53 protein-coding genes and 1 pseudogene (1 of these 54 cut by a window edge) are annotated in these 56,044 nt (G+C 72.1%); 10 read left to right on the forward strand and 44 right to left on the reverse strand.

What is annotated here, in order from left to right; translation table 11 throughout:
- From metK to IE207_RS30205, 30 genes are all read right to left on the reverse strand, one after another.
- Positions 1 to 905: methionine adenosyltransferase (metK, locus tag IE207_RS30060; RefSeq protein ID WP_190187489.1), on the reverse strand; the 905-nt coding region annotated here is incomplete at its 3' end.
- A 121-nt stretch (positions 906 to 1,026) separates the two neighbouring features.
- Entirely contained in the window at positions 1,027 to 1,767 is a 741-nt protein-coding gene (locus IE207_RS30065; RefSeq protein WP_190187490.1) for an SDR family NAD(P)-dependent oxidoreductase, read from the reverse strand.
- Positions 1,767 to 2,600, reverse strand: coding sequence for an AfsR/SARP family transcriptional regulator (locus tag IE207_RS30070; RefSeq protein WP_190187491.1), 834 nt, complete (start codon positions 2,598 to 2,600; stop codon positions 1,767 to 1,769). The genes IE207_RS30065 and IE207_RS30070 overlap by 1 nt, the downstream gene beginning before the upstream one ends.
- 114 nt (positions 2,601 to 2,714) lie before the next feature.
- Positions 2,715 to 6,566 (reverse strand): indigoidine synthase BpsA, encoded by a 3,852-nt coding sequence (gene bpsA, locus IE207_RS30075; RefSeq protein WP_190187492.1) that lies wholly within the window; start codon positions 6,564 to 6,566, stop codon positions 2,715 to 2,717.
- A 295-nt stretch (positions 6,567 to 6,861) separates the two neighbouring features.
- Entirely contained in the window at positions 6,862 to 7,803 is a 942-nt protein-coding gene (locus IE207_RS30080) for a ribose-phosphate diphosphokinase (protein WP_190187551.1), read from the reverse strand.
- Positions 7,804 to 7,817: 14 nt separating this feature from the next.
- Positions 7,818 to 8,903: an alkene reductase gene (locus IE207_RS30085; RefSeq protein ID WP_190187493.1), complete on the reverse strand. Its 1,086-nt coding sequence runs from the start codon at positions 8,901 to 8,903 to the stop codon at positions 7,818 to 7,820.
- A 136-nt stretch (positions 8,904 to 9,039) separates the two neighbouring features.
- A complete protein-coding gene (locus tag IE207_RS30090; protein ID WP_190187494.1) occupies positions 9,040 to 9,984 on the reverse strand; it encodes a pseudouridine-5'-phosphate glycosidase in 945 nt (314 codons plus the stop codon).
- A gap of 10 nt (positions 9,985 to 9,994) precedes the next feature.
- The gene (locus tag IE207_RS30095; RefSeq protein ID WP_190187495.1) at positions 9,995 to 10,228 is read right to left on the reverse strand and encodes a tautomerase family protein; all 234 of its coding nucleotides are present in this window, start codon (positions 10,226 to 10,228) and stop codon (positions 9,995 to 9,997) included.
- A gap of 141 nt (positions 10,229 to 10,369) precedes the next feature.
- Positions 10,370 to 11,278, reverse strand: a complete 909-nt coding sequence (locus tag IE207_RS30100) for an EamA family transporter (protein ID WP_190187496.1) — start codon at positions 11,276 to 11,278, stop codon at positions 10,370 to 10,372.
- Entirely contained in the window at positions 11,275 to 11,943 is a 669-nt protein-coding gene (gene upp / locus IE207_RS30105; protein ID WP_190187497.1) for a uracil phosphoribosyltransferase, read from the reverse strand. Before upp ends, IE207_RS30100 begins: the two co-directional genes overlap by 4 nt.
- Before the next feature lie 98 nt (positions 11,944 to 12,041).
- On the reverse strand, positions 12,042 to 12,737 hold the full coding sequence (locus tag IE207_RS30110) for a phosphoribosylanthranilate isomerase (protein WP_229874152.1): 696 nt from the start codon (positions 12,735 to 12,737) through the stop codon (positions 12,042 to 12,044).
- Between the two features lie 257 nt (positions 12,738 to 12,994).
- On the reverse strand, positions 12,995 to 13,213 hold the full coding sequence (locus IE207_RS30115) for a hypothetical protein (RefSeq protein ID WP_190187498.1): 219 nt from the start codon (positions 13,211 to 13,213) through the stop codon (positions 12,995 to 12,997).
- Positions 13,210 to 13,716 (reverse strand): nuclear transport factor 2 family protein, encoded by a 507-nt coding sequence (locus IE207_RS30120; RefSeq protein ID WP_190187499.1) that lies wholly within the window; start codon positions 13,714 to 13,716, stop codon positions 13,210 to 13,212. Before IE207_RS30120 ends, IE207_RS30115 begins: the two co-directional genes overlap by 4 nt.
- A 35-nt stretch (positions 13,717 to 13,751) precedes the next feature.
- On the reverse strand, positions 13,752 to 15,056 hold the full coding sequence (rfbH, locus tag IE207_RS30125; RefSeq protein WP_190187500.1) for a lipopolysaccharide biosynthesis protein RfbH: 1,305 nt from the start codon (positions 15,054 to 15,056) through the stop codon (positions 13,752 to 13,754).
- 84 nt (positions 15,057 to 15,140) lie between these two features.
- A complete protein-coding gene (locus IE207_RS30130) occupies positions 15,141 to 15,377 on the reverse strand; it encodes an acyl-CoA carboxylase subunit epsilon (protein WP_190187501.1) in 237 nt (78 codons plus the stop codon).
- A gap of 226 nt (positions 15,378 to 15,603) precedes the next feature.
- The gene (locus tag IE207_RS30135) at positions 15,604 to 16,557 is read right to left on the reverse strand and encodes an ACP S-malonyltransferase (protein ID WP_190187502.1); all 954 of its coding nucleotides are present in this window, start codon (positions 16,555 to 16,557) and stop codon (positions 15,604 to 15,606) included.
- A 23-nt stretch (positions 16,558 to 16,580) separates the two neighbouring features.
- Positions 16,581 to 17,408, reverse strand: coding sequence for a 4'-phosphopantetheinyl transferase family protein (locus IE207_RS30140; RefSeq protein WP_190187503.1), 828 nt, complete (start codon positions 17,406 to 17,408; stop codon positions 16,581 to 16,583).
- Positions 17,405 to 17,782 carry an acyl carrier protein gene (locus IE207_RS30145; protein ID WP_190187504.1) on the reverse strand — a complete coding sequence of 126 codons (378 nt, stop codon included), beginning with the start codon at positions 17,780 to 17,782 and terminating at the stop codon, positions 17,405 to 17,407. The genes IE207_RS30140 and IE207_RS30145 overlap by 4 nt, the downstream gene beginning before the upstream one ends.
- A complete protein-coding gene (locus IE207_RS30150; protein ID WP_190187505.1) occupies positions 17,779 to 19,221 on the reverse strand; it encodes an MFS transporter in 1,443 nt (480 codons plus the stop codon). Before IE207_RS30150 ends, IE207_RS30145 begins: the two co-directional genes overlap by 4 nt.
- Before the next feature lie 156 nt (positions 19,222 to 19,377).
- Positions 19,378 to 21,768, reverse strand: coding sequence for an SDR family oxidoreductase (locus IE207_RS30155; protein ID WP_190187506.1), 2,391 nt, complete (start codon positions 21,766 to 21,768; stop codon positions 19,378 to 19,380).
- A 2-nt stretch (positions 21,769 to 21,770) separates the two neighbouring features.
- A complete protein-coding gene (locus tag IE207_RS30160; protein WP_190187507.1) occupies positions 21,771 to 22,718 on the reverse strand; it encodes an aromatase/cyclase in 948 nt (315 codons plus the stop codon).
- 44 nt (positions 22,719 to 22,762) lie between these two features.
- Entirely contained in the window at positions 22,763 to 23,551 is a 789-nt protein-coding gene (fabG, locus tag IE207_RS30165) for a 3-oxoacyl-ACP reductase FabG (protein WP_190187508.1), read from the reverse strand.
- A gap of 143 nt (positions 23,552 to 23,694) precedes the next feature.
- On the reverse strand, positions 23,695 to 23,985 hold the full coding sequence (locus IE207_RS30170) for an acyl carrier protein (RefSeq protein ID WP_229874153.1): 291 nt from the start codon (positions 23,983 to 23,985) through the stop codon (positions 23,695 to 23,697).
- A gap of 68 nt (positions 23,986 to 24,053) precedes the next feature.
- Positions 24,054 to 25,271 carry a ketosynthase chain-length factor gene (locus IE207_RS30175; RefSeq protein ID WP_190187509.1) on the reverse strand — a complete coding sequence of 406 codons (1,218 nt, stop codon included), beginning with the start codon at positions 25,269 to 25,271 and terminating at the stop codon, positions 24,054 to 24,056.
- Positions 25,268 to 26,536, reverse strand: a complete 1,269-nt coding sequence (locus tag IE207_RS30180) for a beta-ketoacyl-[acyl-carrier-protein] synthase family protein (RefSeq protein ID WP_190187510.1) — start codon at positions 26,534 to 26,536, stop codon at positions 25,268 to 25,270. The genes IE207_RS30175 and IE207_RS30180 overlap by 4 nt, the downstream gene beginning before the upstream one ends.
- 37 nt (positions 26,537 to 26,573) lie before the next feature.
- Positions 26,574 to 26,906, reverse strand: coding sequence for a TcmI family type II polyketide cyclase (locus IE207_RS30185; RefSeq protein WP_190187511.1), 333 nt, complete (start codon positions 26,904 to 26,906; stop codon positions 26,574 to 26,576).
- A gap of 33 nt (positions 26,907 to 26,939) precedes the next feature.
- The gene (locus tag IE207_RS30190) at positions 26,940 to 27,605 is read right to left on the reverse strand and encodes a TetR/AcrR family transcriptional regulator C-terminal domain-containing protein (protein ID WP_190187512.1); all 666 of its coding nucleotides are present in this window, start codon (positions 27,603 to 27,605) and stop codon (positions 26,940 to 26,942) included.
- 72 nt (positions 27,606 to 27,677) lie between these two features.
- Complete coding sequence (locus IE207_RS30195; RefSeq protein ID WP_190187513.1) at positions 27,678 to 29,147, reverse strand: FAD-dependent monooxygenase; 1,470 nt, start codon at positions 29,145 to 29,147, stop codon at positions 27,678 to 27,680.
- 202 nt (positions 29,148 to 29,349) lie between these two features.
- Positions 29,350 to 30,189 (reverse strand): hypothetical protein, encoded by an 840-nt coding sequence (locus IE207_RS30200; protein WP_190187557.1) that lies wholly within the window; start codon positions 30,187 to 30,189, stop codon positions 29,350 to 29,352.
- 39 nt (positions 30,190 to 30,228) lie between these two features.
- On the reverse strand, positions 30,229 to 30,999 hold the full coding sequence (locus tag IE207_RS30205) for a response regulator transcription factor (protein WP_190187514.1): 771 nt from the start codon (positions 30,997 to 30,999) through the stop codon (positions 30,229 to 30,231).
- Between the two features lie 250 nt (positions 31,000 to 31,249).
- Between IE207_RS30205 and IE207_RS30210 the strand changes: the two genes are divergently transcribed.
- Complete coding sequence (locus tag IE207_RS30210) at positions 31,250 to 31,849, forward strand: ScbR family autoregulator-binding transcription factor (protein WP_229874154.1); 600 nt, start codon at positions 31,250 to 31,252, stop codon at positions 31,847 to 31,849.
- A 42-nt stretch (positions 31,850 to 31,891) separates the two neighbouring features.
- Here IE207_RS30210 and IE207_RS30215 read toward each other — a convergent pair whose 3' ends face one another.
- The 6 genes from IE207_RS30215 to IE207_RS30240 all read right to left on the reverse strand — a co-directional run bounded on the left by IE207_RS30215 (position 31,892) and on the right by IE207_RS30240 (position 37,101).
- The gene (locus IE207_RS30215; RefSeq protein WP_190187516.1) at positions 31,892 to 32,884 is read right to left on the reverse strand and encodes an SRPBCC family protein; all 993 of its coding nucleotides are present in this window, start codon (positions 32,882 to 32,884) and stop codon (positions 31,892 to 31,894) included.
- Between the two features lie 91 nt (positions 32,885 to 32,975).
- Positions 32,976 to 33,239, reverse strand: a complete 264-nt coding sequence (locus tag IE207_RS30220; protein ID WP_190187517.1) for an actinorhodin polyketide synthase — start codon at positions 33,237 to 33,239, stop codon at positions 32,976 to 32,978.
- 181 nt (positions 33,240 to 33,420) lie between these two features.
- The gene (locus IE207_RS30225; protein ID WP_190187518.1) at positions 33,421 to 34,242 is read right to left on the reverse strand and encodes an AfsR/SARP family transcriptional regulator; all 822 of its coding nucleotides are present in this window, start codon (positions 34,240 to 34,242) and stop codon (positions 33,421 to 33,423) included.
- Positions 34,243 to 34,435: 193 nt separating this feature from the next.
- Complete coding sequence (locus tag IE207_RS30230) at positions 34,436 to 35,272, reverse strand: AfsR/SARP family transcriptional regulator (RefSeq protein WP_190187519.1); 837 nt, start codon at positions 35,270 to 35,272, stop codon at positions 34,436 to 34,438.
- Positions 35,273 to 35,636: 364 nt separating this feature from the next.
- On the reverse strand, positions 35,637 to 36,299 hold the full coding sequence (locus IE207_RS30235; protein ID WP_190187520.1) for a ScbR family autoregulator-binding transcription factor: 663 nt from the start codon (positions 36,297 to 36,299) through the stop codon (positions 35,637 to 35,639).
- Positions 36,300 to 36,399: 100 nt separating this feature from the next.
- On the reverse strand, positions 36,400 to 37,101 hold the full coding sequence (locus tag IE207_RS30240; protein WP_190187521.1) for a ScbR family autoregulator-binding transcription factor: 702 nt from the start codon (positions 37,099 to 37,101) through the stop codon (positions 36,400 to 36,402).
- 606 nt (positions 37,102 to 37,707) lie between these two features.
- Here IE207_RS30240 and IE207_RS30245 point away from each other — a divergent pair.
- Complete coding sequence (locus IE207_RS30245) at positions 37,708 to 38,796, forward strand: ScbA/BarX family gamma-butyrolactone biosynthesis protein (RefSeq protein WP_190187522.1); 1,089 nt, start codon at positions 37,708 to 37,710, stop codon at positions 38,794 to 38,796.
- A gap of 407 nt (positions 38,797 to 39,203) precedes the next feature.
- Here the strand turns inward: IE207_RS30245 and IE207_RS34035 are convergent.
- Positions 39,204 to 39,821: pseudogene (locus IE207_RS34035) on the reverse strand (NAD-dependent epimerase/dehydratase family protein); the annotation flags it as partial.
- Positions 39,822 to 39,857: 36 nt separating this feature from the next.
- On the opposite strand from IE207_RS34035, the gene IE207_RS30250 reads away from it, so the two are divergent.
- Entirely contained in the window at positions 39,858 to 40,334 is a 477-nt protein-coding gene (locus tag IE207_RS30250) for a GNAT family N-acetyltransferase (RefSeq protein ID WP_190187523.1), read from the forward strand.
- A gap of 58 nt (positions 40,335 to 40,392) precedes the next feature.
- The gene (locus IE207_RS30255; protein WP_190187524.1) at positions 40,393 to 40,665 is read left to right on the forward strand and encodes a hypothetical protein; all 273 of its coding nucleotides are present in this window, start codon (positions 40,393 to 40,395) and stop codon (positions 40,663 to 40,665) included.
- A 394-nt stretch (positions 40,666 to 41,059) separates the two neighbouring features.
- Here the strand turns inward: IE207_RS30255 and IE207_RS30260 are convergent, their stop codons facing one another.
- A complete protein-coding gene (locus tag IE207_RS30260) occupies positions 41,060 to 41,476 on the reverse strand; it encodes an SgcJ/EcaC family oxidoreductase (protein WP_190187525.1) in 417 nt (138 codons plus the stop codon).
- A 60-nt stretch (positions 41,477 to 41,536) separates the two neighbouring features.
- Between IE207_RS30260 and IE207_RS30265 the strand changes: the two genes are divergently transcribed.
- Entirely contained in the window at positions 41,537 to 42,082 is a 546-nt protein-coding gene (locus IE207_RS30265; protein ID WP_190187526.1) for a flavoprotein, read from the forward strand.
- Between the two features lie 88 nt (positions 42,083 to 42,170).
- On the opposite strand, the gene IE207_RS30270 is transcribed toward IE207_RS30265, so the two are convergent.
- The 4 genes from IE207_RS30270 to IE207_RS33875 all read right to left on the reverse strand — a co-directional run bounded on the left by IE207_RS30270 (position 42,171) and on the right by IE207_RS33875 (position 45,988).
- Entirely contained in the window at positions 42,171 to 43,331 is a 1,161-nt protein-coding gene (locus tag IE207_RS30270; RefSeq protein ID WP_190187527.1) for an epoxide hydrolase family protein, read from the reverse strand.
- Positions 43,332 to 43,457: 126 nt separating this feature from the next.
- Positions 43,458 to 44,213: a ScbR family autoregulator-binding transcription factor gene (locus tag IE207_RS30275; RefSeq protein ID WP_190187528.1), complete on the reverse strand. Its 756-nt coding sequence runs from the start codon at positions 44,211 to 44,213 to the stop codon at positions 43,458 to 43,460.
- Between the two features lie 110 nt (positions 44,214 to 44,323).
- Positions 44,324 to 45,178, reverse strand: coding sequence for an AfsR/SARP family transcriptional regulator (locus IE207_RS30280; RefSeq protein WP_190187529.1), 855 nt, complete (start codon positions 45,176 to 45,178; stop codon positions 44,324 to 44,326).
- A 222-nt stretch (positions 45,179 to 45,400) separates the two neighbouring features.
- Positions 45,401 to 45,988, reverse strand: a complete 588-nt coding sequence (locus tag IE207_RS33875) for a ScbR family autoregulator-binding transcription factor (RefSeq protein WP_190187530.1) — start codon at positions 45,986 to 45,988, stop codon at positions 45,401 to 45,403.
- A gap of 284 nt (positions 45,989 to 46,272) precedes the next feature.
- Here IE207_RS33875 and IE207_RS30290 point away from each other — a divergent pair, with 284 nt between their 5' ends.
- Entirely contained in the window at positions 46,273 to 47,043 is a 771-nt protein-coding gene (locus IE207_RS30290) for an SDR family NAD(P)-dependent oxidoreductase (RefSeq protein ID WP_190187531.1), read from the forward strand.
- A gap of 190 nt (positions 47,044 to 47,233) precedes the next feature.
- Here the strand turns inward: IE207_RS30290 and IE207_RS30295 are convergent, their stop codons facing one another.
- A complete protein-coding gene (locus IE207_RS30295) occupies positions 47,234 to 48,451 on the reverse strand; it encodes a cation:proton antiporter domain-containing protein (protein ID WP_229874159.1) in 1,218 nt (405 codons plus the stop codon).
- 285 nt (positions 48,452 to 48,736) lie between these two features.
- A complete protein-coding gene (gene argG, locus IE207_RS30300) occupies positions 48,737 to 50,182 on the reverse strand; it encodes an argininosuccinate synthase (protein WP_190187532.1) in 1,446 nt (481 codons plus the stop codon).
- A 985-nt stretch (positions 50,183 to 51,167) separates the two neighbouring features.
- Here argG and IE207_RS30305 point away from each other — a divergent pair.
- From IE207_RS30305 to tpg, 4 genes are all read left to right on the forward strand, one after another.
- Positions 51,168 to 52,439 carry a ParA family protein gene (locus IE207_RS30305; protein WP_190187533.1) on the forward strand — a complete coding sequence of 424 codons (1,272 nt, stop codon included), beginning with the start codon at positions 51,168 to 51,170 and terminating at the stop codon, positions 52,437 to 52,439.
- Positions 52,436 to 53,398: a ParB/RepB/Spo0J family partition protein gene (locus IE207_RS33880; RefSeq protein WP_190187534.1), complete on the forward strand. Its 963-nt coding sequence runs from the start codon at positions 52,436 to 52,438 to the stop codon at positions 53,396 to 53,398. The genes IE207_RS30305 and IE207_RS33880 overlap by 4 nt, the downstream gene beginning before the upstream one ends.
- 136 nt (positions 53,399 to 53,534) lie before the next feature.
- The gene (gene tap, locus IE207_RS30315; protein ID WP_190187535.1) at positions 53,535 to 55,757 is read left to right on the forward strand and encodes a telomere-associated protein Tap; all 2,223 of its coding nucleotides are present in this window, start codon (positions 53,535 to 53,537) and stop codon (positions 55,755 to 55,757) included.
- A 16-nt stretch (positions 55,758 to 55,773) separates the two neighbouring features.
- Positions 55,774 to 56,044: the start of a telomere-protecting terminal protein Tpg gene (tpg, locus tag IE207_RS30320; RefSeq protein ID WP_190187536.1), read on the forward strand. It continues 290 nt past the right edge of the window; the window shows 271 of its 561 coding nt (coding positions 1–271); the start codon lies at positions 55,774 to 55,776; its stop codon lies off the right edge, out of view.

Genomic DNA, 56,044 nt, shown 5'->3' on the forward strand with positions numbered 1-56,044 from the left:
TTCTTCGCGACCCAGCGCATCGCGTACGCGGCGGACCGGTCGACCTTGGACGGGTCCTTGCCCGAGAACGCGCCACCGCCGTGGCGGGCCATACCGCCGTAGGTGTCGATGATGATCTTGCGGCCGGTCAGGCCCGCGTCACCCATCGGACCACCGATCTCGAAGCGGCCCGTCGGGTTCACCAGCAGCCGGTAGCCCTCGGTGTCCAGCTTGATCCCGTCCTGCGCCAGCCGGTTCAGGACGTACTCCACCACGTGCTCGCGGACGTCGGGCGTCAGCAGGGAATCGAGGTCGATGTCGGCGGCGTGCTGGGTGGACACGACGACGGTGTCGAGGCGGACGGCCTTGTCGCCGTCGTACTCGATGGTGACCTGCGTCTTGCCGTCCGGGCGCAGGTACGGGACGGTGCCGTCCTTGCGGACCTCCGTCAGTCGGCGCGAGAGGCGGTGCGCGATGTGGATCGGGAGCGGCATCAGCTCGGGCGTCTCGTCGCAGGCGTAGCCGAACATCAGGCCCTGGTCGCCGGCGCCCTGCCGGTCCAGCTCGTCCCCCTCGCCTTCGACGCGCTGCTCGTAGGCGGTGTCGACGCCCTGGGCGATGTCGGGCGACTGCGCGCCGATGGACACCGACACACCACAGGAGGCGCCGTCGAAACCCTTCTCGGAGGAGTCGTAGCCGATCTCCAGGATCTTGCCGCGGACGAGCTGCGCGATCGGCGCGTACGCCTTCGTGGTCACCTCTCCCGCGATGTGCACGAGACCGGTCGTGATCAGCGTCTCGACCGCGACGCGCGAGGCCGGGTCCTCGGTGAGGAGCGCGTCGAGGATGGTGTCGCTGATCTGGTCAGCGATCTTGTCGGGGTGGCCCTCGGTCACGGACTCCGAGGTGAACAGGCGACGGGACACGGGCGGATTCCTTCTGTGGTGTGGGCGGGAGGCGACAGTCTCCGAACCCTCTGGAGATCCACTCGAAAACCGGAAGCGGCCCTGCCCACACGGCCCCCTCGACCCGGCGGTGTGGCCCGCCTCACCAGGCGAGGCCGCCGTTGACCTCCAGGACGTGTCCGTTGACGTAGGCCCCGGCGTCGCCGGCGAGGTAGACGGCGGCCTCCGCGATCTCCCGGCCGGTGCCCATGCGGCCCAGCGCGACCTTCGGCGCGTACGTGCTCCACACCGCCTGGTTCTGTTTGAGCAGCCGCCCCATGCCCTCGTCGACGAAGCCGGGCGCCAGGCAGTTGACGACGATGCCCTTCGGCGCGAGCTCCAGTGCGATGACCTTGCTGAACATCTCCACCGCCGCCTTGGTCGCGCAGTACGCGGACGCGCCCGGGGCGGGCCGGCTGCCCAGCGCCGAGGACATCGTGACGATGCGGCCGTTCCCGCTCCGCTCCAGGTACGGCACGGCCGCCTGCACGCAGTGGAAGAGGCCGTTCAGGTTCGTGTCGACGACCTGCGCCCAGTCGGCGCCCGCCAGTCCCGCCGCGGGTCCCGGCCGGCTCAGACCGGCGTTGGCCATCAGGACGTCGACCCCGCCGAACCGGTCCGCCGCCGCCTCCATCAGCGCGCGCACCGATGCGGGATCGCGCACGTCGGTCTGCCGGAAGACGGCGCGGCCGTCCAGGTGTGCCAGGGCCCCGTCCGCCCCGGCCCCGCCGCGCGCGCCGACGACGACCCGCGCACCCTCCGCGACGAACGCCTCGGTGATCTTGAGGCCGAGGCCCTTCGTCCCGCCGGTCACCACGGCGACCCGGCCCTCCAGTGCCCCCATCAGGTACCGGACCGCACCGCGAACCGGTCGCCGCCGGCCCGGGGGGCCGCGGCGGCGGGCGGCCCGGGGGCGCGCCTGGGGGCGGGGCTCAGCAACCGGGCCCGGAGCTGCCTGAGTTCCGGCGAGGGTTCCATGCCCAGTTCGTCGGCGAGGACCCGGTGGACGTTCTGGTAGGCCCGCACGGCTTCCGCGCGCCGGCCGGCGGCCACCAGGGCCGTGATCAGCCGGCTGTGGAACCATTCGTTGAGCGGGTAGTCGTTGGTGAGCTTGCGCAGCTCCGGGATGGATTCGCGGGTCAGGCCCAGCTGCTCCTGCGCCTCGATCCGGATCTCGAAGGCCCGTACCCGCAGCTCCTCCAGGTGCACGAGGTGGCCGGTGAGCACGTCGCCGACGGGGTGGTTCGACAGGGCGGGCCCGCGCCACAGGTCGAGCGCCTGCCGGACGCTGCGCAGCGCCGCGCCCGGGTCGCCGCCCCCGAGCTCGCCACGGGCCTGGGCGACGAGCCGCTCGAAGACGCGGATGTCGATCTCGGCGTCGTCGGCGAGGATCCGGTAGCCGGGCGGGCTGGTGACGATCAGGGAGCGCCCGGCCGGCACCAGGTCCTCGCTCACCAGCATCCGGCGGGCGTGGTACACGTACGTCTGGAGGGTGGTGACGGCGCTGCGCGGCGGTGCGTCGCCCCACAGCTCGTGGATGAGCGCTTCCGCCGTGACGATCTCATGGGGCCGGGTGAGCAGCAGCGCCAGTGTCTGGCAGACCTTCGGGGTTCCCGGCCGGTACACCCGTCCGTCGTCGGAGACGATCTCGAACGGGCCGATGAGATTGAAACGCATGGGAGGTGGCTCCTCGTCGACAGAACGGCGGCGGCGGCCGGACGGCCGTCGACGGATGGGGCCGCCCCGCCGGATCGCTCCGGCGGGGCGGCCGTCACCGCGTGGTCCGCGCCGTCACTCCTCGCCGAGCAGGTAGCGGATGTGCTTGACCAGCTCGCCGATGTCCTCGCGCAGCAGGCTGTAGTGGTCGGCGTCGAGGTCGATCACCGTCGGCGGCTCGGCCGAGTAGCCGCTGCTGTTCTCCAGGAACGAGTAGTCGTCGCCCACGGCCTTGAAGATGCTGATCGGCGCCTGGAGGGTGCGCTCGGCCAGCTCGTGGAAGGAGTACTCGAATTCGTAGGTCTGGCCCACGACCGAGATGATCCGCCGGGCGAGGTCGACGTCGATGCCCTTGAGTTCGCTGATGAACTCGGCGAAGGACGCCTCGTCCGTCACGGTCTCCAGGCACTTCTCCAGGTCCGGACCGGAAATGGTGCCGGTGAAGACGGAGAACAGGATCGTGGTGTAGCCGCGGTTGGCGAAGGACGCCTCACGGCCCCACACCTTGCCGTTCTCGGCGCGCACCTTCGGGGAGCCCGGCGCGATCAGGAACAGGTTGTCCACCTTCTCGCCGGCCTGCTCCAGCTGGTAGGCGGTCTCGAAGGCCACGCGGGCTCCGAAGGAGTAGCCCCACAGGGTGTAGGGGCCGCTCGGCTGGAGCTCCTTGATGGCCTCGATGTCCGCCTTGGCCATCTCGACGATCGTCTCGTACGGGGTCTCCCCGTCGTTGATGCCGTGCGACTGGACGCCGTAGAACGAGCGGCCGAGGCCGATCTCGCCGGCCAGGGTGCGCAGGTTCATCGGGTAGCCGCCGAGGCCCGGCCAGCAGATCACGGGCTTGGCCTTGCCGGTCTCCGCGTGCAGGCGCACCAGGCGCGAGGACTCCTGGGCGACCTCGCGCTCCAGGCGCCGGGCGAGCTTCTCGACGGTCGGCGACTCCAGGACGCTCTGGAGCGGCAGGGAAACGCCGAGCCGGGAGTTGAGCTCGCGGATGAGACCGACGGCGATCAGCGAGTTGCCGCCGGACTCGAAGAAGTCGTCCTGCACGGAGACGCTCTCGCGCCGCAGGGACTTCGCCCAGATCGCGCTGATCTCCTTCTCGGTCTCCGTGCGCGGGGCCACGAAGGGGCGTTCGACGAGCTCGGCGTTGACCTGCTCGGAGGCGGCCAGCGCCTTGACGTCGACCTTGCCGTTGGCGGACAGCGGCATCCGCTCGAACACCACGACCCGGTTGGGGATCATGTAGTCGGGCAGGAAGCTGACGAGGTCGTCGCGGATGAGTTCGGCCGGACCGCGCATGTGGACGCTGTCCTCGCGCATGCCCTGGTGGCCGACCTGCTCGTCGCTGATGCGGCCGCCGACGAAGAAGTACATCGGGCCGCTCTCGACGCCGCCCGCGGCGAGGACGGCGTCCATGCGGCGCGAGGCGGGCAGCGGGTTGCCGGTCTTGGAGCTGTAGCCGGAGGACATGAAGCCCAGGTTCAGCCCGTTCATCATCAGGTGCTGGAGCTTCTTGCCGAGGGTGATGTAGTGCAGCCACTCCTCGGGGGCGCGGCTGTACACGCTGATGCCGAAGCTCGCGGCCTGGTACACCGACTGGTTGATCGCGATGACGTGCTTCTTGAGGACGATGTCGTCCGAGAAGTGGGTCAGCTCGCCGTCCGCGTAGCGGTACAGGGCCTCGGGCAGGCCGGCGATCTTGCCGCCGTGCGTCTGGACGTAGACCTCGGCGTGGTCCTCGCGCGGGCCCGCGTGCGGGACGAGCTCGAAGGTCCCCAGGTAGTAGTCCTCGTCGGCGACGTCCAGCAGGTCCCGGACGGCCGGCTCGTAGGCGCGGTCGTGGATGTCGAGGCCGTAGGCCGGCAGGACCTGCTCGAAGAGGCCGACCATGTGGCCGGTCTCGATCTCCAGGACCTCGAGGATGTTGTTCTTGTAGACCGGCTCGATGCCGCTCTTCTTGCCGATGAAGTGGATCTGCGCGGTGGGCTTGCCGGTGGCCTCGCGCTCGCTGATCAGCACGAGCTGGTGGCGGACCGGCTGGTAGTAGTAGTAGCCCGGCTTGAGACCTGCGACGCCCTCCAGCTCGAAGTACATCTGCGTCGCGTACAGCGCGCCCGGGGAGGCGTAGCCGTACTTCGGCAGCAGCCGCTCCTCGCTGACGAACTGGCCGAACCAGCGCAGGATCTGTCCCAGTTCGGCGGGGGCCAGGTCGGCCGCCTTGCGCGAGTAGCCCGCGGTGACCTTGGCGCCGAGCAGGTCGATCAGGTCGGCCCGGGTGACCTCGCCGCCCTCGTAGAAGCGGTAGGTCTTGCGGGCGAAGACGCGGGCGCGCTGCTCGGGGGTGGCTTCCGCGCCGGGCAGGTCGTAGGCGGTGCGGGCGGCCAGCTCGGCGTCGTCGCGCAGGCCCGGGTTGGACAGCTGCGCCTTGACCTGGAGCTTGCTCTTCTTCGAGGCGTGGTGGGAGCCGTGGTTGCCCTGGTCCATCAGGGCGGCTTCCTTCTCGCTCAGCTCCACGCAGGCGATCAGGTTCTGGAAGCCGGTACGGCTGTCGTTCTTGACGATGACGGCCGCGTTGCGGACCCACTCGTGGTTCTCGATCGCGAGGGAGATCTCGTCGAGTTCGACGCGGTAGCCGCGCAGCTTGACCTGGTTGTCGGCGCGGCCGGCGAACTGCACGGTGCCGTCCGGGTTCCACTGGCCCAGGTCGCCCGTCTTGTAGAGGCGGGTGGGGGCGGCGCCGTCGCCGAGGGGGATCTCCAGGAAGCGGTCGGCGGTCAGGTCGGGGCGGTGCAGGTAGCCGCGGGCCAGCTGGACGCCGCCGATGTACAGCTCGCCGATCTCGCCGACGCCGACGGGCCGCAGGTCCTTGTCGAGGATGTGGTACTCGGTGCGGTGGACGGGGCTGCCGATCGAGATCGACTGGGGGCCTTCGTCCAGGTCCTCGGGGACGACGGTGTACGAGGAGGAGTTGATGGTGCACTCCGTCGGCCCGTACAGGTTGATCAGGGCGCGGCCCGGTATCTCGCGGGTGACCTGGAGCGCGAGGTTGCGCGAGAGCGCCTCGCCGCCGCTGAATATCTGCCTCAGCGAGGAGCAGGCGTCGAACTTCTCGGTGTCGATGAGCGCCTGGAGCAGCGTCGGGACGCACTGCAGGGTGGTGACGCCGTGCTTGTGGATGGTCTCGATGAGGCCCTCGGGGTCGGCGTAGACGCCGGGGGCGCCCATGACGACGGTGGCGCCGTTGGCCGGGGAGAGGATCTCCCACTGGGCGGCGTCGAAGCTCATCGGGGTCTTCTGCAGGATGACCTTGCTGCGGTCGATGCCGTGCGCCTCGCGCAGCCAGCCGAGCTGGTTGACGACGCTGCGGTGCTCGATCATCACGCCCTTGGGCTTGCCGGTGCTGCCCGAGGTGTAGATGACGTAGGCGAGGCTGTCGGGGCGGGCGCCTTCGGCGGCGGGCGCCGGCGTGCCCCCCTCGGGCAGCACGAACGCGTCGGAGTCGCGCAGGGTGACGACGGTGACGTCCTTCGGCGCGAGTTCGCGCAGCCGGGACACCAGGCGCTGCTGAGCGAGGATGATCTTCGCCTGGCTGTTCTCGATCATGTACCGGAGCCGGTCCTCGGGGTACTCCGGGGACAGCGGCAGGTAGGCGCCGCCGGCGGACAGGATGCCCCAGGCGCCGATCATCAGGTCGAGCGACGGCTCGACGAAGAGGCCGACGCAGTCGTCCGCCGAGACACCGAGATGTCTCAGGTACTCGGCCAGGGCCGAGCTTCTGGCTGCCAGTTCGCGGTAGGTGAGGCTCTGGTCGCGGTAGACGACAGCGGTCGCCTCCGGGTGCTCCGCGACCCGCTCGGCGAGCAGGTCCGGCAACGCCTTGGTTCCCAGAAGGGTGGGCTCGAGCACGCTGGTCTCCTGAAAGGTCATTTCTCGCTTCCTTACTTCCTTCGTGGAACAGCGGGCGTGCTCGACGCCCGCGTGACCGGGGCCGCGCTCCTCGGCGGCAGACCCGGCCTGCAGCGGCTCACCGCGGTGCGGACGACACCCGCGGGCCGGGGAACACCGCGGGGGGTGAGCCGGAAGAGCCGGACGGCGGCCCGGCGTGAAGAAACCGACGGACAGGGGACCAGTGGCGCTCCCCCGGGAGAGCTGTCCGGGGCGGTGCGCGACGCGCAACCGCCCCGGGGTACGGGCGGGCCCCCTCGGCCCGCCCGTCCCGGCCCTACCGGTCCTGGAGCAACCGGGTCACCGATCCGTTCTCGAACACCTCACGGGCGGCACCGGCGATGAGCGGGGCGATCGACAGGACGGTGACCTTGTCCAGTCCGAGTGCCCCGGGCACCGGCAGGGTGTCCGTGAAGACGAACTCGCTGACCCGCGAGTTCTTGAGGCGGTCCGCGGCGGGGCCGGACAGCACCCCGTGCGTGGCCGCCACGATGACGTCCCGAGCGCCCTGGGCGAAGAGGGCGTCGGCGGCGGCGCAGATCGTGCCACCGGTGTCGATCATGTCGTCGACGAGTACGCAGTCGCGGCCCTCGACGTCACCGACCACCTCGTGGGCGGTGACCTGGTGGGCCACGTCCTTGTCGCGCCGTTTGTGGACGATGGCCAGCGGCGCGCCCAGCCGGTCGCACCACCCGTCCGCGACCCGGACGCGGCCGGCGTCGGGCGAGACGACCGTGAGGTTGTCGCGGTCGGCCTTGGCGCCGATGTGGTCCGCGAGGACCGGCATCGCGAACAGGTGGTCCACCGGCCCGTCGAAGAAACCCTGGATCTGGTCTGCGTGCAGATCGACCGTCAGGATCCGGTCCGCACCGGCCGTCTTGAGCAGATCCGCCACCAGACGGGCCGAGATGGGCTCGCGGCCGCTGTGCTTGCGGTCCTGGCGGGCGTACCCGTAGAACGGCAGGATCACCGTGATGCTGCGGGCGGAGGCCCGCTTCAACGCGTCGATCATGATGAGCTGCTCCATGATCGCCTTGTTGATCGGCGCGGTGTGGCTCTGGATGACGAAGCAGTCCGCGCCGCGCACGGAGGCGTGGTAGCGGATGTAGATCTCGCCGTTGGCGAAGTCGATCGCCTTCGTCGGGACCAGCGCCGTACCCAGCTCGGCCGCCACCGCCTGCGCCAGCTCGGGGTGCGCGCGCCCCGAGAACAGCAGCATCTGACCTGGACTGCTCACGCGGAACCGGCCTCGGCCAGCGTCGGGTAGTCGGTGTAGCCGCGGTGGTCGCCACCGTAGAAGGTGGTGGTGTCCAGTGCGTTGAACGGGCCGCCGGCGCGCACGCGCTCCGGCAGGTCCGGGTTGGCGAGGAACGCCGCGCCGAACGCGACGGCGCAGGCGACGCCCGTCTCCAGCGCCTCGACCGCGGTCTCCGCGGTGACCTGGACGCCGAGGTGCTCCGGGTGCGGGCTGAGGATGATGGTGCCGGTCCACTGCGCGCGCAGGGCCTTGGTCTGCTCGCGGTTGCCGGCCTCCAGGACGTGCAGGAACGCCAGCGGCGGCAGGGCCGCGACCAGCGCCTCGTACAGGGCCGCGGTGTCGCCCTCGACGATGTCGTTGTACGCGTTGGCGGGCGAGATGCGCACGCCGACCCGGTCGGCGCCGATGCGCTCGGACACCGCGTGGATGACCTCGGTGGCGAAGCGGATGCGGTTCTCGATGGAGCCGCCGTACTCGTCGGTGCGGCGGTTGGTGTTGTCCGCCAGGAACTGGTGGAGCAGGAAGCCGTTGCCCGCGTGGACCTCGACGCCGTCGAACCCGGCCTCGACGGCGTTCTGCGCGGCGTCGGCGAAGTCCTTGACGGTGTCCGCGATCTCCTCGCCCGTCAGCGCGTGGGGCTCCTGGTAGTCGAGCGCGCCCTCGGGGCCGAAGCACTGGCCGCCCGCGGTGACCGCCGAGGGTGCGACCGACTGGTGGCCGCTGGGGTACAGCGACGGGTGGCCGATGCGGCCGGCGTGCATGAGCTGCGCCACGATCTTGCCGCCGGCGCGGTGCACCGCGTCGGTGACCTGCTTCCAGGACTCGGTCTGCTCCTGCGAGTACAGGCCGGGGCTGTTCATGAACCCCTGGCCGACGACGCTGGGCTGGATGCCCTCGCTGATGATGAGGCCGGCACTCGCCCGCTGGGCGTAGTAGGTGGCCATCAGCTCGGTGGCGAGGCCGTCGGGGGTGGCGCGGTTGCGGCTCATGGGCGCCATGACCAGGCGGTTGCCCAGGGACAGCTTGCCCAGGGTGACCGGCTCGAACAGCTTCTCGGACATCGTGTGTCTCCTCATCGAGGTCATATCGTGGTGCGGACGTACGGCGGCGTGAGCGGGGTGGACGGCCCCAGTGCCGTGGCCGGGAAGGTTTGCCGTGCCGGGCGTCGCGACCCGGTGAACCTTTCCGGTCACAGCACTAGCGGCCCGCGCGTTCGGCGAGGTGCGCGGCGTGGGCGACGGCCAGGCGGCCGGCGGCCTCGGCGCAGGAGGCGAGGACGGCCATGTTGGCTCGCGCCGAACGCCCGTCGGTGGCCGCGTCCACGGCCCGCATCAGGTACTTGGTGATGCCCTGGCCGGAGACCCCGTCGGCGGTGGCCTGGGCGACGGCGGCGCGGATGGCCGTGTCGACCTCGGTGGAGTCGATGGCGTCCTCCTCCCTGACCGGGGTGGTGATCAGGAAGGAACTGTTGTTGCCCAGCGCCCAGTGCGCCTCGACGGCGCGGGCGATGACCTGTTCGTCGTCCAGGCGGTGGGGCGCCCGGTGGCCGCTGGTGCGGCAGTAGAAGGCGGGGAAGTCGTCCGAGCGGTAGGCGACGACCGGGACGCACTGCGTCTCCAGGTACTCCAGCGTCAGCCCGAGGTCGAGGATCATCTTCGCTCCGGCGCAGACGACGGCGACCTTGGAGCGGGTGAACTGGATGAGGTCGGAGGAGACGTCCCAGGTCTCCTGCGCGCCGCGGTGCACGCCGCCGATGCCGGCGGAGGAGAAGAACGCGATCCCCGCGAGCTCGGCCGCCACGACGGAGGACGCCACGGTGGTGGCGCCGAGGCCGCCCTTGGCCAGTACGAGCGGCATGTCCCGGCTGGAGACCTTGGGGATGTCCGGCAGGGAGGCGAAGCGCTCGATGTCCGAGTCCGACATGCCGACGCGGATCTCGCCCGCCTCGATGCAGATCGTCGCGGGTACCGCACCGCCGGCCCGTACGGCGTCCTCCACCTTGCGAGCGGTGGCCGCGTTGTCGGGGTAGGGCAGGCCGTGCGTGATGACGTTGCTCTCCAGGGCGACGACGGCCGCGCCGTCGTGGAGGGCCTCACGGACTTCCTCGGTGTAGACGACGGGGATGCCGCTGCTTGCGCTCATCGAAGGTCTCTCACTTCTCGTTCCAGTAGCCGGGCGGCTTGACCAGCAGGTCCCGGCGGGCTGCTATCTCGGTGAGGACGTGGGCGTCCCAGTCCTCGGGTTCGACCGGCTCCAGCGAGATCGAGACGGTGTCCTCGCCGGTGGCGAAGGTCCGCGTCACCGCGGCGGTGACCGCGTCGTCGATCGCCCGGATCTGTTCGGCCGTGAAGTCTCTCGGGTAGTGCCGGACGTGGACGTGGGGCACGGGACTGGGTTCCTCTCCTGATCGGTGGCGGACGGGTGGCACACCGAGGACGGGGGAGACCTCGGTGTGCCACCGCCACTCCCGGCCCCCACCAGGGGGGTTTCGGTGGGGCGGGGAGTTCGGGGGAGGAGCTCCGGCGCGTCAGGCGTCGACGGGCTCCCGCGCACTGGCCCTGGCCGCTTGCCTCTTGGCCCGGCCGGGGCGCGGCTGGGCCAGGATGACGGCGGCGACCACGGTCAGGGCGCCGACGAGCTGGAGCGGCGACAGGGCCTGGTCGAGGACGAAGTAGCCCAGCAGGGTGGCCGCGAGCGGCGAGGCGAAGCTCAGGAACGAGACGGCCAGCGCGGGCAGCCGTTCCATGCCGCGGAACCAGATCGCGTAGGCGAACAGGGCCCCGATGATGCCGAGGTAGGCGAAGCCCGCGAGGTTCTTGCCGGTGATCGTGTCGGGCAGGCCCTCGCCGATCAGGGCGACCGGCAGGAGCACGAGGCCGCCGACGGTCAGCTGCCAGCCCGTGAAGGTCAGCAGGCCCACCCCTTCGGGGCGGCCCCAGCGCTTGGTCAGCACGATGCCGGAGGCCATGCTGAGCGCGCCCAGCAGACCGGCGATGACACCGGTGGCGTTCAGGCCGGCGTTCGGCTGGAGGACCAGCAGGGCCACGCCGGCGGCGCCGAGCGCGCAGGCGACCAGGTGGATCTGCTTGATCTTCTCCTTGAGCAGCAGGGCCCCCAGGAGCAGCACGATCATCGGCTGGATGGACATCACCAGCGCCGCGACCCCGCCCGGCAGGTGGTACGCCGCGACGAACAGCAGGTAGAAGAAGGCGCCGATGTTCAGGACGCCGAGGACCAGCGCCCGCCACCACCAGATGCCGCGGGGCAGCGTCCGGCCGATGAGTACGAGGATCAGGCCGGCGGGCAGGGCCCGCAGCAGGGACGCCAGCAGCGGGCGGCCCTCCGGGAGCAGCTCGGTGGTGACCAGGTACGTCGAACCCCAGATGGCGGGGGCGAGCGCGGTCAGCGCCGAGTCGCTCAGTGCGCGGCTCTTCATCGGACCACGGCCGAGTCGGTCGTGCCGAAGAAGCGGTCGCCGAAGTCACCGATGCCGGGGATCATGAAGGCGTTCTCGTTGAGCCGCTCTTCGATCGACGAGGTGACGATCTTGACGGCGGGGTGCTTGGCGTGGACCGCCTCGATGCCCTCGGGCGCGGCGAGGAAGTTGACGAACACGATGTTCTCCTCGCGCACGCCCGCGTCGAGCAGCAGGCCGATGGCGGCGTTGGCGCTGCCGCCGGTGGCGAGCATCGGCTCCAGGAGCAGTACCTGGCGGTGCGCGATGTCGTCCGGGAGGTTCTGGTAGAGGTAGTGCGGGAGCTTGGTGGTCTTGTCGCGCTGGATGAGTATCTTGCCGACGCGGATGTTGGGCACGACGGAGCGCAGCTCGTCCACCATCGAGTCCCCGGCCCGGATCACGGGCACGGCGCACAGGTCCGGCGTGAACTTCAACCCCTCGAAGGTCTCGCCGACCGGCGTGATCACCTTCTGCTTGTCGAACGGCAGCAGATCCAGCGCCGATTCGAGCAGGAGGCGGATGATGCGCCGGGAGTAGAAGACGAAGTCCGCGCGCGAGGCGTCACGGTCTCGGATGATGGTGTGCATCGCCCGCAGCTGGTTGGTCTGCGGAAGCGGGTGGACGTTGTGGTGGCCGGTCGCCATGAGAACCTGCTTCTCGTCGGTCGGTGGAGACGGGCTGCGGCCGGGCCCGGTGGGGGGTGTCCCGGGCGGCCGCAACCACGGTCGGGGTGCCGTTGGTGTCAGGCGCTCTCGCCGGCGATCTCGGCGAACGCCTTGCGCGACTCGGCCACGAACTTGGCGACCTTCGCGCGGTCCTTGCGGCCGTCGGCGCCTTCGAGGCCCGTGTGGGCGTCGACGGCGGCGGGCTTGACGAAGCGGATGGCGTCGGCGACGTTCTCCGCGTTCAGGCCGCCGGCCATCATCAGGGGCTTGGGGGAGCGGCGCACGAGCTCGGCGCTGACGTTCCAGTCGTGGGTGAGACCGGTGGCGCCCTTGGCTCCGGTGGCCGGATTGAAGGTGTCGGTGATGAACATGTCCACCGAGTCGGCGACGTCGTCGACGAGCTGGAGCAGCTCCTCGGCGTTGTCCTCCTTCACGACCAGGCTCTTGAGTACGTACAGGTCGGGGCGGTTGGCCTTGAGCTTGCGCAGCTGCTCCGGCTCCACGTCACCGTGCAGCTGGACGGCCTTGACGCCGAGCTGGGTGGTGAAGGCGCTGATCTCGTCGGCATCGGTCATGTAGCTGATGAGGACGCCCTCCTGGGGGGCCGTCAGACCGCCGATGATCTCCGTCGCCGCCACCTCGGAGATGTCGTCCTTGCCCGACGGGAGGCGGAGCGGGAACCCGAACCAGTCGACGCCCTCCTCGGCCAGCAGAGCGGCCTCGTCGGCGTCGATGATCCCGGCGACCTGCACCAGATCCTTCACGTCACTCATGTGTGATTCCTTTTCAGATGAAACTGAATGAACAGAACGTTTACGGGCAGTGAGTACGAAGGACGTGCCCCGGTATGACGGTTTTCGGTACACGTCGCGGGATGCTCTCCAAAAGCCTCGTTGGTACCGATCCGTGGGTCAACGGGCTCTATGTCAGATCCGCGTCAACCTTCCTCACGTCTGTGTCAGAGACCGTCACGAACAGCGCAACTGCTTCCATCCACAAGGCTGTTGGGCGAGGGTGAACGCGAGTACGGTCAGCGGCCGCGGCGGCCGGCGCGCCCCCGGACGAGGGCGATCCCCCAGGCGGCCCGGCGGCGCATCAGCGTGGACAGGGGCGGCCCGGGGTGGCACGGCACGGGGTACATCAGCTCGGGGAACCAGAGGGCGGCACGCTGCCGCGCGGGATCGCGTACGGGTTCCCGCACCGGCTTGCGGCGGGCGGCGACGAGGTGGCCGGTGATCCCGGTGCTCACCACTGCACCCCGGTCAGCTCGGGCAGGCGGTCCCCGGCGTCCCACACGACGTGGAAGGCGACGTGGCTCAGCCGCCAGCCGGCCCCCGTGCGCACAGCGCGGGCCCGGCAGTACCCGCCCACCTCGAAGGGCGCCGGCGGCCCGTCGGGCCCGTCGCCGGGCCCGTGCAGGTGCCGGGTGAGCTGCTGGACCCGCAGCGTGGCCCGGTCGCCGTCGAGGCGGATGTCGTGGTTGGCGCTGATGTGGTGGGTGCGCGACCAGCGCGCCCCGGCCTCCCGGCGCAGCACGGCGAAACCCTCGACGCCCGTGCAGGTGCCGACGGGGAAGGCGAAGACGGCGTCCTCGGTGAACAGCTCGTCGAACGCCGCCCCGTCGGGTCCGGCGTGGATCCCGGTGTCGAGGGCGCCGACGTAGCGGTCGAAGAGGTCCCGCAGCTCGGCTCGGTCGCGCAGGACCCGTACCTGCGCGGACAGATCCGCGAGCTCGTCGTGGATCGATGGCATGGCCGCTCCTGTTCGGGAATCGGTGGTCGATTCGGTCATGTCCGGGACTGCACGAACTCCTTGACCGACGCGACGACGTAGTCGAGCATCTCGTCGGTCAGCGCCGGGTACACCCCGACCCAGAAGGTCTGGTCGGTGACGATGTCGCTGTTCGTGAGGTCGCCGACCACGCGGTGCGGTTCGCCGATGTAGGCCGGGTGCCGGGTGAGGTTCCCGGCGAACAGGCGCCGCGTGCCGATCTTGCGGTCCTCCAGGAAGTCCACGAGGGCCGCCCGCGTGTAGGGGGCCGCGGGGTCCACGGTGAGGGCGAAGCCGAACCAGCTCGGGTCGCTGCGCGGGGTGGCCTCGGGCAGGATCAGGTGGGGCACCCCGTCCAGGCCCTCGCGCAGCCGGCGCCAGTTGCGGCGGCGGGCGTCGCAGAAGTCGTCCAGCTTGTCGAGCTGGGTGAGGCCGAGCGCCGCCTGGATGTCCGTGGCCTTCAAGTTGTAGCCGACGTGCGAGAAGATGTACTTGTGGTCGTAGCCCTCGGGGAGGGTGCCCATCTGGTACTTGAAGCGCTTGAGGCACTTGTTGGTCTCGCCCGGCTCGCACCAGCAGTCCCGGCCCCAGTCGCGCAGCGATTCCACGATCCGCGCGAGCGCCAGGTTCGAGGTCAGCACGCAGCCGCCCTCGCCCATCGTCAGGTGGTGGGCCGGGTAGAAGCTCACCGTCGTCATGTCGCCGAACGTTCCGGTGAGCTGCCCGTCGTAGGTGGAGCCCACCGCGTCGCAGTTGTCCTCGATGAGGAACAGGTCGTGGTCGGCGGCGAGCCGGGCGATCTCCGCGACCTCGAAGGGGTTGCCGAGGGCGTGCGCGATCATGATGGCGCGAGTCTTGGGGCCGATCGCCTGCGCGACCCGGTCCGCCGTCGTGTTGTAGGTGCCCAGCTCGACGTCCACGAAGACCGGGACGAGCCCGTTCTGGATGATCGGGTTGACGGTGGTGGGGAAGCCGGCGGCGACCGTGATGACCTCGTCGCCCCGCTTGAGGCGCCGGTCCTCCAGCAGGTGCGAGGTGAAGGCCGTCATGGCCAGCAGGTTGGCGGAGGAGCCCGAGTTGGTCAGGTGTGCCTTGCGGTGCCCCAGCTTGCGGGCGAAGCGCGACTCGAACCTGCGCGAGCTGGGTCCGGCGGCGATCCGCATCTCCAGGGCCGCCTCGACCAGCGCGGTGCGGTCGCGTTCGTCCAGTACCGCGCCGGCGGGCCAGATCTCGGTGGTGCCCGGGACGAAGGGCCGGTCGGCCTGCGTGTCCTGATGGAACTTCACGGTCTCGTCGAGCACGAGGCCCTTGTGGATGTTCATGACGTGATCCCTTCCCGGCGCTCTCGCGTCGCCGGTCGTTCGAAGCCTCGGCCGGCCCGTGCAGGGCCTGGGCCGGGCCGTGGCCTAGGCCGGCCGCGGGGCGGCGGGGTCGTCCCGCCAGGTGCGTGCGCCGCCGAAGGTGCGGTCGCGCTCGGGGCGGTGCCGGCCCGGTCGGGCGGGCCCGGCGCCCGCCGTGCCGCCGTACTGGCCCTCGTAGGCCGCGGCCCGGGCGAGGACGACGGCGGTCAGGGCCGCGAGTTCGTCGGTGTCGGGCCGGCCCGTCACCACGCGGACGAACCGGCCGGGATCGTTCCTTCTCACAGGGTGCTCCTCGTCTGGTGCTGTGGCCGGGAAGGTTTGCCCGGTCGCGGCGTCCGGTGCGGTGCGGTGCAAGGCGGAGGGCCGTGGCCCGTACCGGACGTACGCGCACGGTCCGACAACGGTGGGGGCACCTCCCGGCGGTAGCTGGGGGAGAGGTGCCGTGCCGGGCGCAGCGACCCGGTGAACCCTCCCGGTCACAGCGCTGGGCGGCCCGCGGGGCCGCTGGTCAGACCACGGTGTCGCTCGGGGCGTCCGGCACCGCGCCCACCGACGGGGCGGCGGTCCGCGTCGTGTGGACGCGGGCGTCCGGCAGGATGCGCCGGACCAGGCCGCCGAGCACCCGGCCCGGCCCCACCTCCACGTACCGGTCGGCGCCCGAGGCGGCGAGCGTCGCGACGGCCTCCGTCCACCGCACCGGCCGGGTCAGCTGGCCGCGCAGCGCGACGACGGCCTCGGCGGCGGTCTCGATGCGCCCCCCGGTGACGCTGGAGACCAGCGGCAGCTCCGGGTCACGGAAGGCGGTGGCGATCAGGGTCTCGGTGAACTCCGCCTCCGCCTCGCGCAGCAGGCTGGAGTGGAAGGGGCCGCCGGCCCGCAGCGGCCGTACCCGCGCCCCGGCCGCGCGGGCCGCCTCGGTGAGGTGGGACACCGCCCCGGCCTCCCCGGAGACCACCGTCTGGCGGGGTTCGTTGTCGCCGGCCACCTCGACGACCTGGTCCGTCGCCGCACGGGACTCGGCGCACAGCCTCACCAGGTCCCGGCGGCTGAGGCCGATGACGGCCGCGGTCGCGCTGCCGACCCGGTCGCCGACGGTGGCGACGAGTTCGCTGCGCAGCCGGACCAGCCACAGCGCGTCTGTCCATTCCAGGACCCCGGCGGCGACCAGCGCCATGTACTCGCCGAGGCTGTGTCCGGCGACCGCGTACGGTTCGAGGCCCTCGCCGCGCAGCACTTCCAGGGCCGCCAGGCTCGTCAGGAACACGGCCGGCTGCGCGACGACCGGGTCCTCCAGGTCCCGGTCGGAGCCGTCCCGGCAGATCCGGGCCAGCGGGATCCCGAGGAGGTCGTCGGCGGCGCGGAAGTAGGTGTCGGCGAGCTGCGGCCGCCGGGCGAGCAGCTCCCTGCCCATGCCGGCGCATTCGGAGCCCTGGCCGGGAAACACGAAGGCGGTACGGGTCATCCGGTCACGTCCTTAATCTGCGGTCAACTGGCGAGTGGCGTGCGGTCCGGCCAGGGGGCGGACGCACCGCACACGGAACCTCCGGCGGCCAGCCAGCTGTCGGGAACCCAGCGGACGTCGACCACCGCGGGGGCGGGCCCGGCCACCGCCACGGCGGCGGCGTGGGAGGTGTCGGCGGGGATGCCGACCATGGTCCAGTCGTCCGGGTGCCGGTCGTGGTCGGTGCCGAGGTAGTCCTCGGCGGGTGAGCGGCTCAACCCTGTCCCGAGTCCCTTGAGAAACGCTTCTTTTCGAGTCCAGATCTGGCCGAAGAGCTGTCGGCGGGCCTCACCGGCCGCGGCCCGGGCGATCTCCAGCTGCTCGTCCGGGTGCAGCGCCTTCGAGCAGATGTCGACGGTCTCCACTCCGGGCAGCTTCTCCACGTCGACGCCGAGCGGCACCGTGCCCACGCCGACCAGTGCGACTCCCCCGCTGTGCGAGAGGGAGTAGTGCAGCGGTGGCGGCGGCGGGGACATCGCGGGGCGGCCGTGCGGTTCGCCGCAGCCCGGGCAGGGCTCGCGCATGAAGCGCACGTCCTGCGGCAGGGTCGCCGTGTACCGGCCGAGCAGCCGGCGCACCGCGACGTGGGCGGCGGCGTAGAGCATGCCGTCGGAGCGCCTGATGAAGGCGTCCGTGCGCTTGCGCTCCTCCGCGTCCAGCTCCGCGACGGCCAGCGCTTCGGCGTCGGCCCCGGTGGGGCGGCGCACGAGCCACAGGTCGACCCGGTCCGGGGAGAGGGTGAAGTCGGCGTCGGGCAGGCCGAGGTGGTTGACGGTCGGGCGGGTGGCCGGGCGCAGGGTGGTCGTCGTCATGCCGGCACCGCTGCGCCGTGCAGGTGGGACTCCGGGCCGAACTGGCCGACGAGGCACTCGATGAGCTCCTGCGCGCTGTTCGCCGTCAGCAGCCGCTGGAGGTTCAGGTCGACGCCCAGCACCGCCTCCATCCGGTACTGCAGTTCGATTCCGGAGATCGAGCCGATGCCCAGGCAGCCCATCGGGCGGCCCGTCGTGTCGACGCGGTGAGGCTCGATGCCGAGGATGCGGCCGAGCTCCTCGCGCACGTACTGCTCCAGCATCCGGGTGCGCTCGCGCCTGCCGACGGTGTGCAGCAGGGTCACGTCCGGCGGGCTGATGTGGACCAGCCCGCTGTCCGTCTCATATGTGTGCGACATGTGAAGTGTGGTCATGATGCTTTCCGTTCACGGCGTACGGGTGTCCCCGTGCGCCCGGGGGCGGGGAGGTGGGGAAGTCGGTTGCGGCCGGTCAGGGCGCTGAGTGCGACGCCCGCGCCGGTCAGGCCGACGGCGGTGACCAGGGCGAGCGCCGCGTCCCGGTCGGCCGGGTACAGCGCGGCGACGGGGACGGCCGTCAGGGCGGCGCCCAGCTGGACGCAGGTCTGGTAGAGCGCGCCGGCCGGCTGCCGGTGCTCGGGTGGGAGCCCGCCGGTCGCCTGGAGGTGCAGGGCGGTGAAGGCGAGGACGAAGGCGGCGCCGACGCAGCCCGTCGCGGGCAGCAGGTCGGTGAAGCCGGGGCCGCCGGGGCCGGCCCGCGGGTAGAGCGCGTAGCCGAGCGGCGCCGCGACGGCGCCCGCCGCCACGGCCCGGGCGGGTCCCAGCCACGACGCGAGCCGGGCCGAGTACAGGGCGCTCACCGCGAGGGGGGCGCCGGCCGGCAGGAAGGCGAGCGCGGTCTGCCAGGGGGTCGAGCCCGCCCGGTGCAGGTCCAGCGCCGCCACCAGCAGGAAGGCCACGTACGAGCCGTTGAGCGCGGCCGCGCCGATCGCGGAGCGCACCAGCGGTCCGTGGCCCAGCAGCCCGGCGGCGAGCAGCGGGCGCGGGGAGGCCCGTTCGGCGGCGACCAGGACGGCTGCGCTCAGCAGCGCCCCGGCGAAGGCGGCGCCCGCGCGGCCGGGTTCGCGCCCCGTGCCCACGGCGCAGGAGAGCCCGTACAGCAGCAGTGCCACCGCGGCGCCGAAGGCGAGGCCCGCCGCCGGCGCGAGGCGGGTGGCCCGTGCCCCGGGCCGCGGAGCGGGCCCGTCGCGCGGGACGAGCCGCAGGCCCGCGGCGAGCAGGAGCAGCGCGACGGGGGCCGGGAAGGCGAGGGTCCAGCGCCAGCCGACGCCGGTGAGCAGGCCCGACAGCAGCAGGCCCGCGCAGAACCCGGCGGCGCCGAAGAAGGAGTAGAGGGAGACCGCCCGGCGGCGGTCGGGGCCCTCGGGGACGGCGGAGACGAGGATGGCGAGTCCGGTGGGAGCGGTCAGCGCGACACAGCCGCCCTTGACGACGCGGGTGGCGATGAGCACCGCCGCGCCGTCGGCGAGGGCGCCGGCCAGCGAGGCGGCGGCGAAGAGCAGGAGGGCGGCGAGGTAGACGCGGCGCCGGCCCAGGCGTTCGACGAGCCGGCCGCCGAGGAGCACCAGCGAGCCGAACCCGGCGGCGAAGGCGCTGAGAACCCACTGGAGTCCCGGCACGGGCAGCCCGAGGCCGTCACCGATCCACGGCAGCGCCACGACGGTCGCGGACACCTCCAGGGCGTCGACCAGCATGTTCGCGGAGAGTACGGAGACCAGGGCCCAGCGGGTCCCGCTCCGCCCGGTCCCGGCCGGGGAGGTGGTCGAGGACTGCATGCTCTCGCTCCGGCGTGGGGGTGGGGAACCTGAAGGGACGAGAAGGAACGTGAAGGGCGGCCCGGCCGGGGAGGGTTCCCCGGCCGGGCCGCCCGTGGCCGGCGTGGCGTGGGTGTTTCACGCCGGCGGCCTCGGGGGGGCGGTACGCGGCGGCGGTCAGCCGAGCAGCGTCCCGCCGGTGGCGTCGACGAACGAGCCGGTGATCCAGCGGGCTTCGTCGGTGGCGAGGAAGGCCACCACGTCGGCGATGTCCTCCGGCTCTCCGACCCGGTTGAAGGCGGACAGCGCCGCCATCTGTTCGACGGCCTCGGGGATGTCGAAGACCGGGTTGCCGTTGCGGGTGATGCCGGGGGCCACGGAGTTGATGGTGATGTTCCGCGGGCCCAGGGACTTCGCGAAGTGCAGGGCGAGCTGTTCGAGTGCGCCCTTGCTCATCGCGTACGCGATCTCGTCCGGGTTTGCGAACCGGGTCAGGCCGGAGGAGATGTTGACGATCCGGCCGCCGTCGGGCATGTTCCGCAGCGCCCGCCGGATCAGGAAGAACGGGGCCTTGGCGTTGACCGCGAAGATCCGGTCGAAGTGCTCGGGGGTGATCTCGGCGGCGCTGGTGGCGCCCATCACCCCGGCGTTGTTGACGAGGATGTGCAGGTCGGTGCTGCCGGTCCGGTCCAGCAGGCCTTCCTCCAAGTCGGCGAAGAGGCCTTCGACGTCGCCGTCGACGCCGAGTTCGGCGCGGATGGCGAAGGCGCGGCCGCCGTCCCGCTCGATGGAGGCGACGACCTCGTGGGCGGCCGCCCCGTCGGTGGCGTAGTGGACGGCGACGAGCGCGCCGTCCTGCGCGAGCCGGCCGGCGACGGCGCGGCCCATGCCCCGGCTGGAGCCGGTGACCAGCGCGGTACGGCCGGTGAGCCGTTCCATGCCGTTCCTCCTCTTCCCCGCGGCCGCCGTCGCCGATGTGCGCGGCGTCGGCCGGTCGTGCGACTCCTGCGACTCCCGCGACTCCCGCGATGGAGCCGCGGACCGGGCGGCCGGGCGCGCGGTACGGGGCGACGCGGGCCCGAACCACCGTTCCAGGGCGGCCGTGAGGCCCGTTTCCCCGGGGCCGTCCGACCAGACGACGTGGCCGTCCGGCCGGATCAGCAGGGTGCCGGTCGCGCCGGTCGCGCCGTCCGCGCCGTCCGCGCCGGCGGATCCGTCGGTGGGCAGGGCCGTCGCCACGCGCACCCGGTCCGTCCAGGGTTTCGCCAGGGCGCGCAGTTCCTCCCGGCGGCCCTCGTCACCCGGCGCGAGGAGCAGCAGCCCCTGCCCCGAGCGCAGCAGCGCGAAGGTGGTGGTCGTGCCGTCGCCGGTGACCGCTGCGCCCCGGGGGGCGCGCAGGCCCAGCATCCGGCCGTCGCCGGGGCCCGCCTCGTAGCGCACGTCGAGCCCCGAGACGGCTCCGGCGAGGTGGGTGCGTACGTCCTCGTGCCCGGTGAGCTCGGCGAAGACCTCCCGGACGGCGTCGACTTCGGGGCCGCCGAGCAGCAGCAGCGCCTGGGTCCGGACGTTGCTCCGGACGGCCTGTCCGACGGCGTGCCGCTCCTCGTGGTAGCTGTCGAGCAGCTCCTGGGAGCCGTGTCCGTTCAGCAGCGCGGCCAGCTTCCAGCCCAGGTTGAAGGCGTCCTGGAGGCCGAGGTTGAGGGCCTGGCCGCCGATGGGCATCTGCTGGTGCGCGGCGTCCCCGGCGAGCAGGAGCCGGCCGCGGCGGTAGTCGGCGGCCTGCCGGGAGGCGTCGCCGAAGGAGTCGACCCACTGCGGGGTGCCGGAGCCGATGTCCTCCCCGGTGACGCGCTTCCAGGTGTCGGCGACCTCCTGGAAGGAGGGTGTTCCGGGGCGCGGCGCGCTACCGTACTCGTGCACCATGACGCGGGTGACCCCGTCGGGGCGCCGGGCGGCGATGACCAGTCCCTGCTCAAGGCGTTCGAAGCGGCGGGCCGGGATGTCGATGCCCGCGACGTCGGCGCGCAGGAGTTCCCGTTCGGCGTCGGTGCCGGGGAACTCGAAGCCGCCCAGGCGGCGCACGGCGCTGTTCTCGCCGTCGCAGCCGACGGCGTACTCGCCCCGTACGGTCAGCCGGGTGCCGTCGTCGGTGCGTACGTCGGCGACGACCCCGTCGGGGGTGACGGTCAGCCCGGTCAGTTCGTGCCCGCGCCAGACGTCGGCGCCGAGGTCGGCGGCCCACTGCCCGAGCACTTCTTCCAGGCGGGTCTGGGGGACCTTCCACTGGCCCGGGTAGGGCGTGGGCAGGCGGAGGTCGAGGGGGATCCCGCCGAAGTGGCCGGCGGGGTCGTTCGGGACGTCGTCAAGCCGTTCCAGCAGGCCGCGGATGTCGAGGATCTCCATGGTGCGGGCGTGGAGGGTGGAGGCCCGCGATTCGGTGGTCGGCGCGGTGAGCTTTTCGAGGACCACCACGTCCGCGCCCGCCAGCCGCAGCTCCCCGGCGAGCAGCAGTCCCACCGGTCCCGCGCCCACCACGATCACCTGGGTGTCGGTGTAGTCCCCAGCCATGATCAGTCCCTGTTCTTCTCGGCGTACGCCTTGGCGTGCCGCAGCGTGGCCAGGCTGTTGGTGCTCAGCGCGGTGCGCACGTACTGCCGGGCGTCCTCGACCGTCGCCCCCTCGCCGAGCACCTTGGCGATGTTCGCGGTGTTCAGGGTCACCGTGTGCTGCGAGGACGCGGCCACGCCCCCGTCGTTCTCGGTGAAGGTCCAGTACCCGGTGTGCAGGGTCATCAGGGCCGGCAGGGTGGTCTGCTTGTAGGCGATCCGGGTGTGCGGGAAGGTCACCCGGTAGGACTTGGTGGTGTGCAGCGACCCGTCCTTCGCGCGGGTGTCCATCTCCAGTTCCTGGAGCCCGGGGGTGTCCTCCGTCAGCCGTACGCTCGCCACGTGCGGCAGCCGGTCGGGCCAGGCGCCGGCCTCGTTGACGAAGTCGTAGACGTCCTTCGCCGAGCCGTCGACCTGGACGGTGTCCTCGAAGGAGAACGTCAGGTCCTCGGCGGCGTGGGCCAGCTCGAGGTTGGTCTTGAGCGCCGCGAGTTCGGAGCGCGAGTTGCGGTCGACGGCCTCGTCGATCCACGCGAGGTGCGCGGGGTCGTCGTCCACGGCCCGGTAGTCGTGCAGCAGCCTGACCCGCGACTCGCCGGCGGAGAGCGCCTCGACGACCCAGGCGCCGCCCATCGCGGCGACCGGCGGGGCCGGCAGTTCCTGGCGGAAGGTGATGCGCAGGGCCTCGGGGTCCAGGGTGCGGCGGGAGGTCCAGTTCTTGGCCTCGCCGTTGGCGGTGGCCCAGATGCGGATGTGCTCCTCGCCGGCGCCTTCGGCGATGTGGTCGACGTAGATGGTCGGAGGGAAGATCCGGGGCCAGTTCCGGACCTCGGCGATCAACCGGTAGACGGCGGTGGCCGGGGCCGAGACCGTGATCTCGTGCTCGACTTCGCGCAGGCCGGGCTGCGACATGCTGGTGGCTCCTTGAGGCTCGGGACGGTTGGGGCGGTTCGGAATCAGAAGTTGCCGAGGCCGCCGCAGACGTTGAGGGCCTGCGAGGTGATGGAGGCGGCGGTGTCGGAGGCCAGGTAGCCGACGAGGCCGGCGACTTCCTCGGGGGTGGAGTACCGGCCGAGCGGGATCTTCGCCTGGAACTTCTCCAGGATGGCGTCCTCGGTGGAGGAGTAGGCGGCGGCGTACCCCTGCCGCACCCGCTGCGCCATGGGCGTCTCCACGTACCCCGGGCACACGGCGTTGACCGTGATGCCGGTGGGGGCGAGTTCGTTGCCGAGCGCCTTGGTGAAACCGACCACGCCGTGCTTGGAGGCGGAGTAGGGGGCGCCGAGCACGACACCCTGCTTGCCGGCGGTGGAGGCGATGTTGATGATGCGGCCGCGCTTCTTCTCGCGCAGGCCGCCGGTGGTCAGCGCCTCGCGGGTGACGCGGAAGACGCTGTTGAGGTTGGTGTCGATGACGTCGTGCCACAGTTCGTCGTCGATGTCCGCGGTGACTCCGCCGCCGGAGCGGCCCGCGTTGTTGACGACGACGTCGATGGGGCCGAAGCGGTCGACGGCGGCCTGGATCCAGGTGCGGACCTCGTCGGTGGAACGGACGTCGACCACGGCTCCGGCGACGTCGAGGCCCTCGTCCTGGAGCAGCTTGACGGTCGCGGCGACGTTGTCGGCGCTGCGGGCGCCGATGAACACCCGGTGGTCCTGGGCGGCGAGCAGCCGGGCGACGGCCAGGCCGATCCCGCTGGTGGCACCGGTGACGACGGCGACCTTCTTCCGGTCGTGATCCGACATGTGTCTGTTCTCCAAAATGAGCTGGGTGTATCCGGGTGGGGGCGGCGGCCGCCGCTGCCGGGACGGACGCGGCCGGCCGCCGTACCTGCGCGGTCCTACGCGGTCCTACGCGGTCCTACGCGGTCCTATGCGTCTTGCGCGCCCTACGCGTCGACGAGGGCGGCGGCGCGCAGGGTCTCGTTGACGGCCGCGATCAGCGCGCGGGGCGTGCTGTTGTCGGTGAAGACGTCGTCGTCGAGGGTGATCGCGAACTCGCGCTCGATCCGGCCGCCGGTCTCCAGCAGCGCCAGCGACTCGTAGCCCAGGGACTCGAAGTCGGTGTCGAGGATGTCGCCGTCGAGGTCGATCTCCTCGTCGGCGCCGGCGCCGTCCAGGAGGATGCGCTTGAGGTCGTCGAAGGTGAATTCGGTCTTGGCCACGGTGGGTCCCTTCATGGGTGGCTGGGTGTATCGGACGGATCCGGCGGGTCCGGCGGTGTGGCCGGGCGCCGGCTCGGGCGCCGTCAGTCGACGGCGCGGACGATGACGGCGGAGTTGAAGCCGCCGCGGCCGCGGGCGAGGACCACGGCCGTGCGCACCGAGGCGGTCCTCGGGCGTACGGCGACCAGGTCGAGGTCGTAGGCGGGCGACAGCTCCACGTTGGTGGTCGGCGGGATCAGGCCCTCCCGCATGGAGAGCACCGCCGAGACGACGTCCACGGGAGCCGCGCCCGCGCCCAGCCGTCCCGTCGTCGTCTTCGGCGCGGTGACCGGCACGCCGCGCGGTCCGAACACGCTGGTGATGGCCTCGGCTTCCTCGCGGTCGAGGCGCTTGGTGCCGGCGGCGTCGGCGAAGACCACGTCGACCTCGGCGGGGTGGCAGCCGGCGTCGGTGAGCGCGGTGTCGATGGCCCGGCGCAGGCCGGGTTCGCGCCCGCTGCCGGGCCGGGGGTCGAAGGTCGCCCCGTACCCGGCGAGTTCGCCGTAGACGGTGCGGGCGCCGCGGGAGCGGGCGCTGTCCTCGTCCTCCAGGACCAGCAGGGCGCCTCCCTCCCCCGCTACGTAGCCCGCCGCGTCCTCGTCGAAGGGCAGATAGGCGCGCTCGGGTTCGGCGCCGGCCGACATCATGCCGCCGGCGAGCTGGGCCGCCCAGCCCCAGGGGGAGACGGGGGCGTCGAAGCCGCCGGTGGCGGTCAGCCTGCCGCCGGCACGGATCTGGCGCCGGGCCTGCGCAAGGGCGTCGAGGCCGCCGGCGTGGTCGCTGACGACGACTCCCGAGGGCCCGGACAGACCGTGGCGGATGGAGATCTGTCCGCTGTTGGCGGCGTGGAACCAGGCGAAGGACTGGTAGGCGCTGACGTGCTTGGCGCCCCGGCCCCAGAGCTTGCGCAGCTCGTTGCCGCCGAACTCGACGCCGCCGGAGCCCGCCGCGGTGACCACGCCCATGCCGTACGGGTCGATGTCCCCCGGCGCCACCCCCGCGTCCGCGAAGGCGTGGTCGGCGGCGGCCAGCGCCAGCTGGGTGACCCGGTCGGTCTGCGGTACGAGCCGTCCGGGCAGGTGCTCCCTGGCGTCGAAGCCGTGGATCTCGCCCGCCAGGCGGGAGGGGTAGGAAGAGGCGTCGAAGCGGGTGACGGGGCCGATCGCGTTCTTCCCGACCCGGGTCGCCGCCCAGAAGTCCTCCACGCCGAGTCCGCTCGGGGCGGCCACCCCGATGCCCGTGACCAGGGTCCTGGCACTCATGCGGTCCTCCTGTCGGGGCGGGTCAGCACCATCGCGCTGTGGAACCCGCCGAATCCGCTGCCCACGGTGAGGACGGCGTCGGTGCGGTGCTCCCGCGCGTGGAGCGGGACGTAGTCGAGGTCGCACTCGGGGTCGGGAGTGCGCAGGTTGGCGGTGGGCGGCACCACGTGGTGCTTCATCGCGAGGACGGAGGCGGCGATCTCCATCGATCCGACCGACCCGAGCGAGTGCCCGATCATCGACTTGATGGAGCTCATCGGGATCCGGTGGGCGTGCTCGCCGAGGGCCAGCTTGTACGCGGCCGTCTCGTGGAGGTCGTTCTGCCGGGTGCCCGAGCCGTGCGCGCTGACGTAGTCGATGTCCGCGGGGTGCAGACGTGCCGCGTCCAGGGCGACCGTGACGGCCTCGGCCAGCTCGCGGCCGTCGGGGCGCAGGCCGGTCATGTGGAAGGCGCTGGAGCGGGCGGCGTGCCCGGCGATCTCCGCGTAGACGTGCGCGCCGCGCCGGCGTGCGGCCGTCAGCTCCTCCAGCACGAACACGGCGGCGCCCTCGCCCAGTACGAAACCCTTGCGGGAGGCGTCGAAGGGGCGGGAGGCGGTTCCCGGCTGGTCGTTGTACGTGGTCGTCGCCTTGATGGCGTCGAAGCAGGCCAGGGTGATCGGGCTGATCGGCGCGTCCGTGGCACCGGTGACCATCACGTCGGCGCTGCCCTCGCGGATCAGGTCCGCGGCGTGGGCGACCGAGTCGATCCCCGAGGTGCAGCCGGTGGAGACGGTGGTGACGGGGCCCTCCGCGCCGACGGCCCAGGCCACCTCGGCGGCGAAGGAGCTCGGCACGAAGTGGTCGTAGAGGCCGGGCGAGGCGTAGGTGTGGTCGACCAGGTCGAGCCGGCCGTCGTGGCTGACGGCGCGGTACTCGCGGTCGAGCGCGCCCGGGGCGCCGACGCCGGTGCCGAGGCTGACTCCGGTGCGGTGGGGGTCGAGCCCGGTGAGGGCCAGCCCGCTGTCGGCGAACGCCTCGCGGGCCGCCACCACGGCGAACTGTGCGGCGCGGTCCATGCGGCAGATCTCCCGCGGGGTCAGCCCGTGCGCCCGCGGGTCGAAGTCGGCTTCGGCCGCCACCCGGGAGCGGAAGCCCGAGGCGTCGAAGAGGGTGATCTCCCGCGTCGCGGTGCGCCCTTCGCTCAGCATGCGCCAGAAGGCCCCGGTGCCGGTGCCTCCCGGCGCCAGCACTCCGACCCCCGTGATCACTACCCGGCGAGCCACCGGTACGGCCCTCCCCTCGTGTCGGCGTGGCGGCTGCTCACTCGGACGCCGTCCAGTCGTAGAAGCGCGTGGCCATGGCGTCGGCGGGGGTGCGCCAGGTCGCCGGGTCGTACGGCTGGATGAACGGCAGCAGGTCGTGGCTGATCTTCATGAAGCGGGGGTCGTTGCGGGACTCCTGGATGCGCCGGCCGCCGTCGTCCTCCGCGAAGTCCTGGAGGTGGAAGTAGAGGCCCTTGTACATGAACAGCCGCCGGCGCAGGGTGCCCATCCGCTGGGGCATGTCGGTCTGGTCGAACTCGGTGAAGAGGCGGGCCACTTGCTCGCTGGACATGCTGTCCATCCGGGCCACGATCAGGTTGCTGTGCGTCATCTGGTCTCTCTCTTCCGTGCGTCGGGGAGCGGTTCAGGGGTGGTACAGGCGGATGAAGTCCGCGACGCCGTCGGCGATGAGCGCCTCGGCCTCGGCGCGCGGCACGGGCAGGGCGCCGAGGAAGGAGCGCTGGACGACACCGGAGGGGACCAGCAGGATGAAACGTTCCGCCGCCTGGTCGGCGTCGGGGATGTCGAGCAGTCCGCGGGCCGCGACGCCGCGCAGCCTGCGGGCCAGCTCGCCGCGTGCCTGGCGGGGGCCGGCCGCCTGCCACTTCTCGACGGCTTCGACCGGCAGCCGGGTCACCTCGGCGCTGACATGGCGCACGATCGCGAAGTGCTCGCGGAACGCCTCCAGCGGTGCCAGCCAGGCCCGGCCGAGCGCGATGAGGTCCTGCTCCAGGTCGGTGATCTCCGCCAGGCAGCTCTCGGCGACCTGCGCGAGGGCGGCCGCGACGGAGACGGAGCTGTCCAGCAGCACGCCCACCAGCAGCTGTTCGTGGTCGGGGAAGCACCGCCGTACGGCATCCAGCGGTACGCCCGCCTCGGCGGCCGTGGCCTCGGCGGTGCAGCGTCTCCAGCCCTCGCGGGCCAGCACGGTGCGGGCGGCCCTGACGACGGCGCGGCGCTCGTCGGCCGCTCCGTCCGGCGGCCGGGGGGTGCGCTCGAGGGTGGCCGACGTCGCTCGCGGCATGGCCATGTTCCGGGTTCCTCCTCGTGACGTGCTCGTCCGGCCGGCGGGTGCGCGGCCGGCCAGTGGTGCGGGGCGTCGTCAGGGAGTGCCGAACCAGCGTTCCAGCGCCATGGGCAGGTCGTGGTGGCTGCCGGGCGCCGCCCAGGCCACGTATCCGTCGGGGCGGATCAGCAGGGCCGTGGTGTCGCGCAGTTCCTCGTCCGCCGGGATGCCGCGCGGCGTGGCGGTGACGATGTCGACCCGGTCGGCCCAGGCCGCGGCGCGCTGCCGCAGCCGCGGGTTGTCCGCGAGGTCGAGGAGCACGCCGCGGGCGGGGTGGAGCAGCTCCGTGGTGGAGGCGGCGGCGTCCGGACCGGCCAGCTCCAGGCGCGGCATGCGCCGGCCCAGCAGCGGGTGGGTGCCCTTGCCGACGTCGTAGGCGATCTCCAGGCCGCTGACCATGGCGGCGAGGTGGCGCGCCACGTCCTCGTACGCCATGAGTTCCCCGAGCGTGTCGCGCAGCGGCTGTACCTCGGCGCCGCTCAGGAAGAGCAGTCCCTGGGCGCGGGTGTTCATCAGCAGCCGGCGGCCGACGGGGTGCCGCTCGCCGTGGTAGGTGTCGAGCAGGCCGGCCGGGGCGTCGCCGCGGACCACGGCGGCGAGTTTCCAGCCCAGGTTCACGGCGTCCTGGATGCCGGTGTTCATGCCCTGGCCGCCGGCGGGGAGGTGGATGTGCGCCGCGTCGCCGGCCAGCAGTACGCGGCCGCGCCGGTACTCGCCCGCCTGCCGGGCCGCGTCGCCGAAGGCGCTCACCCACACCGGCTCGGCGGCCGAGATGTCGTCGCCGGTCAGCCGCTGCCAGGCGGCCGCGACCTCCGCGAAGGGCGGCGGGCCCTCGCGGCGGCGCGGTGGTGTGCCGCGTTCGCAGACGATGATCCGGGTGATGCCGCCGGGCAGCGGTCCCACCATCACCATGCCGCCGGGCAGGGTCTCGCCGATCATGCGGGGCTTGAGGTCGACGCCCTTGATGTCGGCGAGGTACATCTCCGTCGTCGCCGACGTGCCGGGGAAGTCGAATCCGGCCGCCTTGCGTACGGTGCTGCGTCCGCCGTCGCAGCCCACCAGGTAGGCGGCGCGCAGGGTGTGCGTCCCGGCGGGGCCGCGCACCTCCACCTCGACGCCGTCGCCGTCGTCGCGTACGGAGAGCACCTCGTGGCCGCGCCGCAGGTCGGCCCCGAGGCCGGTGGCCCATTCCTCCAGGCGGGTCTCCGTGACCGACTGCGGCACCGCTTTGGCGGCGCGGCACGTCGTCTCGCCGAGCACGCCGAAGTCCAGCGGCAGACCGCCGAAGTGGCCGAGCGTGCTGGTCTCGATCTCGCCGAACCGGGCGAGGAGGCCGCGCTGGTCGAAGGTCTCCAGGGTGCGGGCGGTGAAGCCGAGGCCGCGGGATTCGCCCGTACGCCGTTCCAGCCGCTCCACAACGATGACGTCGACCCCCGCGAGCCGCAGTTCGCCGGCGAGCATCATTCCCGTGGGTCCCGCGCCGACGACGATGACCGGTGCGTCCATCACGTCTCCTTGAATTCGCCTCCGGAGACAGTGCACCGGATCTTGACTACAAGGTTCTTCGGATGCGAACGGGCATTCAATGGCGCTGGATTCAGGACTCGGTCAGGTTCCACAAGAGCCGGTCCACAGCCTCGGAGGACGGCCAAGAGCATGTCAAGGACAGGTCAGGGGCACGGCCCCGGACCCTGCGCGGGCGGTGTGGTCAGCGGCGTGCGGCGCGGCGGCTGAAGCAGGAACGGACGTCGTTCTCGTTGTAGTACGTGCGCCCCGCGCGGTTGCGGCGGCGCCACCGCTCCTCGCTCGCCAGCCGGTAGACGGTGCCCATCGGCACCTGCCACAGCTGCGCGATGTCGGCGCCGGCCAGCCAGCGTTCGGCGGGCGCGGCGGCGGCGCCCGTCGGCCGCCCGGAGTCGACGCGGTCCATGGAGTGGCTCAGCTCGCTCCACCGGTCGCTGGTCCAGCGGTGGGCCGGATCGGCGTCGCACGCGATCACGCGGCCGGCGTCGGGCTCGCCCGCGTGGGCGGCGAGGGCGAGGGCTCCGGCGCAGTCCGGTTCCGGGCAGGCGCCCAGCCGGATGCTGCGGGCGGGGTCGGGGAAGGCCGCGCGGCGTCCGGCCCGTACCAGGCGGGCCACCTCCTCGCTGGCGTCGGCCGCCGCCGGGTGCGCCGCGAGCCAGTCCGTGTGGCGTAGGAGGAAGGCGGTGAGGGCGGTCGCGGTACGGGGCGGCGCGGCCAGCCCGCGCTGCTGGGCGACCAGGCCGCTCCACGAGCCGAGGACGGAGACGATGCGCGCCCGTACGTCGGCGGCGGCGGCGTTGAACGGCAGGCCGGGCAGGTCGCCTCCGGTGGTGCGTTCGCGCAGGCTGCCGGGGGCGCCCCCGCCGAGCATCCGGCCGCACTCCTCGTGGAGGTGGGCCAGTTCGGCGAGTCCCGCGGCGAAGTGGTCCCGGCACTGGCGGCACAGCCGGGTGCCCGCGGACGTGCGCCGCCGGGCCTGCCCGCCGCGGCAGCCCTCGCCGTGGCAAAGAGCCGTCACCGTCATGTCGTTCCCCCTTCTGCGAGGCCCTGTCGTGGACCGGGCTCAGCCGTGGCCGAACCGGAAGCCGACGCCGCGGACCGTGATGATCCAGCCGGCGCCGATCTTGTTGCGCAACGTGCTGACGTGCGTGTCGACGGTCCGGCGCGACCAGGAGTCGCCCCAGACCTGCTCCATGAGGAGCTTGCGCGGGATGACGGTGCCGGGGTGGGAGGCCAGGAGGTAGAGCATGTCGAACTCCTTGCGGGTGGTCTCGACGGGCTCCCCGTCCAAGGTGACCTCCCGGGTCCCCGCGTCGATCCGCAGCGGTCCGGCGGTGATGGCGGCGGCCACCGGACGCGGCGGGCGCGCCCGGCGCATGACCGCTTCCATCCGGGCCATCAGCTCGCGGAACCCGTAGGGCTTGACGAGGTAGTCGTCCGCGCCGGCCTGGAGGCCGAGTACGCGGTCCAGTTCGCTGCCGCGCGCGGTCACCGCGATCACGGCGATCTCATGGGCGGAACGGATGCCCCGGCAGACCTCCAGCCCGTCCAGGTCCGGAAGTTCCAGGTCGAGCAGGACGAGGTCGGCGTCGGTGTAACTGCGCAGCGCCTCGCTGCCGGTTGCGACGATGTCGACCTCGTGCCCGTGGCGGCGCAGGCCGCGCGCCAGGGTCTCGGCCTCGACGGCGTTGCTCTCCACGATGAGAATGCGCCACAGCGCCGACTGGGCGGGTCCGCTCGCCTGCGTTCTCAGACCCTCCGCGAGGGAGAGCCCTCCGTTCACTCCTGCAGCGACCGTGTGAGGTTCCAGCACAGCCATGGAACGCTGGTTCATCTGCCCCCCGTCCTCAAGCTCTGTTGAGTCAACGTCAACGAACATACAAACCGCTTCGTCGGTTTGTCAAAGATCTGATTACCCCTCAAACCCTGGCGAGACACGCCACAAAGGGGTTAAACGGGGTGACGAGACAGGCAGGCTCCCGCGCGCTCCGCAGGTATCCGTCCCACCTTGCCGGAGCATGAAGCGCTGGACAATACCAACGAGACGGTTTAATAAGGGGGTAACTGTCATAGGAGCAAGCGTGATGAAACAGGAGCGCGCCCTCCGGACCCGCCAGGCACTGATCAAGTCGGCTGCCACGGTGTTCGGACGGCGCGGATACGCGGAGGCGACGCTGAACATGATCAGCGCGGGAGCGGGAGTGACCCCGGGCGCCTTGCACTTCCACTTCGAGAACAAGGCGGCCGTCGCGGCGGCCGTCGAAGCAGCGGCGGCCGGCTCCCTGCGCACGGTGGCCCGCGAGGTGTACGCGCGCCGGACCTCGGCCCTCCAGGCTCTCGCCGACAGCTCGCTGGCGCTCGCCCACGCGCTCCTGTCCGACGTGGTGGCCCGGGCGGGCTTCCAGCTCGGCCACGAGGTTCTCTACCCGACGGTGTACGACCTGCGCGAGGAATGGCACGCGTACGTGTACCGGCTGCTCAAGGAGGCGGACGCCGAGGACACGCTGCTGCCGGGCCTGTGCCGGCGGCACGCCGCCGCGATGGTGGTGGCGGCGACCATCGGCTTCGAGCTACTGGGCCGGGACGACCCCCAGTGGCTCTCCCGGCGCACCCTGACCGGCTTCTGGAACGTGGTGCTGCCCTGCCTGGCGGACCCGGAGGCGCTGCGCAAGCTGGACCTCTGAGGATCCTCGAAGGGCCCGTACAGGGTCGCTCGAGGTCTGGTCTCACACCGAGCGCAGGGTGCGGGCCGCCTCGCCCGCCGGCGGCCGCACCGGGCCCAGGACGGCCGCGCTCTGCCGCCCGAGCAGCCCGCGGACGTGGCGGCGTGCCGACGCCGGGTCCCCGCCCGGCCCCAGCACCCGCTCCAGTGCCCGCCCGTCCAGCAGGACGGAGTGCCGGGACACCACGGTGCACCCGGCCACCGGATCGGGCAGCACCGACCATTCGCCGGTGTGCGCGGCCAGCAAGGGGTGCGGCCGGGTCTGTTTGTGGACGATGCGTCCGGCCGCCGGGAAGCACACCCGTACCGACTCCGTGGTGTACGCGGAGCCGTCGCCGTCCACCTGGACGAGGGCTGCGCGCTGTACCCCGGGCCGCTCCTCGCTCACGTCGGCGCGCAGGACGTGCGGGACGCGGCCGGGCCAGGAGTCCACGCCGTACAGGAACTCCATGAGCTGCTCGCCCGATCCGGCTACCCGTACGCGGTCCTCGAAGGTCATCAGCAGCCCGTCGAGGGCCGTCCAGCACTCGGCCGCCGCCCTGAGTCCGTCCAGTGCGCCGCGCACGGCCCGTCCGGCGGCCGCGAGCGCCCGGTCCGTGGCCGCCGTCCGGGCTCCGCAGAGGGTGCTCTCCTGCTCCAGCGTCAGCCTCGACCAGCCGGGCGCCAGTGTGCTCACGCTCAGCTCGCCGGACACCGGGGCGAAGGGGGCCTGGGGATCCTCCCGGCGGAAGCCGGCCCGCAGCGCGCCGGCGTCGAGGGTCCGGCTCCAGCGCGAGGACGTCACGGCGCTCCCCTCGGGGGCGGACCACAGGCAGAACCTGTCCCGGTCCCCGTCGGCGTCCAGCGGCTCCACGTGCAGGGCGTGGGGCAGGAACAGCGGCCAGTGGGCGGTGTCGGCGACCAGTGCGTACAGGACACCGGCCGGGGCGGCGGCATCGACCGCACAAGACGTCCGGTGCTGCGCCGGCCCCACAGGCCGTACTGGCTTCAAAGACATCGGACACCTCCTCCAACGCTTGACGCAGACCTTGTCCCAAGCCGCCGGAATCGCGCTCGAACCCTGCCGGAGCCCCGCTGGAGGGTGGAGGTCAGACGGCGGCGCGTGCGCCGAGCACGCTGTTGACGAGGGCGAGGTAGCGCCTCGGGGTGTCGGCGAGTTCGAGCAGCTCGCCGTCGATGAGGATGTCGAACTTCCGCTCGATGTAGCCGGTGGTCTGCAGGACGGAGAGACAGTCGTAGCCGAGTTCCACCCAGTAGAGGTCGAGGGCGTCCTCGTTCAGTTCGACGCCTTCCTCCTCGCCTCCCCAGAACCGCAGGATGCGGGTCAGGCCGGTGAGTTCCAGCCGGTCCATGGCCTACCTTTCTCCTCCTGCGGGAGCGGTCCCCCCGCCCCCCTCGGCCCGGCGTGCCGGGCCGAGCAGAGTCTGGCCGGGCACGGTCGAGCCCTCCTCGAGCGCCCGTGCGGCGCTGCTTGAGCACCGCCGCCGGTGGGGCGACGGTCCGGCGGCGCCCGTCCTTCGGCGCCCGTCCTGCTTACGCCGCGTACAGATCGAAGGTCGAGCTGCGGCGCGGGCCCGCCGCCACGTCCAGGGCGGGGTCCACCCGCAGCATCGCCTGGTGCAGGCGCTGGAGCTGGTGCGAGGGCTCCACCCCGAGGTCGTCGATCAGCCGGGTGCGCAGCCTGCGGTAGACGTCCAGTGCGGTGGCCTGCCGGCCCGAGCGGTACAGGGCCACCATGGCCTGGGAGTGCAGGCCCTCGTGCTGTGGGTGACGGGCCATCAGTTCTGCGAGCTCGGCCAGCAGTTCGGTGTGCCGGCCCAGTCGCAGGTCCACGTCGATGCGCCGCTCGGTGGTCACCAGCCGGCTCTCCGCCAGCCGCAGCACCTCGATCTCCAGGACCGGTCCGACCCGTACGTCGACCAGCGCCGGCCCCTCCCACAGTGCGAGCGCCTTGCGCAGCAGCCCGGCGGCGCGCTCGTCGTCCCCGGCTTCGAAGGCGCTCTGGCCGTCGGCCACGAGGCGCTCGTACTCGTGGACGTCGACGCTCTCCGGCGGGATCTGGAGCAGGTAGCCGCCGTGCCGGGTGGTCAGTACGTCCTTGGCGGAGCCGGGACCCCCGGGGCCCATGGCCGTGCCGAGGCGCCGGCGCAGCTGGAGGATGTACGTCTGCAAGGTGGTGAGCGCGCTCTGCGGCGGTTCGGTGCCCCAGATCTCTTCCATCAGGGTGGGGATCGGCGCCACCCGCCCGGGGTGGAGCGCGAGGAGCGCCAGGATCTGGCGCGGCTTGCCCGCCGTAGGAACGATCGATCCCCCGTTGACTTCTGCGTTCAACGGTCCCAGAACCTGAATCTTCACGGTCTCCCGTCTCCCCTCCGGAATGGGTCGAGATGCTCACGGCTGTCAGCATTCGACGCGAGCACGGTAGCGGCGCGGTGTGCGATGTCCCCGAAATCTCCAGCCGCTGTCGAGCGGCGCTCCGAGAGCCGTGTGCCGGACCGTCAGCCCGCCGGGGCCGCAGGCCCGCCCGGGCCCGTCAGCCCGTCGGCCGTCAGCCCGCGGGGACCAGCCGCTTGCGCGCCGGACGCGCCGTCTCCTCCTGCGCGTCGGCGGCGTTCTCGGGGTCGGCCAGCAGGATCGAGCGCTGGAGTGCGCGCAGGGCGCCCGAGGGTTCGATGCCCAGCTCCTCGACGAGGTTGGTGCGCAGCCGCTGGTAGGCGGTGAGCGCCTCGCCGCGGCGCCCGGAGCGGTGCAGGGCCAGCATGAACTGGCCGTGGAGGTTCTCGTGGGTGCGGTAGCGGCTGGCCAGGACGGTCAGTTCGGCGAGCAGCTCGCGGTGCCGGCCGAGCCGCAGGTCCGCCTCGATGCGCCGGTCGAGGGCGCACAGCCGGGTCTCCTCAAGCCGCCAGGTCTCCATGTCCAGCTGGACGCCGCCCGCGACGTCCGCGAACGCGGGGCCGGACCACAGGGCCAGCGCCTCGCGCAGCAGCCGCGCCGCGGTGCGGTGGTCCCCGGTGTCCATGGCGCGGTAGCCGAGGCCCGCGAGCCGGTCGAACTCGCGGACGTCGCTGGTGCCGCCGTCGCTGTTCAGCTGGTAGCCCCCGGGCAGGGTGACGAGGACGTCCTTGGCCGTGCGCGTGCCGTCGCCGCCCCGTTCCAGGGCGGTGGTGATCAGCGACCGCAGCTGGAGCACGTACGTCTGCAAGGTGGTACGGGCGCTGCGCGGCGGCTCCCCGCCCCACAGCTCCTCGATCAGCGCGGTCACCGGGACCACCCGGTCGGCGTGCAGCGCGAGCAGGGCGAGGACCTGCCGGGGCTTGGCGGCGGTCGGGGTGATGGAGATGCCGTTCTCCCGTACCACCAGTGCGCCCAGTACTTCGATGTCCACGACGTGCTCCCCCTGCTTGGGTCCTGGATGCGTCCTTGAGTCCCGCTGGAATGAGGAAAAAACAGCATCGCCGGTTTGTCAATACCAGACCGTTCGTACTGTTTCGATCCGGACACTGTCCTGAATTCTTCCGTCCGGTCGCTGACCTGCGGGTTTACCCCTGCAAGGCGCTCTCGGAGCCGGCGCGGACCATGAAAAATCCCTTCGGGGCGAATCCCGAAGGGAGGGCGTAGCGGGCCTGAACCCGACCGTGCGGTCCGGTCGCAGGACCCGGCCGGCCGGAGCAGCGCACCGGGTCCGGACGGTCCTCACGAGGCCCGGGAGACCTGTGGGATCCGTGGGGCCCGCGGGACCCGTGCGGACTTCAAGAGGCCCGGGCGGACCGGACGGGGGACGGCTCGGCCGACCCGCCCGCCAGCACGTCACCGAGCCGGTGACGGGCCACCAGCTGGGGCAGCATCAGGTTCCAGTACCGGGTGAGCGAGGAACGCGAGGACCACTCGCGCCGGTCTGCACCGAGCACTTCGAAGCCGACGATCGCCGCCACCACGGCCGCGGCCGCGTCCCGCGGCGAGACCGCATCGGCCAGCAGCCCTTCCGCCGCCGCCTCCCGGAACATGGCCTCGACCCACCGCTGCCACTGCCGGCGCACTGCCCAGCCGCGCTCGCGGCCCACCGCCGACCGGGCGCCGTTGCCCGCGACCAGCCCGAACGCCGCGCTGACGACGGCGTCCCGGCCCAGCAGTGCCACCAGGTCGTGGGTCGAGTCGACCAGCGACTGGAGGGAATTGGCCCCGGCGATCCGGGAGACGGTGATCATCCGCAGGGACTCCGCCGCCCGTTCGACCACCGCGTCGCCCAGGGCGGCCTTGCTCCCGAAGTGGAAGTGCAGGCCGCCCGTGCTGACCCCGGCCCGCTTGCTGATGGTGGCGATGGAGGCGGTTTCGTACCCCTCCTCGGCGAACACCTCCGCTGCCGCGCGGACCAGACTTTCGCGCGTACGGGCCGCGCGCTCCTGCTTCACCATGACATCTCCACAAACCGTACCAGCGGTTTGCCCCAGGGAACGTGTGGATCATGATGGTCGGCCGGGCCGGACGAGCCGGCCCGGAGTCCCGCTCGACCGCTCAGGAAGCCAGCGACTCCCTGACCGGGGCCTGGTCCGCCTCCTCCTCTTCCCCGAGGGCCAGTTCCAATGCCCGGATCTCCGCCACGACCCGGTCCCCGCGGTCGGCCGCCATGTCCAGGCGGGCGAGCACGGCGGGCGTCGCGATGCTGGGGTAGAGGTGCTGGTAGAACGAGGCCACCCGGTATTCGAGGTCCGCCCGGCCCGTCAGCGTCTGGGAGTAGAGCTGCACGCCGGCCCATCCCGCGGAGATGATCCAGGCGGCCTCGGCGGGTTCCACGTGGGGGAGCAGTTCGCCCTGCGCCTTCGCCTGCGCCAGCCGCTGCTCGGTGACCTCGATCCAGGCGGGTACCGAACCGCCGCCGAAGATCTCCCGCATGTCGGGCCCCAGGGACAGCCGCGCGCCGGCGCTGAGCATGGGGTGGCGCCGCATGCGGTGGCCGAGCACCATACCGACGTCGAAGAGTTCCTGGAGCTTGCTCTCGCGCGGGGGGACACCGCCTTCGGCCATCTGCTCGTCGAGGACGCCCTGGGCCAGTTCCTGCTTCGAGGAGAAGTGGAAGTACAGGGCGCCCTTGGTGACGCCCGCCCGGGCGAGGATGTCCGCGATCGTCGCCGCCTCGTAGCCCCGCTCGTCGAAGACGGCAGCGGCCGCCTCCAAGATTGCGCGCCGCGTGCGGACCGCACGCTCTTGCCGTGCCACGATGCCTCCGGTGATGTGTGGGAAACCGACCAAGGGGCCCTCTATGGAGATGCCCCGCCCCCCCACTTTAAAAAGAACCAGAAGGTCCGTATTTTATCAACCCCCGTCAGGTAACAACCTGGAGTTCGAGGCACTTTCATCGACGCGCCTCCTCCCGTCGCCTCGCTTCACACGCGAACCGGCGACCCTCTCACGGCGGGAACCCCTTCCCCGACCGTTGAAGAAAATACTAAACCGCTTGATCGGTTTGTTAGTGGCCCGCCAGTCGCGGCCGCGCCTTCCCCGTCACGCCCGGTGCAGGCACTCTCCGCAGGCGGCAGGGGGTACGGACTTTTCAGGCGGGCCCACCTCGCCAGGCGACCCAGGGAGCGGAATACCGCCTCCCACTTGGGACGGGACCTCCGTGTCCCACGCAGTGCGATCAGTTCGTAACGTGCCTGGTAGGGGTCGGGTTGGGGTGCTTCCACGCCTCGGCGGCCGCACCCCCGCGACCCGGGTCATGTAACAACTGGGCGTCCGAACCACCTTGCAAACAAAACCGGAGAGTACGTATCTTGCGGGGACCAGGAGCACCCCAACCGTCGTTACGACTCTGTGGAGAGGTCAATGACCCTGCTGACGTTCCAGACCGACGCCCAGGTGCAGCCCCTGTCTGGATCAGGAGCACAGTGGGCGCGATGCAACGACCTTCCAGAGCTCACGAGCACGGTACCGAGGGAATACGTCCACCGGAGCTCCGTCGCGGAGGTGTTCCTGACCGGTTACCGGCGTATAGGGGACGACCTCTTCCTGCTCAACGGCCAGTGGCCCCGCGCCCACACCTTCTTCACCACCGCCGACGGCACCAGCCACGACCCCGTCCAGGCCGGCGAGACCATCCGTCAGGCCGGGCTCCTGCTGTGCCACGCCGAGTACGGCGTACCGCTGGGGCACAACGCCCTGCTGTGGAACCTCGGCTTCAAGGCGGATCCCGAGCAGCTGTTCATAGGAACCCGCCCCACCGACCTGGAACTCATCGCCTCGTGCCGCGACTTCGCCTGGAAGGGCAACCGGTTCTCCGGTTTCCTCGAGGTGAGCATCCGCCGCGACGGCCGGGTGGCGGCCACCGGCACCGCGTTCTTCAGCTTCGTCCCGCCCGCCGTCTACAGACGGCTGCGCGGTGAGTGCACCAGCAGCGCCACCGCTCCGGTGGTCCGGGCGACGCCGGTCCCGGCGGTCCAGGCCGGCCGGCTCCTGCCGATCGACGTCGTACTCGCCCCCTCCGGGGAGCCGGACCGCTGGCTGCTCAGCCCGCACCTGAGCCACCCGATCCTCTTCGAGCACGCCAACGACCACCACCCCGCGATGGTCCTGGTCGAGGCGGCCCGGCAGGCCGCGTACAGCACCCTCGCGGCCGACGCGTTCACCGTCACGGGGATCGAGTCGTCCTTCCTCAACTACGCCGAACTCGACGCCCCCTGCTGGATCGAAGCCGAGGTGGCCCCTTCATCGGACCCCTCCGTCCGCACCGTGCAGGTGGTCGGCCGTCAGGGCGACGTGAAGGTCTTCGAGGCGCTGGTCACCGGTACGGTGTCCGCCGCCGCAGCCGGGCCCGAGACCCTGCCCCCGGCGCCCGCGGCCGCCTTCGCCACCGGTGTCACCGTGGCGCCCGCCCCCGTGGCCACCGCCGCCGTCCCGGTGCTCGCCGCCCTCTGATCCCGGTACCAGGATGCGTACCGCTCGAACGCCTCCCCCAGTCGCGGGCCGGGTCCGGCCCCCACCAGCTTCCACAGCCGCCCGCTGTCGTACCAGTGGTCGACCGTGAGCAGGGACAGCCTGCGACGTACGACGGGATCGTCCGCACCGCCCAGCAGCTCCAGCGCCTCGCCCAAGGTGACCTCGCCCTCCGGTAGCGGCAGGTCCAGCGCCCGGGCCACGGCGGTGATCAGCTCACGGCAGGTCACCGGCTCCGGGTGGGAGGCGTGCAGGACCTGTCCGGCGGGCAGTTCCGGCAGCCCGGCCAGGTCCGCCACCGCCCCCGCCAGCGCGTCCGCCGAGATCATCGAGATCCGGGCGCGGCCGCCGTCCACCCAGTGCGGGAGGCGCCCCATGAGGTCCGCCACCGCGGGGATCACCCAGGTGTCTCCGCGGCCGTAGACCAGGTGCGGCCGCAGTACGGTGCCCCCTGCCGCGAGCACCAGCCGCTCCCCGGCCAGCCGCGTGACGCTGGTCGGGGAGGACGGCTCCTCGGCCGGCACCCCTTCGGCCGCGCCCCGGTGCGGTTCGTCCCGGTACACGGCGGCGGTGCCGAGGTGCACGAAGCGACGTACGCCCGCGCGCGCGGCCTCGGCCAGCAGGGCGCGGGTGCCTTCGGTGTTGACCGCCCGGCACTGTTCCTGCGTGCCGCCGATGCGGGCCGCGAGGTGGACGACGGTGGTGACGCCGTCGCAGATCCCGCGCAGCGAGGCCGGGTCGGTGAGATCGCCGGTCACCGTCTCGACGGCCGGTGCGCCGCCGTCGCCGTCGCCGGGGGTGGGGCGGTGGTGGGTCAACAGCCGCAGCACGGGGGCGTCCGGGCCGGTGGTGCGCAGCCGCTGTGTCACGTGGGAGCCGACGAAGCCGGTGCCGCCCGTCACGAGGATCCGTTCGGGTATCAACGACAGCCTTTCGCCGGGGAACTGGGGGTGGATGACCGGGGGACCGGGATGTGCCCTGGTCCTGTCATACCCCATCCCGCGCATGCCGATCACCTGGCGGTAAGAAAGTAGGCTGAGAATATGACCAGCTCAAGTCCCCGCCTGACGCCGGTGACCACCGATAACTTCGACGCGGTGTGTGCGGTGCGGCTCCACGCGTATCAGGAGGACTTCGTCTCTCCTGTCCTGAAATCGCTCGCCGAGGCGTACGTCTACGGGCCGCTCGCCTGGCCCCGCGCCATCGTCGACGGGGACGAAGTGGTGGGGTTCGTCATGGCGTTCCTGGACTTCCCCTGGGACGGCAACCCCGCCGACCGGCGCTCGGGCCTGTGGCGCCTGAACATCTCAGCCGACCACCAGGGCAAGGGCTACGGCCGCTTCGCGGTCGGTGCCGTCGCCGAGGAGGTCCGCCGCGCGGGCGGCTCGCGCCTCTACGTCACCTGGCACGCCGGCGAACGCGGCCCCGAGCCCTTCTACCTCGGCCTCGGCTTCCGCACCACGGGCGAACTCAGCGGCACCCAACGCGTCGGCGTCCTCGACCTCCCGCCGTCCGCCTAGCCGCCGCCCCCGCCGGCCGTGCCCCGGCCCGCAGGAGACCACGCAGACCAGTTCCAGGGTGCGCAAGGCTGCGGACGATGCACAGGGCCCGGGCGGCCCCGCCGAGCACCGTGACGGCGGCTGTTCGCACCCGTTCTGCGACCCCGAAGTGGTCGGCGGCGCCTCCACCGACACGCGGGCCGGCGCTGGCCGCGGCATGGCCCAGGCAGGCGGCCGACCCCGTCGCGGACCGGATGAACACCGGGTCGGGGAGGAGCGCGCGACCGAAGGACGCGACCTGCTCGGCATGAACGGCCCGACGCTGAGCGAGCACGACCGGCCGGCGCGTTGACGCCCCGGGCGAGCACGGCGGTCAGCCACGCCGGCCCGAGCACGGCGCCGGAGGCGAAGGCCAGGACGGTGACGGCGGAGGCCGGTAAGCCGGCTGCCACCGCCACCGGTACGACCCGTGCGGCCACGCGCCCGCCCACGCCGGCCACGGCCGGCGAAGACGCGGCCCAGAACGACGAACCCGGCGCAGAGCGCGAGGCAGCCACCATGCCGGCGGCCTTGTGCCCGGCTCCGGAGCCGGCATCGAACACCGCCGCGGCGAGGAACGAGACGCCGGACACCCCGACCGGCGCCCGCCGCAGGCCCGCCGCAGGCCCACCGCACCGGCCAGGACGAACGCCCCCCTCAGCGGGGAGCCGGTGACCTGGATCCAGCGGAGGTCGCCCTCCCGGGACTCATCGGTCCTCGCGCACTTCGGTGTTCTGGCAGGCGGTCAGCAGCCAACGCCCGTCGCCCTGCCGGGTCACCACGTACAGCGGCGCCCCTTCGCCGGCGGCGGCGCCCTCCTCCGCCGGCGCGTACACCTGACGGACCTTCACCGCGGCCACGTCCGGCCGCAGGAACACGGTGTGCGTCACCTCGTACGTCACCCGGCCGTCCCAGCTCGCCGCCGGCAGCACGGCTCGCGTGAACGCGGCGATCTCCTCGAAGCCGATCAGCACCCTGCCGTGGGCGGTGGTCCATATCGCGTCGGGGTGGAAGAGCGCGAGGAACCCCTCGGCGTCCTTCGCGCGCTGGGTGCGTTCGACGGTGGCGACCACCTCCGCGATGGCCTTGACCACGGCGTTCTGCTCTTCGCTGTTGATGTCCATGGAGAACACCTTGGACCCTCAAGCATGGTTGAGGTCAAGAAATATGATCACATGATCGGTATGACGAGGACTCTGTACCTGCTCTGCTCAGCCGCCCCACCCGTCTTCGACGTGGCGCATGTCGTCGAGGACGCCCAGTCGCGCGGCTGGGACGTCTGCCTCGGCCTCACCCCGACCGCCGCGCACTGGGTGGCCGGAAGCCTCGACGGACTGGCCGCGCTCACCGGCAATCCCGTGCGGTGGCAGTACCCGCTGCCCGGCGAGCCCGACCCGTGGCCGCCCGCCGACGCCTTGCTGTTCGCCCCCGCCACCTTCAACTCGCTCAACGCCTGGGCCCTCGGGCTCACCGACCGGTTCGTCGCCGGGCTCGCCGCCGAAGCCATCGGCCGGGGCACCCCGACGGTGGCCGTACCCTGCCTGAGCCCCGCCCTTGCGGCGCACCCCCGCTTCGAGCTGTCCCTGAGCGTGCTACGGGGCGCTGGCGTCGAGCTCCTTTACGGCGAGACCGCCCCCACCGCGCCCGCCGAAGGCACCCCCGCCCCCGCCTTCCCCTGGGGCCCGGCCCTCGACGCGGTGGACCGGGCCACGACCGGCCCGACCCCGTAGCCGGGCACCGGGCCACTCCCCCGTTGCCTCCCGTCGCTCACTTCGCGCAACAGGTCCGCCGCGACCGCGCGCAGGTCTCCTCCCGTGATCACAGCACTCCGCGGAAGAAGGCGCGTACGTCCCCGACCAGCAGCTCCGGCACCTCCATGGCCGGGAAGTGGCCGCCCCGGTCGAACGAAGTCCACCGCACGATGCGCTCGGTGCGCTCCGCCACGTGCCGCAGCGGGACGAAGTTGTCCCGGGGGAAGTCCGCGAGGGCGGTCGGGGTCGTGGACACCTCGGGCGGCTTCCCGTGATAGTCGGCGTGGGCACGCTCGTAGTAGATGCGGGCGGCGGACCCGGCCGTTCCCGTGAGCCAGTACAGCATCACGTTGGTCAGCATCTGGTCGCGGTCGATCGGGCACTGCGGATCGCTCCACTCCGCGAACTTCTCCCCGATCCAGGCGAGCAGCCCCACCGGTGAATCGTTCAACGCGTAGGCGAGCGTCTGCGGCCGGGTCGCCTGGATGTCGGCGTACCCCTGCCGCTCCTTCGCCCACACCCGGTACCGCTCCCAGGACGCCAGCGTCCGCGCCCGCTCGGCCGGTTCCAGCTCCTCCAGCTCCGTCGCCCCGGGCGGTGCCGTCGCCCCGCCTCCGGGCAGCAGGTTCAGGTGCACGCCGACCACGTTCCCGGCCCGGATCCTGCCCAGCTCCCGCGAGACGGCGGCTCCCCAGTCGCCGCCCTGGACCCCGTACGTCTCGTACCCGAGCCTCTCCATCAGCGTCCCGAAGGCCCGCGCGACCCGCTTGAACTCCCAGCCGGTCTCGGTGGTCGGCCCGGACAGCGCGAATCCCGGGATGTGCGGCAGTACGACGTCGAAGGCGTCCCGGGGGTCTCCCCCGTACGCCCGCGGATCGGTCAGCGGCCCCACGACCTTCTGGAACTCCACGAACGACCCGGGCCATCCGTGCGTCATCAGCAGCGGGGTCGCGCCGGGTTCGGGCGAACGGACGTGTGCGAAGTGCACGGTGGCCCCGTCGATCACGGTGGTGTACTGCGGCCACTCGTTCAAGCGGGCTTCGGCGGCCCGCCAGTCGTACTCCTCGCGCCAGTACCGTACGAGCTCCCGCACTTCCCGTACCGGGATCCCGTACGCCCACCCCACCCCGCCCAACTCATCGGGCCAGCGCACCCGCTCCAGCCGCCCCCACAGGTCGTCCAGCTCCGCCTGCCCGACCTCGACCCGGTACCGCCGCATCCCGTCCATCCGCCCACCCTGCCCCCAAACCCACCCCACCCCGAACGGCTTTTACACCCGGCCCCACCCGCACCGCGGCCCGCTACCCCCGCGCACCCCCACCGCCGCCCACTGCCCCGCCGCCCTGGCGCACCCTCAACCGACGCCGCCGACCGCCCCGACAGCCACACCGACCCCGGCGCCGGCCGCCTCCGCGTCCGCCTCCGCCTCCGCCATCCCGTCCGTCCGGTACTCCCCCACCCGCGCCCCGCCCACCAGGCTCGGCAGCAGCAACCCCCACAGCGCCGCGACCTTGCGCCGCAACTCCCCGTACGACAAACCGGTCCCGGACAGCACCTCGATACCCGACAGGGCGGCGGCGACCAACGACTCCGCCTCCTCCCACCGCCCCGCGCCGAGCTCCCCGTCCCCGCCGAGCTCCCCGTCCCCGCCGAAACCGCCGGCCCCGACGAACCCCGCCCCCGCCAGCTCCCCCGCGTCCCGCGCCATCCGCAGCAACCCGCACACCGACGCCAACCACGCACCGTGGAAGTCCATCACCGCCGGCTGCTGCCCCGCACACTCCTTGGTGATCCGGAAGCTCGCCGGTATCGCCGCATCCTCGTGCAGCGTCCGTGCCAGCCAGTGCGTCGTGTCGATCAGCACCTGCAACGGCGAGGCCCCGCCCTCCCGCAGCCCTCGTACCGCCTCGTGCAACAGCCGGCATCCCTGCCGCTGCACGGCGTCGGCCAAGTCGTCCTTCGACGCGAAGTGGAAGTACAGCGCCCCCTTGGTGACCCCCGCCGCCCGCGCGATGTCCCCCAGCGTCGCGTTGGCGTACCCGTGGCGGTGGAACAACTCGGCCCCGGCGAAGACCAACCGCCTACGTGTCCGCTCCGACCTCTCCTGCACCGCTCGTCTCCTCTCGCCCGCGCCGCCAAGCCCGCACCACACCGCCCCGACAGCGGGCCCGTCACCCAAGGCCCGTCGCCCAAGGCCGCACATCTGCCCCTACCCGCACATCAAGCCCGTACGAGCCGCTCCCGCACGTCCGCCACACCCGCACCGGCAGTCGCCCCCGCACCGACGACCCGCCCCGCGGCGACCCCGTCCGGCCCCGCCATCAGGATCGACCGCTGCAACCGCCGCAACGCGGCCGACGGCTCCAGCCCCAAGTCCCTGACCAGCGTCGTGCGCAGCCGCTGGTACACGTCCAGCGCCTCCCCCCGCCGCCCCGACCGGTGCAGCGCGAGCATGAACTGCCCGTGCAGGTTCTCGTGCGTCCGGTACCGGCTCACCAGCACCGTCAGCTCCGCCAGCAACTCCCGGTGCCGCCCCAGCCGCAGGTCAGCCTCGATCCGCTGGTCCAGCGCGCACAGCCGGGTCTCCTCCAGCCGCCGCGTCTCCATGTCCAGCTGCACGCCGCCGTGGACGTCCGCGAACGCCGGTCCCGACCACAGCGCCAGCGCCTCCCGCAGCAGCCTCGCCGCCCCCGGGTGGTCACCGGCGTCCATCGCCCGGTAGCCCATCCCGGAGAGCCGGTCGAACTCCCGCACGTCGCTCGTCCCGCCCCCGCTGTTCAGCAGGTACCCGCCCGGCAGCGTGACCAGCACGTCCTTCGCCGTCCGCGAACCGTCACCGCCCTCCAGGGCGGCCGCGATGAGCGAGCGCAACTGGAGTACGTACGTCTGCAACGTCGTACGGGCGCTGCGCGGCGGCAGGCCGCCCCACAGCTCCTCGATCAGCGCCGATACGGGTACCACCTGATCGGCATGGAGGGCCAGGAGGGCCAGGACCTGCCGGGGCTTGGGGGCGGTCGGCGTTATGGAGATCCCGTTCTCCCGCACGGCCAGTGCGCCCAGTACATCGATGTCCACGTCGTACTCCCCTGTCCTTGGATGAGTCGCAGGAGCCAGTAAAAAACGGGACAGACGGTTTGTCAACCGGGATTGCGCCACCTCTTTTCACGCCACTCCCCTCCCCACCATCTACTTCCCACCCACCCCACCTGCACCGTTTCCGCCTTACACCCACCACCACCTCGCCCTCTCCCACCTCGCATACCAAACCGTTTGGTCTTGTTCCGATGCTTCTCTTATCTACCTCGGCCCCTGCCCACCCAGCATCAGCGTCCAGATCCGCGCCACCGTCTCCGGCCCCACCCACCCCGGCTCGGCGGCGCCCATCACCTCCAGCCCGACAGTCGAGGCCACCACCGCCCGCGCCACGTCCCGCCGGGACACGCCCTCGGCCAGGGTCCCGCCGCGCTCGGCGGCCTCCAGTAACTCGTCCACCCACAGCCGCCAGCGTCCCCACACGTCGACCCGGCTCCCACGCGAGACGTCGGCGGACAACCCGAAGCCGGCGCGCACCACGACGTCTTCGGCCAGCAGCGCCATCAGCGCGGACGTGGAGTCCAGCAGCACCCCCAACGGGTCCGACGCCACCTCCCCCGCCGCCCTGGCCGTATCAATGACCTGCCGCACCGCCTCCACGGACCGGTCCTCGACCGCCCGGGCGAGCGCCGCCTTCCCGGCGAAGTGGAAGTGGAACCCCCCGGTGGTCACTCCGGCCCGGCGGCTGATCGTCGCCACCGACGCGGCGGCGAAACCCTCCTCGGCGAACACCTCCGCCGCCGCGCGCACGAGTGATTCCCGCGTGCGCGCAGCACGCTCCTGCTTATCCATGGGGGCTCCACAAACCGCATGCGCCGCATGCGCGGTACACCGAAGAAGGTGTGACGAGTTCGGGCGGCCACAGTCGGTGCCCGCAGCCGAGCCCGGGCGGACTCCCACTGGAGCCACAGCTTCCGAGTCCGCGCCGCCGCTCCGCGCACCCTCCACACAACCCGCCCTCCGCCCCTCTCCCCCGATCCCTTTCCGGCACCCGCCCCGCCCCCGATCCGCCCGGTGAATGCGATCACGTGACGGCCTGGTTCCAACCCGCCTACCCGCTGCTACTGTCAGCCTTCATGAGCGGTGACATCGGTGTTCTCATAGGCAAGTCGGCCCTGATCACGGGTGCCAGCGCAGGAATAGGAGCTGCCGCCGCCCGGGTGTTCTGCCGTGAAGGCGCCGCGGTCACACTGGTGGCCCGCCGCGAGGCACAACTGGCCGCACTCACCGAGGAACTGCGCGCCGCCGGACACCGGGCCCAGTACGTCGTCGCCGACGTCGCGAAGAGCGAGGACGTGGCCCGCGCCGTCGCCGCGGCCGTGGACACGTACGGCAGGCTGGACGCCGCGTTCAACAACGCGGGGTACGGCGTCGAGCCGAAGCCCATGCACCTGCTCGACGAGGACGCGTACGACACCACGATGGACACCAACGTCCGCGGCGTCTGGAACTGCATGCGCCACGAGATCCGCGCGATGCTGCTCACCGGAGGCGGCGCGATCGTGAACAACAGCAGTACCGCCGGCCTGGTGGCCACACCGGTGTCGGCCCCGTACATCGCCTCCAAGCACGCCGTCATCGGCATGACCAAGGCTGCCGCCACCGAGTACGCGCCCCACGGCATCCGCGTGAACGCCATCGCCCCCGGTTCCACGCGCAGCGAGATGATCGACACCTGGCTCAAGAGCAACCCGGAGATGGAGGACGTCCTCCTGCAGGCGGCTCCCCTCCCCCGTATCGCCGACCCGGCCGAGATCGCCGAAGCAGCCGTGTGGCTCTGCAGCGACCGCGCCTCTTTCGTGGTCGGCACCACCCTCTCCGTGGACGGCGGCTGGACCACCCGCTGAGGTCCACGGCGTTAACGGCGTTAACGCCGTTAACGACCGACGGGCTGACGACTCTGGGGCGTCCACAGCGTTAACGCCGTTAACGGTCTGCCGCACCGCCGGCGTTAACGGCGTTAACGGCGTTAACGGCGTTAACGCCCCGCGTCGGCCCCCGCGCCCCACCCCCTCACCGTTAACGACGTTAACGCCGTTAACGGTTGCCCCCCAGCATCCGCCGGACCACCGGCCCCGTCACCCCCGTGGTCACCAAGGCCATCAGCACCAGAACCGTGAACAGCTCCGGCCCGATCACCCCCAGCCCGAGCCCCACGTTCAGCACGACCAACTCCGTCACCCCCCGGCAGTTCAGCAGCGCCCCCAGCACCACCGCGTCCCGCACCGGCTCCCCCGCCAGCAAAGCGGCCCCCGCACCCCCGCCCCACTTCGCGGCGACCGCCACCACCAGCACCGCCCCCACCCACAGCCACGCCCCCGCGTCGCCGCCCAGCAACCCGACGTCCGTCCGGAGCCCGCTCCCGACGAAGAACAACGGCAGCAGCACCGGCACCACCACCTCCCGCATCCGCCGGGCCGCCCCCTCCACCGGCGCCCAGTCCCGCGGCACCACCGCGCCGAACACGAACGCACCGAACAGCGCGTGCACACCGATGGCGTCCGTCGCGTACGCCGCCACGCACAGCCCGGCGAACAGCCCGACCACCCCACCGCCGCCGTCGGCCCGCCGCTTCGCACACCGGGCCAGCACCGGCCGTAGCCCCCACCACATCCCGGCGAGGAACGCCCCGGCCAGTACCCCGGTGACCGCCGCCCCGGCGGCCCCACCCCCGCCCGCCACCGCCACGACCACCGCCAGCAGGCACCACGCCACCACGTCCGCGGCCGCCGCGCTCGCCATCGCCACCGCCCCGACCGGCGTCCCGTGCAGCCCCTGCTCCGTCAGGATCCGCGCCAGCACCGGGAACGCCGTCACGCTCATCGCCACCGCCACGAACAGTACGAACTCGCCCCGGCCCACCCCTTCCGGCGCGAAGGACCCGTACATCCCCGCCGCCAGCAGCCCGCCGAGCGCCAGCGGTACGACGACACTCGCCTGGCTCACCACCGCCACGGTCCGCCCGCGGCCCCGCAACAGGCCGAGGTCCAGCTCGAGCCCGACGAGGAACATGAAGACCACGAGGCCCAGGTTCCCCAGCACCCCCAGGTACGGAAGCACCTTCCCCGGCAGCAGCCACCCTTGCCCCTCCGGCCACACCCACCCGAGCAGCGAGGGCCCGAGTAGGATCCCCACGGCGATCTCCCCGACCACCGCCGGCTGCCCGCACCTCCGCATCACCACCGCACCCGCCCCGCACAGCAGCAGGACCACCGGTACCGCGATCAGCACTCCCGGCAGCGGATCACCCGCCACAGGCCCCTCCCGAAGACGGCGTCCCCGGCCCCCTGCCCCCGCGCCCCCGCGCGGGAAACGGACCTACGCCGCAACGCCGGTACTTCCGAAGGTCGCCGCCGCCCCTCCACCAGCAACCCGATCCCCTCGAAGATCCGCAGCCCGAACCCTCCCACGGGCCCATCACCCGCGCCCAAACTGCGTCCGCCGTACGCATTAACGGCGTTAACGCCTCCCCACCCCCGACGCCGGAAGGCCGGCCCAGCGCCAAAGGCGCCGAACCGGCCTTCCCTCCCCCGCCTGCGATCAGTCGGTGCCGAACTCCATGGCGGCGCGGTCCAGCATCTCCTCGTCCTCGGAGACCTCGCCCCGCGAGGCGATGGCCTCCGCTCCGCCCTCCGGCATGTTGCCGATCAGCCCGGTCGCGGCCGCCTGCGCGGCGCCGATCGCCGGGTTGGCGGTGCCGATCAGACCGAGCGCCGCGTACTGCTCCAGCTTGGAGCGCGAGTCGGCGATGTCCAGGTTGCGCATCGTGAGCTGGCCGATCCGGTCCACCGGGCCGAAGGCCGAGTCCTCGGTGCGCTCCATGGACAGCTTGTCCGGGTGGTAGCTGAACGCGGGACCCGAGGTGTCGAGGATCGAGTAGTCCTCACCCCGCCGCAGCCGCAGCGTCACCTCACCGGTGACGGCCGCGCCGACCCAGCGCTGCAGCGATTCCCGGACCATCAGTGCCTGCGGGTCCAGCCAGCGGCCCTCGTACATCAAGCGGCCGAGGCGCCGTCCCTCGTTGTGGTACTGGGCGACGGTGTCCTCGTTGTGGATCGCGTTCACCAGGCGCTCGTACGCCGCGTGCAGCAGGGCCATACCGGGGGCCTCGTAGATGCCGCGGCTCTTGGCCTCGATGATCCGGTTCTCGATCTGGTCCGACATGCCCATGCCGTGACGCCCGCCAATGGCGTTCGCCTCCATCACCAGGGCGACGGGCGAGGCGAACTTCTCCCCGTTGATGGTCACCGGACGGCCCTGGTCGAAGCCGATCGTCACGTCCTCGGTGGCGATCTCGACGGAGGGGTCCCAGAACCGCACGCCCATGATCGGCTCAACGGTCTCCACGCCGGTGTCCAGGTGCTCCAGCGTCTTGGCCTCGTGGGTGGCGCCCCAGATGTTGGCGTCGGTGGAGTACGCCTTCTCCGTGCTGTCCCGGTAGGGCAGGTCGTGGGCGAGGAGCCACTCCGACATCTCCTTGCGGCCGCCCAGCTCGGTCACGAAGTCGGCGTCCAGCCAGGGCTTGTAGATCCGCAGGTGCGGGTTGGCGAGCAGGCCGTACCGGTAGAACCGCTCGATGTCGTTGCCCTTGAAGGTCGAGCCGTCGCCCCAGATCTGTACGTCGTCCTCGAGCATCGCCCGCACGAGGAGCGTGCCCGTGACGGCGCGGCCGAGGGGCGTGGTGTTGAAGTACGCCCGCCCGCCGGAACGGATGTGGAACGCACCGCACGTCAGCGCGGCCAGCCCCTCCTCCACCAGCGCGGCACGACAGTCGACCAGCCGCGCGATCTCGGCGCCGTACGCCTTCGCCCGACCGGGCACGGACCCGATGTCGGGCTCGTCGTACTGACCGATGTCGGCGGTGTAGGTGCAGGGAATCGCACCCTTGTCGCGCATCCACGCGACCGCGACCGACGTGTCGAGACCGCCTGAGAAGGCAATGCCGACGCGCTCGCCGGCAGGAAGGGAGGTGAGGACCTTAGACATAGGAAGAGTATGCACTCCCCCGCATGATCATGCAAAACCCCACCCCGCATCAACGCCGTTAACGCTTCCCCCGGCCCTCGCCGGCTTCCGCCCCCCAGACCAGCCCTCCACCATTAACGGCGTTAACGCCCACCCCGCCCCGACCCCCCAGCCCGCACCCATCGACGGTCGGCACCCTCCCCCGAGCCGCCCATCCCCGGCGGCCCATCCCACCGGGCCCACCGCCGAAGCCCGACCCACTAACACCTCACCCGCGCCTCCACCATTAACGGCGTTAACGCCTACCTCGCCCTCGTCGGCCTCCGACCCCCAGACCAAGCCCTCCACCATTAACGGCGTTAACGCCCCCGCCCAGGATCCGCTGCCCCACCCGAGCCTCGGCCGCCTTCACCCCCGACGCGGCTCCCGCACGCCCAGACCCACTGACGGCTCGACTCCCCGACCAGACCTCGCCCTCCCACCGGGCCCAAACCCGGGCCCCAGCCCCCTGGCCGAGCCGTAACCCACATCCAGGGGGCCTAGCGGACGGTTTGCCCCACCCCCTGTCCACAGCGCCCCGACCCACCCCGTGGTCGCCGACCCAGCACCCCCGCCGAGGCATCACCCCACACCACCCCCGGCCCGCCCAACGTTCCGCCGCACACCCATTAACGGCGTTAACGCCTGGCTCCCTCCCAGGAACGCCACACCCACCCGTCCCGCGACCCCGAACGGCATCAGCCTCGGCGACGCGTACGCCGCCCTCACCTCAGCAAGCCCGGGCCACCAAACGGCACACGACCCACACCACATCCACCACCCGCCACCTGAAGCCGGCGGGCTCCTTCGACCACCCACAACCCCCAGGGCGGCCAAGGCCGCAACCCGAACGCCCCGCCCAACAGCCCGGCGCCAGACCGCCGTCCCACCCACCCCCACCCACTTCGTTAGCAAAACCCAAGCGTGGCGCCCACATCCACCCCGAAACGTTAGTAAAGTCCCTCACATGACTTCTCCCTCCCAGAGCGACCGAGAGAAGGTCGTCTCCAAGCTCCCCCCGTGGCTCCGCCAGGAATTGAAGATCCGCACAGCCCAACTGCGCGTCGACATCCAGGACGCCGTCCACCAGGGCATCGCCCACTGGAGCGCCCTCGCCTCCGCCCCCTCCCCCGTCGACACCTCCGGCGCCGAGTCCTTCTCCACCTGGCTGCCCATCGGCCAGTGGGAATCCTTCCGCGCCGCCTCCAAGGACCGTGGCGTCTCCCTCATCCAAGGTCTCGCCCAAGCAGTGCACCTCTGGCTGGAGATGAACCCCGCCCCCACCGTCAAGCGGCCCTCCGTCGTACGCCGCATCGTCGTGTGCAACCAGAAGGGCGGCGTGGGCAAGACCGCCATCACCGCCGGCACCGCCGAGGCCCTCGCCGAGGACCCCTCGACCCTCCACCCGGTCCGCGTCGCGCGCCAACTGGCCCGCCTCTCCCCCGCCTCCGACGAACCGACCGGAGAACGGGGGGCCTCCTACTCCGAGACGACGCCCGTCGACCTGGAAGACCTCCCCGGCCTCGGCATGCGCGTACTCCTGGTCGACTTCGACCCCCAGGGCCACCTCACCAAGCAGCTGGGCCAACAGCCCCTCCCCATCGGCGGCGACAGCCTCACCTGCCACATGGCCGGCGAAGCCAAGGGCCCCCTCACCGACCTGATCGTCCCCGTCCCCGACGACCGCTTCGGCGACCGCCTGCACCTCCTCCCCGCCTGCACCGACGCCTTCCTCCTCGACGTCCGCCTCTCCACCGTCCGCGCCCGCGAAGCCGCCCTCGAACGCGCCCTCGCCCCCGTCGAAGCCGACTACGACGTCATCCTCATCGACTGCCCGCCGAGCCTCGGGCTCAGCATGGACGCGGCCATCTACTACGGCCGCCGACGCGACACCGAACAGCCCGGCGCCTCCGGCGCGCTGATCGTCGTACAGGCCGAGGACTCCTCCGCCGACGCCTACGACCTCCTCACGTCCCAGATCAACGATCTGCGCGACGACCTCAGCCTCGACATCGACTACCTCGGCCTCGTCGTGAACCTCTACGACGGCCGCCGCGGCTACATCGCCACCTCCTCCCTCCAGGCCTGGATGGACATAAAGGATCCGCGGGTCGTGGCGATCGTCCCCGACCTCAAGGAACAACGCGAAGCCGTCCGCGTGAAGCAGCCCCTCTTCGTCTACGCGCCCAAGGGCGACCAGGCCGTAGCCCTCCGCGCCCTCGCCCGGGAGATCTCATGAGCAGCAAGGCCGACAAACTGGGAGTCTCCGCCTCCTTCGCCCGGGCGCAGCCCGTCGGCGTCAGCTCCCGACGCGCGGCGATCGCCGAAGCCACCGGCGCCCCCACCTCCGGCATCGTCCCCCCTTCCGAGGTACCCATCGAGGCCCTCGCCCACAACCCCTTCAACCTCCGCGAGGACCTCACCGAACTCGACGAGCTGGCCCAGTCCCTCCTCTCCCGGGGTCAGCTCCAGCCCCTCGCGGTCGCGACCCGTATGGCCTTCATGGAGGCGCACCCGGGCCAGACCGACGGCCTGGGCCGCGCCCCGTACGTCGTCATCGACGGCAACCGGCGACTCGCGGCCGCCCAGCTGGCCGGTCTCAAGACCATGCACATCCACGTCAACGACGCACTGTCCGCATCCGCCGCCGACATCCTCGAATCGGCGCTGATCGCGAACGTCCACCGCGTCGACGTCGCACCCATGGACCAGGCCCGCGCGCTCCAGGAACTCGTCGACGTCCACGGCTCCCAGGCCCAGGTCGCCAAGCGACTCGGCAAGACGGCAGCCTGGGTCTCCCAGCGCCTGGCCCTCCTCAACCTGACGCCCACCCTCCAGGAGAAGGTCGACACGGGCGAACTCAAGGTGGAGCCGGCCCGCCGCATCGGCCGGCTCCCCCAAGAGGCACAGGCGGCGGCAGCCGACGAGACCATTAACGCCGTTAACCCCCCTCGCCAACGCACCCCCGTTAACGGCGTTAACGCCGTTAACGCCTCACCTGCCCCACCCACCCCCACGACCCCGCTCACCCCGCCCACCCCATCAACATCAACATTCACCCCTCCCCCACACCCCTCCCCCGCACCGCGCATCACCATCTCCACGCACTCCCCGGAAACGATCGCGGACGCCCTCACCGCTCACCTCACCCCCGACGACCTCAAGGCCGTCACCGAGCTCCTGCTCTCCCGCATCTGAGGCAGAACCCCGATGGGGCGTTAACGCCGTTAACGCCCCACGTGCGTTTCATGTGCGTTCAGAGGTGCGGTTCGCATAGCCTTACCGGCGGAGACCTGCTGAACGAGAAACACGACGAGAGACCCGCCGAGACGCCATGAGCAACGATCCTGAACAGACCACGCTCTTCGCAGCGGTCGACGCCCTCCTCGAAGAGGCAGCCGCGCAGGACCCCCTGCCGCACCCGGACGAGCGCAAGCGCCTGCGCGAAGCCGCCGGGCTGAGCCAGGACCAGATCGCCAAGGCCCTCTCCGTCCGCCGCGAAACGGTCACCTCCTGGGAAACCGGCCGCACCGCGCCGCGTCCGCCCAAGCGCGCGGCCTACGCCCGCCTCCTGGAAGGCCTCGCCACCCTCCACCCCGTCGACGCCCCGGCCCCCCAGACCATTAACGCCGTTAACGCCCCCGCACCCGCCGCCCCCACCATTAACGGCGTTAACGCCGTTGACAACCCCGCACGCCTCGCACCCACCCCCACCGTTAACGCCGTTAACACCCCCGCACCTTCCCCCACCGTTAACGGCGTTAACGCCGTTAACGCCCCCACACCCACCGCACCCCCCTCCCCCACCCGGCTCCCCACCCCCAAGGCCGCACCCCCCACCCCCCCGCAAGGGACCACCCCCCTCGCCGTCCTCACCGGCACCCCCCAAGCCCACGCCGCCGGCGGCCTCCTCCTCGACCTCCCCCCCAAGGCCGCCACCGACCTCCCCACCCTCATCGCCTGGGCCCTCTCCCCCGACGCCAACCTCCGCTCCCCCCGCCTCCACCGCAACGGCAAGGACGGCGACCCCCTCCTCGTCCTCACCGCCGCCGCCACCGAAGCCCTCGGCCTCCCCCTCACACTCGAAGACCGCCGCGGCCTGCGCCTCCCCGACGACCACCCCACCCTCAAGCTCCTCGCGAAGCACAAGTGGCAGCTCACCCGCCGCGGCTTCGGTCCCTGGCCCCGCATCTACCGCCCCGCCACCCCCACCACCGGCCGCCAGTGCGTCCAGCTCGCGATCCTCCCCTGGGGCGCCCTCGACCCCCGCGCCTGGGGCGAGGACACCGCCGACCTCCCCGCCCCCGAACTCGCCGATCTGCTCACCACCTACGCCACCCGCGTCCTCACCCCCCGAGGCTCCACGGCGGTCACCGGCCTCGAACTCATGACGGCCCTGCGCCCGCCCACCCGCGCCGCCCGCAACCCCGTCACCAACACCTGGGAGTCCGCCCCCGTCGCCGGCTCCCTCACCCGCCCCGTCGACCCGGCGCCCCCGGAGGCCCCCGACGAACACCCCGTCGTCGCCGCCCTGTACCCCCGCGCCCACCAGCGCACCCCGGACCAGGTCCTGGACGAAGAGGCGTACGACTGGATCCGCGACCCCCAGCTCCTCACCGACGACGAGTGCACCCGCACCCACGCCGTCGGCATCGACGTGAACATGGCCTTCGCCGCGGCCGCCAACCGCCTCACCGTCGGCCTGGGCCCCGCGACCCACACCACCGCGCCCCGCTTCGACCCCAAGACCCCCGGCTGCTGGCTGGCGGACCTCTCCTCCCTCCCCCAGGATCCCCGCCTCCCCAGCCCCTTCACCCCCCACGGCCGGCCCCCGACCGGCCCGGCCTGGTACGCGACCCCGACACTCGCCTACGCCCAGGAACTCGGCCACCCCGTCCACCCCACCGAGGCCTGGCTCCGCCCCGACAGCGGCCCCTACCTCGACGCCTGGTACACCCGCCTCCGCGACGCCTACATGGCCACCATGGCGGACCTCGGCATCACCCCCGCCCTCACGGAGGCCGAGTTCCTGACGGCGATGGCGGCCATGGCAACGGGGGTAACGGGGGCCACCGGCGCCACGACGCCCCACCACCCCACCCTCAAGCCGGTACTGTCAGCCATCAAGTCCACCGTCAAGGGCGGGATCGGCAAACTCCGCGAACGCCCCCAAGGCGCCGGCTACCGCCACGGCGAACCCTGGCCGGCCCTCGAACGCCCCACCTGGCGACCCGACATCCGCGCCGCCGTCATCTCCACGGCCCGCGTCAACATGCACCGCAAGATGCACAAGCTCGCCACAGCGGCCGGCCAGTACCCCATCGCGGTCCTCTCCGACTGCGCGGTGTACCTTTCCCCCGGCCCCAGCCCCCTCGACTTCCTCCCCCGCACACCCGAGGGCAAGCCCCTCCCCGGCGGCTTCCGTCTCGGCGTCAGCCCGGGCATGGTCAAGCACGAGGGCACCCAGCCCCTCCTCTGGGCCGTCGAAATGCTCGACTCACAGCTCAACCCCGCACGCCACATCAAGGGCCACGACGCAGCGGCCGACGGAGAGTAAGCGAGAGTAAGGACCCATGCCACCCTCCGACATCGACGACAGCCTCATCCGCGCCGACGAGCAGAACTTCACCCGCCCCGTCCCCCGGTCCGCGGGCGCCCAGATGCGCTTCCTCGTCAAGCAGCTCAAGTCCACCCGGGAGACGGCCCGTCTGCTCGGCATTTCCCAGCGCACGGTCGAGCGCTACGTCAAGAACCAGATCCGCCACCCCAAGCCCGCCCTGGCCACCCGCCTGGAGACCGAGGTACGCCGCCGCTGGCAGCCCCTGGTACGCAGGCGCGCCCGCG

The organism is Streptomyces cirratus, assembly GCF_014650775.1.
Taxonomy (GTDB): Bacteria; Actinomycetota; Actinomycetes; order Streptomycetales; family Streptomycetaceae; genus Streptomyces; species Streptomyces cirratus.

Excerpts from the sequence above, each read along its gene's own strand:
- IE207_RS30270 (WP_190187527.1), bottom strand. The coding sequence starts at position 43,331 with ATGGACGGGATGCGGCGGTACCGGGTCGAGGTCGGGCAGGCGGAGCTG.
- IE207_RS30145 (WP_190187504.1), bottom strand. The coding sequence starts at position 17,782 with ATGACCACACTTCACATGTCGCACACATATGAGACGGACAGCGGGCTG.
- IE207_RS30210 (WP_229874154.1), top strand. The coding sequence starts at position 31,250 with ATGAAACAGGAGCGCGCCCTCCGGACCCGCCAGGCACTGATCAAGTCG.
- IE207_RS30070 (WP_190187491.1), bottom strand. The coding sequence starts at position 2,600 with ATGCGTTTCAATCTCATCGGCCCGTTCGAGATCGTCTCCGACGACGGA.
- IE207_RS30205 (WP_190187514.1), bottom strand. The coding sequence starts at position 30,999 with ATGAACCAGCGTTCCATGGCTGTGCTGGAACCTCACACGGTCGCTGCA.
- IE207_RS30140 (WP_190187503.1), bottom strand. The coding sequence starts at position 17,408 with ATGACGACGACCACCCTGCGCCCGGCCACCCGCCCGACCGTCAACCAC.
- rfbH (WP_190187500.1), bottom strand. The coding sequence starts at position 15,056 with ATGAACATCCACAAGGGCCTCGTGCTCGACGAGACCGTGAAGTTCCAT.
- IE207_RS30080 (WP_190187551.1), bottom strand. The coding sequence starts at position 7,803 with ATGCTGCTGTTCTCGGGGCGCGCGCACCCCGAGCTGGCGCAGGCGGTG.
- IE207_RS30265 (WP_190187526.1), top strand. The coding sequence starts at position 41,537 with ATGACGAGGACTCTGTACCTGCTCTGCTCAGCCGCCCCACCCGTCTTC.
- IE207_RS30305 (WP_190187533.1), top strand. The coding sequence starts at position 51,168 with ATGACTTCTCCCTCCCAGAGCGACCGAGAGAAGGTCGTCTCCAAGCTC.
- IE207_RS30110 (WP_229874152.1), bottom strand. The coding sequence starts at position 12,737 with ATGAGTGACGTGAAGGATCTGGTGCAGGTCGCCGGGATCATCGACGCC.
- IE207_RS30190 (WP_190187512.1), bottom strand. The coding sequence starts at position 27,605 with ATGGCCATGCCGCGAGCGACGTCGGCCACCCTCGAGCGCACCCCCCGG.
- IE207_RS30085 (WP_190187493.1), bottom strand. The coding sequence starts at position 8,903 with ATGTCCGAGAAGCTGTTCGAGCCGGTCACCCTGGGCAAGCTGTCCCTG.
- upp (WP_190187497.1), bottom strand. The coding sequence starts at position 11,943 with ATGGCGACCGGCCACCACAACGTCCACCCGCTTCCGCAGACCAACCAG.
- IE207_RS30290 (WP_190187531.1), top strand. The coding sequence starts at position 46,273 with ATGAGCGGTGACATCGGTGTTCTCATAGGCAAGTCGGCCCTGATCACG.
- argG (WP_190187532.1), bottom strand. The coding sequence starts at position 50,182 with ATGTCTAAGGTCCTCACCTCCCTTCCTGCCGGCGAGCGCGTCGGCATT.
- tap (WP_190187535.1), top strand. The coding sequence starts at position 53,535 with ATGAGCAACGATCCTGAACAGACCACGCTCTTCGCAGCGGTCGACGCC.
- IE207_RS30150 (WP_190187505.1), bottom strand. The coding sequence starts at position 19,221 with ATGCAGTCCTCGACCACCTCCCCGGCCGGGACCGGGCGGAGCGGGACC.
- IE207_RS30170 (WP_229874153.1), bottom strand. The coding sequence starts at position 23,985 with ATGAAGGGACCCACCGTGGCCAAGACCGAATTCACCTTCGACGACCTC.
- IE207_RS30155 (WP_190187506.1), bottom strand. The coding sequence starts at position 21,768 with ATGGCTGGGGACTACACCGACACCCAGGTGATCGTGGTGGGCGCGGGA.
- IE207_RS30135 (WP_190187502.1), bottom strand. The coding sequence starts at position 16,557 with ATGACCCGTACCGCCTTCGTGTTTCCCGGCCAGGGCTCCGAATGCGCC.
- IE207_RS30260 (WP_190187525.1), bottom strand. The coding sequence starts at position 41,476 with ATGGACATCAACAGCGAAGAGCAGAACGCCGTGGTCAAGGCCATCGCG.
- IE207_RS30215 (WP_190187516.1), bottom strand. The coding sequence starts at position 32,884 with ATGTCTTTGAAGCCAGTACGGCCTGTGGGGCCGGCGCAGCACCGGACG.
- IE207_RS30245 (WP_190187522.1), top strand. The coding sequence starts at position 37,708 with ATGACCCTGCTGACGTTCCAGACCGACGCCCAGGTGCAGCCCCTGTCT.
- IE207_RS30090 (WP_190187494.1), bottom strand. The coding sequence starts at position 9,984 with ATGAGCGCAAGCAGCGGCATCCCCGTCGTCTACACCGAGGAAGTCCGT.
- IE207_RS30195 (WP_190187513.1), bottom strand. The coding sequence starts at position 29,147 with ATGGACGCACCGGTCATCGTCGTCGGCGCGGGACCCACGGGAATGATG.
- IE207_RS33875 (WP_190187530.1), bottom strand. The coding sequence starts at position 45,988 with ATGGATAAGCAGGAGCGTGCTGCGCGCACGCGGGAATCACTCGTGCGC.
- IE207_RS30185 (WP_190187511.1), bottom strand. The coding sequence starts at position 26,906 with ATGACGCACAGCAACCTGATCGTGGCCCGGATGGACAGCATGTCCAGC.
- IE207_RS30250 (WP_190187523.1), top strand. The coding sequence starts at position 39,858 with ATGACCAGCTCAAGTCCCCGCCTGACGCCGGTGACCACCGATAACTTC.
- IE207_RS30200 (WP_190187557.1), bottom strand. The coding sequence starts at position 30,189 with ATGACGGTGACGGCTCTTTGCCACGGCGAGGGCTGCCGCGGCGGGCAG.
- IE207_RS30160 (WP_190187507.1), bottom strand. The coding sequence starts at position 22,718 with ATGTCGCAGCCCGGCCTGCGCGAAGTCGAGCACGAGATCACGGTCTCG.
- bpsA (WP_190187492.1), bottom strand. The coding sequence starts at position 6,566 with ATGACCTTTCAGGAGACCAGCGTGCTCGAGCCCACCCTTCTGGGAACC.
- IE207_RS30120 (WP_190187499.1), bottom strand. The coding sequence starts at position 13,716 with ATGCCATCGATCCACGACGAGCTCGCGGATCTGTCCGCGCAGGTACGG.
- IE207_RS30100 (WP_190187496.1), bottom strand. The coding sequence starts at position 11,278 with ATGAAGAGCCGCGCACTGAGCGACTCGGCGCTGACCGCGCTCGCCCCC.
- IE207_RS30235 (WP_190187520.1), bottom strand. The coding sequence starts at position 36,299 with ATGGTGAAGCAGGAGCGCGCGGCCCGTACGCGCGAAAGTCTGGTCCGC.
- IE207_RS30220 (WP_190187517.1), bottom strand. The coding sequence starts at position 33,239 with ATGGACCGGCTGGAACTCACCGGCCTGACCCGCATCCTGCGGTTCTGG.
- IE207_RS30175 (WP_190187509.1), bottom strand. The coding sequence starts at position 25,271 with ATGAGTGCCAGGACCCTGGTCACGGGCATCGGGGTGGCCGCCCCGAGC.
- IE207_RS33880 (WP_190187534.1), top strand. The coding sequence starts at position 52,436 with ATGAGCAGCAAGGCCGACAAACTGGGAGTCTCCGCCTCCTTCGCCCGG.
- fabG (WP_190187508.1), bottom strand. The coding sequence starts at position 23,551 with ATGTCGGATCACGACCGGAAGAAGGTCGCCGTCGTCACCGGTGCCACC.
- IE207_RS30065 (WP_190187490.1), bottom strand. The coding sequence starts at position 1,767 with ATGGGGGCACTGGAGGGCCGGGTCGCCGTGGTGACCGGCGGGACGAAG.